Source organism: Saccharospirillum alexandrii, assembly GCF_004000275.1.
Lineage (GTDB): Bacteria > Pseudomonadota > Gammaproteobacteria > Pseudomonadales > Natronospirillaceae > Saccharospirillum > Saccharospirillum alexandrii.
Map to the genome: position 1 here is coordinate 288,357 of NZ_RCIP01000003.1, position 57,671 is coordinate 346,027.

At 51.3% G+C, this 57,671-nt stretch carries 52 protein-coding genes and 3 pseudogenes (2 of these 55 cut by a window edge); 26 read left to right on the top strand and 29 right to left on the bottom strand.

The window, feature by feature from the left end; translation table 11 throughout:
* From EP166_RS14965 to EP166_RS14985, 5 genes are all read right to left on the bottom strand, one after another.
* A protein-coding gene (locus EP166_RS14965) for a carbohydrate ABC transporter permease (RefSeq protein WP_127558498.1) crosses the window boundary here: on the bottom strand, positions 1 to 194 show its beginning. 649 nt of this gene lie to the left of the window's left edge; the window shows 194 of its 843 coding nt (coding positions 1–194); its start codon is at positions 192 to 194; its stop codon lies beyond the left edge, outside the window.
* Positions 191 to 1,150 carry a carbohydrate ABC transporter permease gene (locus EP166_RS14970; RefSeq protein ID WP_127558500.1) on the bottom strand — a complete coding sequence of 320 codons (960 nt, stop codon included), beginning with the start codon at positions 1,148 to 1,150 and terminating at the stop codon, positions 191 to 193. Before EP166_RS14970 ends, EP166_RS14965 begins: the two co-directional genes overlap by 4 nt.
* Positions 1,151 to 1,228: 78 nt before the next feature.
* Positions 1,229 to 2,494, bottom strand: coding sequence for an extracellular solute-binding protein (locus EP166_RS14975; RefSeq protein WP_127558502.1), 1,266 nt, complete (start codon positions 2,492 to 2,494; stop codon positions 1,229 to 1,231).
* 314 nt (positions 2,495 to 2,808) lie between these two features.
* Positions 2,809 to 4,464 carry a bicarbonate transporter BicA gene (gene bicA, locus EP166_RS14980; protein WP_127558504.1) on the bottom strand — a complete coding sequence of 552 codons (1,656 nt, stop codon included), beginning with the start codon at positions 4,462 to 4,464 and terminating at the stop codon, positions 2,809 to 2,811.
* 381 nt (positions 4,465 to 4,845) lie between these two features.
* Positions 4,846 to 7,269, bottom strand: coding sequence for a beta-glucosidase family protein (locus tag EP166_RS14985; RefSeq protein WP_164743960.1), 2,424 nt, complete (start codon positions 7,267 to 7,269; stop codon positions 4,846 to 4,848).
* A 317-nt stretch (positions 7,270 to 7,586) separates the two neighbouring features.
* Between EP166_RS14985 and EP166_RS14990 the strand changes: the two genes are divergently transcribed.
* Entirely contained in the window at positions 7,587 to 8,621 is a 1,035-nt protein-coding gene (locus EP166_RS14990) for a helix-turn-helix domain-containing protein (protein WP_127558508.1), read from the top strand.
* Between the two features lie 17 nt (positions 8,622 to 8,638).
* Here EP166_RS14990 and EP166_RS14995 read toward each other — a convergent pair whose 3' ends face one another.
* Positions 8,639 to 9,103: a sll1863 family stress response protein gene (locus EP166_RS14995; protein ID WP_164743961.1), complete on the bottom strand. Its 465-nt coding sequence runs from the start codon at positions 9,101 to 9,103 to the stop codon at positions 8,639 to 8,641.
* Positions 9,104 to 9,119: 16 nt separating this feature from the next.
* On the bottom strand, positions 9,120 to 9,683 hold the full coding sequence (locus tag EP166_RS15000) for a MarR family winged helix-turn-helix transcriptional regulator (protein ID WP_127558512.1): 564 nt from the start codon (positions 9,681 to 9,683) through the stop codon (positions 9,120 to 9,122).
* Between the two features lie 97 nt (positions 9,684 to 9,780).
* Between EP166_RS15000 and EP166_RS15005 the strand changes: the two genes are divergently transcribed.
* Both EP166_RS15005 and EP166_RS15010 read left to right on the top strand, forming a co-directional pair.
* Positions 9,781 to 10,518, top strand: coding sequence for a hypothetical protein (locus tag EP166_RS15005; protein WP_127558514.1), 738 nt, complete (start codon positions 9,781 to 9,783; stop codon positions 10,516 to 10,518).
* A gap of 48 nt (positions 10,519 to 10,566) precedes the next feature.
* Positions 10,567 to 11,112 (top strand): peroxiredoxin family protein, encoded by a 546-nt coding sequence (locus EP166_RS15010; protein WP_127558516.1) that lies wholly within the window; start codon positions 10,567 to 10,569, stop codon positions 11,110 to 11,112.
* A gap of 75 nt (positions 11,113 to 11,187) precedes the next feature.
* On the opposite strand, the gene EP166_RS15015 is transcribed toward EP166_RS15010, so the two are convergent.
* On the bottom strand, positions 11,188 to 11,478 hold the full coding sequence (locus EP166_RS15015; protein ID WP_127558518.1) for a DUF1330 domain-containing protein: 291 nt from the start codon (positions 11,476 to 11,478) through the stop codon (positions 11,188 to 11,190).
* Positions 11,479 to 11,568: 90 nt separating this feature from the next.
* The gene (locus tag EP166_RS15020) at positions 11,569 to 12,522 is read right to left on the bottom strand and encodes a LysR family transcriptional regulator (RefSeq protein ID WP_127558519.1); all 954 of its coding nucleotides are present in this window, start codon (positions 12,520 to 12,522) and stop codon (positions 11,569 to 11,571) included.
* Positions 12,523 to 12,599: 77 nt separating this feature from the next.
* Here EP166_RS15020 and EP166_RS15025 point away from each other — a divergent pair, with 77 nt between their 5' ends.
* The 3 genes and pseudogenes from EP166_RS15025 to EP166_RS21535 all read left to right on the top strand — a co-directional run.
* Positions 12,600 to 13,238 carry a DsbA family protein gene (locus EP166_RS15025; protein ID WP_127558521.1) on the top strand — a complete coding sequence of 213 codons (639 nt, stop codon included), beginning with the start codon at positions 12,600 to 12,602 and terminating at the stop codon, positions 13,236 to 13,238.
* 54 nt (positions 13,239 to 13,292) lie between these two features.
* Positions 13,293 to 14,189, top strand: coding sequence for an MBL fold metallo-hydrolase (locus tag EP166_RS15030; RefSeq protein ID WP_127558523.1), 897 nt, complete (start codon positions 13,293 to 13,295; stop codon positions 14,187 to 14,189).
* Positions 14,190 to 14,320: 131 nt separating this feature from the next.
* Positions 14,321 to 14,905 (top strand): annotated as a pseudogene (locus tag EP166_RS21535) (aerolysin family beta-barrel pore-forming toxin); the annotation flags it as partial.
* Between the two features lie 172 nt (positions 14,906 to 15,077).
* Here the strand turns inward: EP166_RS21535 and EP166_RS15045 are convergent.
* Positions 15,078 to 15,647, bottom strand: coding sequence for a peroxiredoxin family protein (locus EP166_RS15045; protein WP_127558529.1), 570 nt, complete (start codon positions 15,645 to 15,647; stop codon positions 15,078 to 15,080).
* Between the two features lie 856 nt (positions 15,648 to 16,503).
* Here EP166_RS15045 and EP166_RS15050 point away from each other — a divergent pair.
* From EP166_RS15050 to EP166_RS15060, 3 genes are all read left to right on the top strand, one after another.
* A complete protein-coding gene (locus EP166_RS15050; RefSeq protein WP_127558530.1) occupies positions 16,504 to 17,469 on the top strand; it encodes an ABC transporter substrate-binding protein in 966 nt (321 codons plus the stop codon).
* 158 nt (positions 17,470 to 17,627) lie between these two features.
* A complete protein-coding gene (locus EP166_RS15055) occupies positions 17,628 to 18,665 on the top strand; it encodes an ABC transporter permease (RefSeq protein ID WP_127558532.1) in 1,038 nt (345 codons plus the stop codon).
* Between the two features lie 10 nt (positions 18,666 to 18,675).
* The gene (locus EP166_RS15060) at positions 18,676 to 19,734 is read left to right on the top strand and encodes a quaternary amine ABC transporter ATP-binding protein (protein ID WP_127558534.1); all 1,059 of its coding nucleotides are present in this window, start codon (positions 18,676 to 18,678) and stop codon (positions 19,732 to 19,734) included.
* Between the two features lie 89 nt (positions 19,735 to 19,823).
* Here EP166_RS15060 and EP166_RS15065 read toward each other — a convergent pair whose 3' ends face one another.
* Complete coding sequence (locus EP166_RS15065; protein ID WP_127558536.1) at positions 19,824 to 20,312, bottom strand: YehS family protein; 489 nt, start codon at positions 20,310 to 20,312, stop codon at positions 19,824 to 19,826.
* A gap of 133 nt (positions 20,313 to 20,445) precedes the next feature.
* Positions 20,446 to 22,401 (bottom strand): hypothetical protein, encoded by a 1,956-nt coding sequence (locus EP166_RS15070; RefSeq protein ID WP_127558538.1) that lies wholly within the window; start codon positions 22,399 to 22,401, stop codon positions 20,446 to 20,448.
* Positions 22,402 to 23,718: 1,317 nt separating this feature from the next.
* Between EP166_RS15070 and EP166_RS15075 the strand changes: the two genes are divergently transcribed.
* Together EP166_RS15075 and EP166_RS15080 are read left to right on the top strand one after the other, a co-directional pair.
* Positions 23,719 to 24,147, top strand: coding sequence for a hypothetical protein (locus EP166_RS15075; protein ID WP_127558540.1), 429 nt, complete (start codon positions 23,719 to 23,721; stop codon positions 24,145 to 24,147).
* Between the two features lie 84 nt (positions 24,148 to 24,231).
* Positions 24,232 to 25,314, top strand: coding sequence for an endonuclease/exonuclease/phosphatase family protein (locus tag EP166_RS15080; RefSeq protein ID WP_181952726.1), 1,083 nt, complete (start codon positions 24,232 to 24,234; stop codon positions 25,312 to 25,314).
* 278 nt (positions 25,315 to 25,592) lie between these two features.
* Here the strand turns inward: EP166_RS15080 and EP166_RS15085 are convergent, their stop codons facing one another.
* On the bottom strand, positions 25,593 to 26,330 hold the full coding sequence (locus tag EP166_RS15085; protein ID WP_127558542.1) for an NAD(P)-dependent oxidoreductase: 738 nt from the start codon (positions 26,328 to 26,330) through the stop codon (positions 25,593 to 25,595).
* 140 nt (positions 26,331 to 26,470) lie between these two features.
* Here EP166_RS15085 and EP166_RS15090 point away from each other — a divergent pair, with 140 nt between their 5' ends.
* Positions 26,471 to 27,358 (top strand): LysR family transcriptional regulator, encoded by an 888-nt coding sequence (locus EP166_RS15090; protein ID WP_127558544.1) that lies wholly within the window; start codon positions 26,471 to 26,473, stop codon positions 27,356 to 27,358.
* A 165-nt stretch (positions 27,359 to 27,523) separates the two neighbouring features.
* On the opposite strand, the gene EP166_RS15095 is transcribed toward EP166_RS15090, so the two are convergent.
* On the bottom strand, positions 27,524 to 27,883 hold the full coding sequence (locus EP166_RS15095; protein ID WP_127558546.1) for a hypothetical protein: 360 nt from the start codon (positions 27,881 to 27,883) through the stop codon (positions 27,524 to 27,526).
* A 401-nt stretch (positions 27,884 to 28,284) separates the two neighbouring features.
* Between EP166_RS15095 and EP166_RS15100 the strand changes: the two genes are divergently transcribed.
* Together EP166_RS15100 and EP166_RS15105 are read left to right on the top strand one after the other, a co-directional pair.
* On the top strand, positions 28,285 to 29,028 hold the full coding sequence (locus tag EP166_RS15100) for a DUF4386 domain-containing protein (RefSeq protein WP_127558549.1): 744 nt from the start codon (positions 28,285 to 28,287) through the stop codon (positions 29,026 to 29,028).
* A gap of 12 nt (positions 29,029 to 29,040) precedes the next feature.
* Positions 29,041 to 29,910, top strand: a complete 870-nt coding sequence (locus EP166_RS15105) for an NAD(P)-dependent alcohol dehydrogenase (RefSeq protein ID WP_127558551.1) — start codon at positions 29,041 to 29,043, stop codon at positions 29,908 to 29,910.
* Between the two features lie 178 nt (positions 29,911 to 30,088).
* On the opposite strand, the gene EP166_RS15110 is transcribed toward EP166_RS15105, so the two are convergent.
* On the bottom strand, positions 30,089 to 31,003 hold the full coding sequence (locus EP166_RS15110; RefSeq protein ID WP_127558553.1) for a LysR substrate-binding domain-containing protein: 915 nt from the start codon (positions 31,001 to 31,003) through the stop codon (positions 30,089 to 30,091).
* A 153-nt stretch (positions 31,004 to 31,156) separates the two neighbouring features.
* Here EP166_RS15110 and EP166_RS15115 point away from each other — a divergent pair, with 153 nt between their 5' ends.
* Genes EP166_RS15115 through EP166_RS21770 form a run of 3 tightly spaced genes read left to right on the top strand, consistent with a single transcriptional unit; the run spans position 31,157 to position 32,884 of the window.
* Positions 31,157 to 32,059 carry a pirin family protein gene (locus tag EP166_RS15115; RefSeq protein WP_127558555.1) on the top strand — a complete coding sequence of 301 codons (903 nt, stop codon included), beginning with the start codon at positions 31,157 to 31,159 and terminating at the stop codon, positions 32,057 to 32,059.
* Between the two features lie 40 nt (positions 32,060 to 32,099).
* The gene (locus EP166_RS15120) at positions 32,100 to 32,630 is read left to right on the top strand and encodes an NADPH-dependent FMN reductase (protein WP_127558557.1); all 531 of its coding nucleotides are present in this window, start codon (positions 32,100 to 32,102) and stop codon (positions 32,628 to 32,630) included.
* Positions 32,631 to 32,656: 26 nt separating this feature from the next.
* Complete coding sequence (locus EP166_RS21770; protein WP_127558559.1) at positions 32,657 to 32,884, top strand: DUF2798 domain-containing protein; 228 nt, start codon at positions 32,657 to 32,659, stop codon at positions 32,882 to 32,884.
* A gap of 1,067 nt (positions 32,885 to 33,951) precedes the next feature.
* Here the strand turns inward: EP166_RS21770 and EP166_RS15130 are convergent.
* Both EP166_RS15130 and EP166_RS15135 read right to left on the bottom strand, forming a co-directional pair.
* Positions 33,952 to 34,365 carry a GFA family protein gene (locus EP166_RS15130; RefSeq protein ID WP_127558561.1) on the bottom strand — a complete coding sequence of 138 codons (414 nt, stop codon included), beginning with the start codon at positions 34,363 to 34,365 and terminating at the stop codon, positions 33,952 to 33,954.
* A gap of 226 nt (positions 34,366 to 34,591) precedes the next feature.
* Positions 34,592 to 35,896: an MFS transporter gene (locus EP166_RS15135; protein WP_127558563.1), complete on the bottom strand. Its 1,305-nt coding sequence runs from the start codon at positions 35,894 to 35,896 to the stop codon at positions 34,592 to 34,594.
* Positions 35,897 to 36,449: 553 nt separating this feature from the next.
* Between EP166_RS15135 and EP166_RS15140 the strand changes: the two genes are divergently transcribed.
* From EP166_RS15140 to EP166_RS15160, 5 genes are all read left to right on the top strand, one after another.
* Complete coding sequence (locus tag EP166_RS15140) at positions 36,450 to 37,184, top strand: HupE/UreJ family protein (protein WP_127558565.1); 735 nt, start codon at positions 36,450 to 36,452, stop codon at positions 37,182 to 37,184.
* A 15-nt stretch (positions 37,185 to 37,199) separates the two neighbouring features.
* Positions 37,200 to 37,874: a hypothetical protein gene (locus EP166_RS15145; RefSeq protein WP_127558567.1), complete on the top strand. Its 675-nt coding sequence runs from the start codon at positions 37,200 to 37,202 to the stop codon at positions 37,872 to 37,874.
* Between the two features lie 759 nt (positions 37,875 to 38,633).
* On the top strand, positions 38,634 to 39,197 hold the full coding sequence (locus EP166_RS15150; RefSeq protein ID WP_127558569.1) for a Crp/Fnr family transcriptional regulator: 564 nt from the start codon (positions 38,634 to 38,636) through the stop codon (positions 39,195 to 39,197).
* A 61-nt stretch (positions 39,198 to 39,258) separates the two neighbouring features.
* Entirely contained in the window at positions 39,259 to 39,774 is a 516-nt protein-coding gene (locus EP166_RS15155; protein ID WP_127558571.1) for an anthrone oxygenase family protein, read from the top strand.
* Positions 39,775 to 39,906: 132 nt separating this feature from the next.
* On the top strand, positions 39,907 to 40,593 hold the full coding sequence (locus tag EP166_RS15160) for an RluA family pseudouridine synthase (protein WP_127558573.1): 687 nt from the start codon (positions 39,907 to 39,909) through the stop codon (positions 40,591 to 40,593).
* A gap of 249 nt (positions 40,594 to 40,842) precedes the next feature.
* Here the strand turns inward: EP166_RS15160 and EP166_RS15165 are convergent, their stop codons facing one another.
* Positions 40,843 to 41,244, bottom strand: coding sequence for a hypothetical protein (locus EP166_RS15165; RefSeq protein WP_127558575.1), 402 nt, complete (start codon positions 41,242 to 41,244; stop codon positions 40,843 to 40,845).
* Positions 41,245 to 41,351: 107 nt separating this feature from the next.
* Between EP166_RS15165 and EP166_RS15170 the strand changes: the two genes are divergently transcribed.
* Positions 41,352 to 42,206 carry a LysR family transcriptional regulator gene (locus EP166_RS15170; RefSeq protein ID WP_127558577.1) on the top strand — a complete coding sequence of 285 codons (855 nt, stop codon included), beginning with the start codon at positions 41,352 to 41,354 and terminating at the stop codon, positions 42,204 to 42,206.
* A gap of 22 nt (positions 42,207 to 42,228) precedes the next feature.
* Here the strand turns inward: EP166_RS15170 and EP166_RS21775 are convergent.
* Positions 42,229 to 42,351 (bottom strand): annotated as a pseudogene (locus EP166_RS21775) (hypothetical protein); the annotation flags it as partial.
* 390 nt (positions 42,352 to 42,741) lie between these two features.
* Here EP166_RS21775 and EP166_RS15175 point away from each other — a divergent pair.
* Positions 42,742 to 43,380 (top strand): response regulator transcription factor, encoded by a 639-nt coding sequence (locus EP166_RS15175; RefSeq protein WP_164743962.1) that lies wholly within the window; start codon positions 42,742 to 42,744, stop codon positions 43,378 to 43,380.
* Here the strand turns inward: EP166_RS15175 and EP166_RS15180 are convergent.
* The 3 genes from EP166_RS15180 to EP166_RS15190 form a co-directional block, all read right to left on the bottom strand.
* Positions 43,372 to 45,117 (bottom strand): ATP-binding protein, encoded by a 1,746-nt coding sequence (locus tag EP166_RS15180; protein WP_127558581.1) that lies wholly within the window; start codon positions 45,115 to 45,117, stop codon positions 43,372 to 43,374. The genes EP166_RS15175 and EP166_RS15180 overlap by 9 nt on opposite strands.
* Positions 45,118 to 45,144: 27 nt before the next feature.
* The gene (locus EP166_RS15185) at positions 45,145 to 46,389 is read right to left on the bottom strand and encodes a hypothetical protein (RefSeq protein ID WP_127558583.1); all 1,245 of its coding nucleotides are present in this window, start codon (positions 46,387 to 46,389) and stop codon (positions 45,145 to 45,147) included.
* A gap of 612 nt (positions 46,390 to 47,001) precedes the next feature.
* Positions 47,002 to 49,119, bottom strand: a complete 2,118-nt coding sequence (locus EP166_RS15190) for a PKD domain-containing protein (RefSeq protein WP_127558585.1) — start codon at positions 49,117 to 49,119, stop codon at positions 47,002 to 47,004.
* A gap of 155 nt (positions 49,120 to 49,274) precedes the next feature.
* Here EP166_RS15190 and EP166_RS15195 point away from each other — a divergent pair, with 155 nt between their 5' ends.
* Positions 49,275 to 49,511, top strand: coding sequence for a hypothetical protein (locus EP166_RS15195; RefSeq protein WP_127558587.1), 237 nt, complete (start codon positions 49,275 to 49,277; stop codon positions 49,509 to 49,511).
* A gap of 161 nt (positions 49,512 to 49,672) precedes the next feature.
* On the opposite strand, the gene EP166_RS15200 is transcribed toward EP166_RS15195, so the two are convergent.
* The 4 genes and pseudogenes from EP166_RS15200 to zapE form a co-directional block, all read right to left on the bottom strand.
* Positions 49,673 to 50,923, bottom strand: coding sequence for a carboxypeptidase-like regulatory domain-containing protein (locus tag EP166_RS15200; RefSeq protein WP_127558589.1), 1,251 nt, complete (start codon positions 50,921 to 50,923; stop codon positions 49,673 to 49,675).
* Positions 50,924 to 52,486: 1,563 nt separating this feature from the next.
* Positions 52,487 to 52,945, bottom strand: coding sequence for a hypothetical protein (locus tag EP166_RS15205; RefSeq protein ID WP_127558591.1), 459 nt, complete (start codon positions 52,943 to 52,945; stop codon positions 52,487 to 52,489).
* 501 nt (positions 52,946 to 53,446) lie between these two features.
* Positions 53,447 to 53,650, bottom strand: a pseudogene (locus EP166_RS15210) (transposase); the annotation flags it as partial.
* 119 nt (positions 53,651 to 53,769) lie between these two features.
* A complete protein-coding gene (gene zapE / locus EP166_RS15215; RefSeq protein WP_127558593.1) occupies positions 53,770 to 55,263 on the bottom strand; it encodes a cell division protein ZapE in 1,494 nt (497 codons plus the stop codon).
* A gap of 177 nt (positions 55,264 to 55,440) precedes the next feature.
* Between zapE and EP166_RS15220 the strand changes: the two genes are divergently transcribed.
* Positions 55,441 to 56,430: a transposase gene (locus EP166_RS15220; protein WP_127558595.1), complete on the top strand. Its 990-nt coding sequence runs from the start codon at positions 55,441 to 55,443 to the stop codon at positions 56,428 to 56,430.
* A gap of 152 nt (positions 56,431 to 56,582) precedes the next feature.
* Here EP166_RS15220 and EP166_RS15225 read toward each other — a convergent pair whose 3' ends face one another.
* The 3 genes from EP166_RS15225 to EP166_RS15235 form a co-directional block, all read right to left on the bottom strand.
* The gene (locus EP166_RS15225; RefSeq protein ID WP_164743963.1) at positions 56,583 to 57,149 is read right to left on the bottom strand and encodes a DUF1697 domain-containing protein; all 567 of its coding nucleotides are present in this window, start codon (positions 57,147 to 57,149) and stop codon (positions 56,583 to 56,585) included.
* A gap of 111 nt (positions 57,150 to 57,260) precedes the next feature.
* The gene (locus tag EP166_RS15230; RefSeq protein WP_127558599.1) at positions 57,261 to 57,575 is read right to left on the bottom strand and encodes a PLDc N-terminal domain-containing protein; all 315 of its coding nucleotides are present in this window, start codon (positions 57,573 to 57,575) and stop codon (positions 57,261 to 57,263) included.
* Positions 57,576 to 57,632: 57 nt separating this feature from the next.
* A protein-coding gene (locus EP166_RS15235) for a hypothetical protein (RefSeq protein WP_127558601.1) crosses the window boundary here: on the bottom strand, positions 57,633 to 57,671 show its end. The gene runs 1,176 nt beyond the window's last position; 39 of the gene's 1,215 nt are visible here — the last part of the coding sequence; its start codon lies beyond the right edge, outside the window; it ends in the stop codon at positions 57,633 to 57,635.

Consider the following 57,671-nt stretch of genomic DNA (forward strand, 5'->3'; position numbering starts at 1 on the left):
AGAATGTCCAGGTAAGCGGTGGCATCCCACTGACGGGGCAAGCCCAGCGGGCTAACCCTCAACTCCCCCAGGCTCTTAAACCCGCCGAGTGTCGTCATCCAGAACGGTAATAAAACAAACAGAGCCGCTAGCAGCAATAACCCCCAGCGCGCTACGCTGGCAGACACACTGCGCCGATCAGTCATCTCCGTCATGCGGTATTCCTCGCCATCACAAACCGTTGATAGATAAAGGCAAAGATCGCACACATTACAAAGAGCAATACGGCCACGGCGCTGCCAAAACCGATGCGCGAGCGCACAATGCCGAATTCGTAAAGGTAAGTCACAATGGTATGCGCCGAGCCACTGGGGCCACCTGAGGTGACCAACGGCATCGCCATTTCGAAAAACTGCAACGCGCCAATCACACTGAAGAATATCGACAACCGAATAGCGGGCATGATCAGCGGCAGCTTGATGCGGAAGATGATTTGCAGACGGCTGGCGCCATCGAGCCGGGCGGCTTCTACCAGATCATTTGGCACACTTTGCAGGCCGGCGATGTAGATCATCATGTGGTAGCCAAAATACTTCCAGACCACCACAACCAGAATGGCATTGAAGGCCCAGTCCCGGTCTGCCAGCGGGTAAAAAGACTCCATGCCAAACAGCTGGGTAAAGGCCGCTACCAGGCCAAAATTACCGTCGTAAATAAACCGCCAGATCAGACCAGCAACAACATCGGCCAGAATAAAAGGCAGAAAGTACACCAGCCGGAACAAGGTATTGAGGCTGCCTTTGCTGGCAATGCTCAGCGCCAGCATCATGGCCAGCGGTAATTGAATCAGCAGGGAGATCAGCACAATCTTCGCCGTATTCCACACTGCCTGATGGAAAACCGGGTCCTGCAGAATAAACTGGAAATTGCGCCAGCCAACCCAGCGTCCGCTGTCAGACAGTGCGGTAAAGCCATTCCAGCGGTAGAAACTGTACACACCGGATTCAGCAATCGGCAGGATCACCAGCAGGGTGAATACCATCAGCGCCGGTGGAATAAACAATAACAAAGTGGAGAGCCGCCCGCCGGTGTTATGGCGGTACAGCCACTCTTTCACAGCCGACAACCGGCCGGTACGCTGCGCTTCGAGCGCGATATCAACAGATTTCATGACAGTCTCGAACGGCTTTGATCGAAGAAAGGCTCAATGACTTTGCAGCCAATGAGCCCAGGGAGCGCTTCGGCAGAATTATCGGAAATCCCAGGCCTGCTGTACCCGATCTACCGCATCTTCCGGTGAAATTTCACCGGCAAACAGCTCGGCCGACACATCATTGATCACACCGCCCACATCGGCGCCCAGCGCCTGATCCCAGAACACCTGATGCCAGGATGAGTTGGCAATGTTCTCGGCAATTTGCTTCATGTGCGGGTCTTCAACGGCTTCAGCCGCACCATTGGCCACCGGAATGATGATGCCCGCTGCAGCGAGTTTGCGTTGTTGTTCTGGCGCCAGGAAGAACTCCAGCCAGCGCACGGCGGCATCACTGCCATTGCCCGAGGTAAAGGCCCAGCCATCGACACCGCCCAGCGTCGCGGAAGGGTCACCCAGGCCACCGGCCACCATGGGGAAATTGAAGTAGCCCAGGTTGCCACCAGAGACACCCTCGCCGCTTTCGGATTCGGAGGTTTGCACACCGATATCCCATTCACCCATCAGGTGGATAGCGGCCTGCCCATTCCCGAACACACCGGCGGCCTCGTTATAGGCCATGCCCCGATAACCGGGCTGAAAAGGGTCGAGCTCTGCCAGGCGGCGCAGCTCTTCACCTGCGCGTACGTAATGCTCGTTATCGAAGCTGGCTTCATCGGCCAGAATCGACTGGAACAGATCCTGCCCGCCAATGCGCATGGCCAGGTAGGTCCAGTAAAAATGCAGCGGCCAGCGTTCAGCACCGCCAGCGGCGATGGGGGTGATACCGGCCTCCTTGAGCGTACTGACTGCATCCAGAAAGTCATCCCAGGTTTCAATGCTGTCGGCATTCACACCGGCCTGCTCAAACAGCGACTTGTTGTACCAGAATCCGACCTGAGCCAGCCGATAGGGTGCACCATAGAGCCGGCCGTTAACCTCAAACGCCGACATGGCGCCCGAACCAATATTGGCTCTCAGGCGGTCTGCCTTGTCGGTGATGTCTGCAAGCAGGCCCGCTTCAGCGCGCACCCGGTAATTGCCGCCGCCGAAGCTCCAGTACAGATCGGGTTTGGCGTTCGATTGCAGCAGCGTGGGCAAGCGGGCTTTCATGGCATCGTCGTCCATAAAATCCAGTTGCACGGTGATATTCGGGTTTTGGGCTTCGAAGTCGACACGAATGTCATCCCAAGTATCGCGAATGAACTGATCCTGCTGGTTATGCAGGACAGTCACTGTTTCTTCAGCCACCAGCTGTGTACTGCACACGGCCAGCAAGGTGCCGACGCAGGTGGAAACGACTAGGTGTTTGAGCTTGAGCATGGGGCCTTCCTCTGGTTGTGATGGTTTTTGTTTTCCCCTGAATGAGTCAGGGCGGCCTTTAATTTCACGTCTCAAACTAAATAAACCACAGGAGGTGGGTGCTGTCAAAATATTTTCGAGTGTCGAGTTAAATCAATCACCATTCGGGATATAGGGCCGCCCCCTCGTAACAGAGGGCAGTTGGACGTTAGAAAGACAAACAGCCTGCATTGGAGCGACTCGCCCGTTACAGGCACGAATCCAGATCCAAAATGGAGAGGGTTTTAAGGGGCTGACCGAATGGGCAGAGGGCCTGGCTTCAGCCCCGGAACAAGTTACTGCGGGTGTGACCGAATGGCCTCGCCCGCCAGGCGCAAGGCCTCTACCCGCGATGAACAGACGTGTTGGGGCGGTACCATATCAAACAGCCCCACACCCTCCAGAAACCTCGATGTCTCTTGTGCAGGGCGAACAATAAACACCTCCTTGCCAGCGTCCAGGGCATCCTTGAGCGCGTTTTCAATGGCCAGGGAGACGGTGGCGTCAACCAGTGGCACGTCGCTGATATCCACCACCATGGCGGTACAACTCATGACGGCATTGTGTTCCCGGGCAATGGCCTTGGACACCCCAAAAATCATCGGGCCACTCAGGTACAGCAAGAGCAGTTTGCCCTGCGCTTCATCGAGCAACTGCTTTTCTTCGTTGTTGAGCGCAATGGCGTCGTCAGAATCGGTAATGGTCTTGATGTTTCGGGTTTGTTCGCGGCTGAGCCGCTCAATGGTGATGATATTCGCGATGAAAACCCCCAACCCCACCGCCACGATGAGGTCGAAGAAGACGGTTAAAAACATCACGCCATACATGATAAAGGTGGCGTTTAAGGAAACGCGGTGCGCGCGTTTCACGAAACTCCAATCCAGAATATTGATGCCCACCCGCACGGCAATACCAGCCAATACCGCCAGCGGAATGCTCTCGGTCAGTTTCGCCGCCCATAGAATGACGACCATCAACACGACCGCCCGCACAATGCCCGACAACGCCGACCGCGCCCCGGTTTGAATGTTCACCACCGTGCCCATGGTGGCACCGGCACCGGGCAACCCACCGAACAGGCCCGAGACTAAGTTGCCGATGCCCTGCCCGACCAGTTCTTTATCGGATTTATGCTCCTGGCGGGTAAGGCTGTCGGCGATGACCGCGGTTAAGAGCGCATCAATACAACCCAACGTGCCCAGCACCAGGGCGTCTACGATCATCTCGCTCCATTGGCCCCAACTGAAAGTGGGCACAACCATAGAGGGAAGACCCAGATCGATCTCGCCGATGCGGCGCACCTCAAAAAAACCAAGAATCGTCAGGGAGAACAGTGTGCCTGCGACCAGGGCGATCAGTTGGGCGGGAACGTAGCGGGTCCACTGCTTGGGCGCGAAAAACAGAATGCCAATGGTGAAAGCACCCAATATGAATTCGACCGGCTTGATCGAGGTTAACAGCCCAGGCAAGGCCGCCAGAGTGCCCGTCACACCGCCCGGCGGGCTCGGGTGACCGAGGAAAGGAGCCAGCTGCAGAATGATCAGAATAATACCAATACCGGACATAAAGCCGGAGACCACACTGTAGGGCATTAACGTAATGTATTTGCCGAGCTTGAGTGCCCCCAGCGCGATCTGAAACAACCCGGCCATCATGACCACGGTAAACGCCATGGCTCTGCCGTTTTCCGGGTTATCGGCAATCAGGGTGGTGAGTACGGCCGTCATCACGACCGTCATCGGACCGGTGGGCTCGGAAATCAGAGTGGACGTGCCACCAAACAGGGCCGCAAACAACCCAACCAGCACTGCCCCGTAGAGCCCGGCCTCGGCACCGGCACCGGACGCGACGCCGAACGCCAGCGCCATGGGCAAAGACACCACCGCAGCCGTCAGGCCACCGAAGATGTCACCTTTTAGGTTATCGAACCGAATGTCGTTAAACAGCTGCATAGGTCTAATGGTCAGTGCCTGATGATCCTACCTATACAGTCTAAGGCATGACACTTCAGAACACACCGGGCAGCAGTGCATTCACCTTGTCCCATTCGTTAACAATCCAATGCCATTCTGGACAGTGGCTGCACTACCCCGTAGCGCTAGGGAGACTCTGCATTGAACAACACCTGGCACCCAGGGCAAATCCCGTAACGCTCCGGGCACTTGATACCAAAGCCGTACGCAGGCATGAGCTTGATAGCCTAATCGCAGACCCAAGAATGGTCGGCAAGCCCATGGCAGAATGGTTCAACCGGGATAGCAGAGCTACCCCGGGTTTTACAGCATCTCCTGAACTTACCGGGTTAGCGCCTTGGCAGGTGCGCCTATATCACATCAGTCATTATGAACGGTCTCGAAATCACCTACCGTATCCGGCAGTGACAAAGCACCCGGGGTGGTTTCATCCACAACGATCTCACTAGTGACCGAAAAGGTCACCGGATAGACACCGTCCGTCTCTGATGACTTGCTGATGTAGGCTCTATACAACCCAGGCTCAACCACCCATTGGTTTCTAGCAGGGTCGAAACTGGACAACCATTTTGCGGTAACATCAAAGACCAAAGTCTGGTCCTCGGCCGGGGCCAACAAGGCTGTCTTGGCGAAAGCCTTAAGCTCGGCCGCCGGCTTATCCAGGCGACCGGAAGGAGCCGCTATGTATACTTGAACGATGTCTTTACCGGCAACACCACCAATGTTGGTCACATCAACCGAGAACGAAACCTTGCCCTGAGCCCCTTCAGAATTAAGGGTATTATCTACCAAAAGGGGAGAACCGTACTCGAAGTCTGTATAGGAAAGGCCGAACCCAAACGGGTAGCTCACCGGTTGATCAAAGGTATCGTAGTAACGGTATCCAACGTAGATGCCCTCATTGTAATAATGGGTATCTACCTTTCCATCTGCATCGGTATCCACCCCTGGAAAACTGCTGGCTGAAGGGATGTCTGCGTAAGCAACCGGGATCGATTGTGTGAGCTTTCCGCTAGGGTTAACCTCACCAGACAGAACATCGGCAATCACATTCCCGGCTTCTTGCCCGGGCAAGTAGGCCAACACGATTGCATCAACGTTATCTTGCCAAGATTCCATTTCAATAATGCTTGCCACGTTTAATACAACGATGACTTTTTTACCCTGTGCATGCGCCGCAGTAGCCACATCTTCAATCAGGTTGGATTCATCAGCAGACAGCAGGAAATCCCCTTCCGCATTCGCTCGATCCCTGCCTTGCATTGAGTATCGACCGATGCTGATAACAGCTACGTCATTGCCAGTAACATAGTCTTCAATTTCCAACGGGGTAAGCGGAGGCTCGCTGCACTCTATAATGGTAGACAAGCCATTAAAATCCGTTTCTGACTTATTGGCAGAAAAGTGATCCTGGTAAAGCGCGCTAAGCTCAGAATCTACGGTAAACTGAGCGGCCAGTCCGTCCAGGATATTAACCGTATAGGCTGCGTTAACATCCCCACTGCCATACCCTCCTTTTAGCGTATTAACCTGATTAATTCCAAAAGAAGCGATGCGGGAAGAACGGTCAATTGGCAATACATCCGAATCATTCTTCAGCAGGATAATACCTTCACTGGCCGATGTTCTCGACAACGCGGCATGGGCGACCAGATCAGGGCGACTGGAAAACTCGTAGCCCTGATTAGACGGTGTTTTCAACGACTGCGTCAGCACCCGAACTGCACTGGATTTAATCGTCTCTTCATCCAGCTCACCAGACTCATAAGCATTTTCAAGTTGCTGAAGCGCGTCCACTTCGCCGTACCGATATGCCAGCGCTACCCCGCCTGACTCAATCAGATCATTACCTGAACGAATCATCTCGGGGTAGTTCCCATCTCCGGCCCACCAGTCACTCATAACGAGCCCGTCAAAACCCCACTCATCTCTCAATACTGTTGTATTAAGATCTCTCCATTGACCCGAATAATGGCCATTAACCTGATTCATCGCTGTCATCACTGCCCACGGGTTGGACTCAGCAACTGCGTACTCAAACCCACGCATATATATTTCACGCAACGCTCTTGGTGAAATAATATTGTTCACGAAGTTACGCGAGGTCTCTGCATTATTGGCAACAAAATGCTTAACGGTGGCACCTACACCAACCGACTGAGCACCATTGACGGCAGACGCGGCCATCATCCCAGAAAGCAATGGGTCTTCAGAGTAATACTCAAAGTTCCGCCCATTCAGAGGGTTACGTTGAATGTTAAGGCCGGGGGCCAACCAGAAATCCAGACCATACTCTTTAATCTCAGTACCTATTGCCCTACCGACGGCTGCTTGTATATCAAGGTTCCAGGTTGATGCAAGCAACGTACTGACTGGAAATGCTGTGCCATAGTAGGTATCGCTATCCCCGTCTCGAACAGGGTCTATTCGAACTCCTGCGGCACCATCTGCTAGCTTTACAGCGGCAATATCGAGGCCGGTGCTCTCATTATAGACACCATTGATATACCCGACTGTACCCGGTATGTCGTTTTTGACATTAGTGAGCGCTTCATAATTGGTTCCAAACGAAAAGTCTGGTTGAAGTGCGTAACCTGGCCCAACCAGCATATTCATCTGCTCGTAGGCTGACATGCGAGCGACCAGCGACTCTGCCTTTTCCCTGAATGTCTCACTACCAGCACCCGTAAGGGGGGACGTGTCACCAGACGTTGTTCCTGTTTCACAGCCAACAAGAACGATCACAGATCCGATAGCCGTAGCCATCAACGTAATTTTGTTCATTGACGATTTCCCATATTTATTATTGTAGATGCATGAACGCACCCACATTGTATTCGGGGAACTAAAGCAAACTATCCAATACAGAGCAGATAGTAACCACTTTGGAGCAAGGGTGAGTGCTGGGAGAAGATTTCCGCCAATGATCAACGCTTTTGCCTTCTGAGCAATAGCCAATAGAAGACCAGCAGAGCTTGGAACCGTAGCGGCCACAGACGGTAACAATTGTTACTCTATGATACAGAAAACCGCCTTATCAGCTAACAACTTTATGTTAGAAGTAGATATCAGCAATACCACTATTGGTAAAGGCACAGTCGATGAACAATAAAAGTGTTTCCAATATTATCTATCAAGGCACTTATGAAAAATCCAAGAGCAACAAAAAACTGAAGGCGGTATTTGACACCTGTGACATCACGCCCTATGAAATGGAAAGGCCCTATGGGCGAATAGTTGAAAAGAAGCACAATTACCTGCTAAATCAGCTAAGCCATGACCGGGAGGCTGAGCATCAGGTCATAACCTCGTTGCTTGAGAACACCATACCAACCTATCACTGTCTATTTCCAGAGCTGATCAGCTACTGCGTCAATCAAGAGAGTACAGAACAAGCCATTAGCACCTTCATCCACAACGCCTGCATCATTGGCAACTGCGATTACTTCACCATCAGCCAAAACAGTGATAGAACCAAAATAACCTATTTAACATCAAGTTCCGAGACAGCACATCCCATTAATGCCCTGGGGAATATTGCTTTACTGTCGGATATTATCCACCTCCACTCACCCAAGGCACCATTGGCTGTTAGTTTGACCGCAAAAAATCTGATCAAAAAGCGAAATTTCGATGAAAAGTTTGAGACCAGTTGCGTGCTAGATCAAAATGAAAACTCAATTATCATCAATAACAACGACCTGGAAAAATCTCAAAATTCATTTAACAGAACCCTCCATACATTACAAAAAGAGCAAATTAATAACATTAAAAGAAACCTATTCTCTGCAGGAAAGCTATCCAGCTCTGTCGCCGAAATTATCTTTAATGCCATCTATTCAAAGAGAATATCAGAGCAGAATGATATTTTGAAAATTCTGTGCAATGCGCTGCAAGTAAGTCGCTGGACATTAAACAGAAGGCTGAATTCGGAGAATACAAACTTCAGCTTGCTACTGTCTGAAGTCAAGCTTCAGGTGTCAATAAAGTTATTGACCGAAGAAAGGTTAACGATACAGGAAGTGAGCGATTGGCTGGCTTTTTCTTCGCATTCTGCCTTTTCCCGCTTTTTTAAAGCCAAGACGGGGCGCTCCCCCAGAATCTATCGCGAAGCAATCGACGTTGAACATCGGTAAGCCATTGCACCTATCGTTTACTCGTCGTCGTCTTCAAATGCACGCCTGGCATTTACCCAGGAATCACTCATTACCTGGTAGGCGTCGGTAAAGCCCTTTTTCATTTCATCCCAGGCACCGGCCGAGCTGTTTCTGAAGTTGTCGTACCAGCCAGCCAATTCGCTTCTCTGCTCGCGCAGTCTATTCAGGTTGGCCCTGGCATCCTGGCGAGCTTGCTGGCTCATCGATTCCCAGTTGTTGTCAATTCGGGTTTCGAGTTCATCGATCTTACTATCGAGTCTTTCCAGTGCCTGACCGGCTTTTTCCACGGCCTCGTCACGCTGGTTGGCGGTGTATTGACTCAGCGTGTTGATCAGCTCCCTGGTCTCTTGTTCGACATCCTGTGCGGTAACGACATCATCAGATTTCGCACAGGATGCCAGCCCCAACCCTAAAGTCACTGCGATCAATACGGCTGTAAGAAAAGAAAGTGTATTCATCATGTACCTCCTGCCAATCCTAGGGCGCCTCGAATTCCCGACAAATTAACTGCACCTCCTCTGTAGTTAGAGGCTCCTGGGTAAGGTTGCACCAAAATTCGCCTGTCTCAGTCCCTGAATTATGCTTGCAACCGACACATTGGGCAAAACTCCGATTCTGGTTGGCCTGCTGCATCAACTTTAGCAATTCGGTGAGGTGGTCATGTAAGGCACCCAGGGTTTGTGGCGTCAGTTGCTTAGCAGCAGCCTGCAGCACCGGGGCTGGACGTACCCGGGCCAGAATGTCCCGGCCACGATTGGTGAGACGCAAGTGGGTAACCCTGCGATCTTCTGCGTCAGGCACTTTTGTCAGTAACCCGCGGTTCTCCAGTACTTTCAGCGTTTGCGACACGGTTCCCTTGGTTTGCCCAAGGTATTCGCTCACGCCCATGGGCGTATCAGAATAACGGTTGGCGCGCGCAAGATAGGCCAGCGCTTCCAGTTGCACCGGCTGTAAGCCCTCGGAAGATAACTGCGCCCGCGTGTCGTGGCGAAGCACACCCGAAATTCGTTCTATGAGTTGTTCAAGCAGTTCAGTCGACATCACCAAATAGTATCGACTAAATACTATGTTGACAACTCATTTTCAGGCAGGCACATTAATATCGTATCGACTCGATACCAAACTATGGAGACTTATCATGAAAACCATCCATGCACTGTCATTGTTGCCCTTATTCATCCCCTGCTTCGCCGCCGCTCACGAGGGCCATGAGACTGGCATTCTCACCCCGACCGACCCCGAGGTTGAAGCGGACTTCGACATTGTTCATGCCCGCATCACCAGTAACGGGCAAAGTGCACACTTCCACATGGCGGTATCCGGCGTCTCGGGTGATACCAGGGCAAAGGCCACTGGAAGCCTTGCCGGCAGCGACGTGTATTCCTATGTATGGCCGACCAACCTCAGCCCCTCGGCCGTGGGGTTTGCGGCCGATACCGGTGTCTTGTCACTGGCCGTTACCGCCCACCCGGACTTCGACGACACGCCTCTGTTTGATGAAAATCGCGATGGCCATTTGAACAACGATGGAGATACCTGGCACAGCCACTGGGTCGTGCTGGCGCCGCACCCACAATGCCCAGACGGCGGGTTAGGTGTGGTGGACATTCCCGAGGGTGAAAGCCCACACCTTCCCGCTACCTGGCCGGGTCTTCCCATCTTGATTGACAGCCCAGGGTGGCAACCCATGTTTAACGAGGAGAGCCTGGACATTCATGTGGCGTTCGACAGCAATGTTTCGCTGCAAAATATGCAGTTCGATGCAGTGACCGCCGGTCTGAGAGTGAACCAAAGTGTGCATGAGCCTTTGTTGTGTGTGACCGATGTATTCGATACCGCAGGTTCCCTGGAACTTCCCGGAAGAATCAACCAGTAATCGTTCACCGGGCACCTGAACGGTGCCCTTACCCACAAGGAGAATCCCATGTCTGAAGGCCCCCTTACACGTGCGCCCCAGTTAAGCACACAGACCTGGTATAACACTAACGTTCCTGTCGATTTACTTGAGCTGCGAGGCAAAGTGGTTGTCATCTATGCCTTCCAAATGCTCTGCCCTGCCTGTGTTAGCCACAGTCTTCCCCAGGCTAAGAGTTTGCATCAATACTTCACAGCCGATGACGTTTGTGTACTTGGGTTACACAGCGTATTTGAACACCACGACGTGATGACCAACGAAGCCCTTGCTGCGTTTATCAGTGAATATCGATTGGGTTTCCCTATAGCTGTGGACGCCCCGGGAGAAAACGGCCCTATCCCCCAAACCATGCAACGGTACGAACTGCAGGGAACGCCTTCTGTGTTATTGATCGATCGACAGGGTTATTTGCGTGTGAAGGCACTCGGCCACGTTGCCGACTTGCCACTGGGTCACTGGATAGGAAGGCTATTGTCAACGACCCATGAAGCTCCATCAGAACCGCCTAAGGGCGATGCTCTACAAGCCTGTCTCGTGAATGGCCGGTGCAACTGATGGTGTAGACCCGAACGGGCAAGCTACCGCAGCCACCGTTTGAGTGGTGAACCATGTCAAACTGACGCCCCCAGATCAGTTGCCCTCTACTATGAACAACGTACATTCGGCATTATCGGTACGTTTTGGTTTCACCGGAGCGTATTCTTCAGAATCCACAAATGCCTGCGCGCTGTTCATATCCGGGAATTCGATGATGACAATCCGGGAGGGAGACCAAAGCTCAGTTTCTCTGACATCCATCACGCCGCCTCTTGCCCGATAAACACCACCAAACTTTTCGGCGATCGGCTTAGCCAGCGTCTTGTATTCCTCATAAGCTGTGTGATCTTTTATCTTGGTATCTACGATTAGAAATGCGCTCATCGTGAACACTCCAAAATTGAGTGGATGGTCAGTACCAGTTTCAATTGCAACACCCAACTGAACACTTCGACACCCAGCTCTCGGGCACTGCTATTCAACCGCGCTGATCGCCTGTCGTTGCTGCTCCCTTCCTGCCAATACATCAACAAAAGCGCGGACCTTAGCGGGCCGGTACCGGGCAGCAGGGAAGACGGCGTGAATACCACCCATTGGTAGCTTCCATTGCGGCAACACCTGGATAAGACGCCCGGCGGCCAGATCGTCTGCTACCACATAATCTGGCAGAACGGACAAACCGGCCCCCAGGCAAACGGCTTCGCGCACGGCCAGGGTAGCATCAAGAAAAATCGATGCTTGCATGCTAACGGTTTCATACTCACCCTCGCCCAGCGAAAAAGTCCAACGAAGACTGTCGCGTAAAGCCGTATTGGCGATAAACGGAAATGTGCTTAACGTTTGTGGCCGAGCATGCCTTGCTACCCGGGCTACCATACTCGGCGCGCCGACGAGCAGTTGCTGAAAATCGGCTATTTTCCGCGACTGAAAGCCACTGTCGGCAAGCCACCCCACCCGAATGGCGAGTTCAATATCGCCCGACATGATATCCAGCGTCTGGTCGCTAAAAATCGCATCCACCTTGCAGGCCGCGTAGCGCTGAGTAAAGGCCTCTATGGCCGGTACGACGACACTCACCCCATAGTCAAAGGGTACGGTGAGCCGCAACATTCCCGAGGGCTCAGCCGATGTTTCCGCTAGCTCGTCGAAGGCCTCCTCCGCTTCACGCAGAATGAGCGCGCAGCGCAAGTAGAAGGCCAGGCCAGCCTCAGTCGGTTTTACGCTGCGCGTGGTGCGAACCAGGAGTGACGTTTTGAATTCCTGTTCAAGCCGGGCCACCTGCTGGCTGACTACCGCCTTGGTGATACCCAGGCGATCAGCGGCCGCGGTGAAAGAGCCCGCTTCCACAACAGCGGCGAAATAGGTGAGGCGGCGCAAATTACTGAACGCACCCAGGCCAGGTTCGTTACGATTGTATGTTTTTAGCATACGGAATGTATATCCTGTATGTATTTAATAGTCAAATCTTTACGTCTAATCTGGGCGGCAACTACGGAGGCATGCTCATGAACAAGACACTTCACTACTTATTCGACCCACTGTGCGGGTGGTGCTACGGCATAATGCCGGCTATTTCCCCATTGGCGCAGGGGACAGACGTTACCCTCAACCTACTCCCTACTGGCTTGTTTTCAGACCAGGCGTCACGGCCCATGGATGACGATTTTGCGGCATTCGCCTGGTCTAACGACCAGCGCATTGCGCACCTTACCGGCCAACGCTTCACAGAGACTTACCGGCAATCGGTTCTTGGCGACCGCGAGCGACGGTTTGATAGCGGCCCTGCCACGCGGGCGCTGACCGCCGTGGCATTAACCAAACCACAACGGGAGCATGAAGCACTCAAACACATCCAGCTTGCTCGCTTTGCTGACGGGCAGGATGTCACCTCGCTTTCTGTACTGGCCGACGTGCTCGTGCGGCTCGGTCTCAACGATGCCGCCGCACTGATGATGCACTCTGCCGCCTACGCTCAGGAAGCCAGCCTTACACGCGTAGGCCAGGCGCAGGCACTGTTGCATCAATTCGGTGCCCGAGGTGTACCAACGCTGATTCTCGAATCCGAGTCTGGCCATTCTTTGCTCGATACCTCAGCCGTGTTTTCCAACCCGGGTGCCCTGGCCGAGCAACTGCGAGCAGCCTGAGAACTGTCTACAACAGATGTTCATTAATCATTAATCGATACGGGGAGAAACCCTATGGTTACAAGACGTAATGTCATAAAAGCTGCAGCCACCATCACTGCGGCTGCTACCCTACTTGGCAAAGGTGCCTGGGCGGCAAACAAGGGGCTAAGCTGGCAACACTTTGCAGCGGGCGAACAGGGTTTTTACCGAGCGCCCGTCTTGCTTTCTGGAACACGGGAGGCGGTTCTGATTGACGCCGGCTTTACCCTGTCCGACGGGCAAGCGGTTGCAGACGCCATTCAGCAAAGCGGCAAGCAATTAACAACCATTTACATCAGCCAGAGCGACCCAGACTACTATTTCAGCCTGGCTCCAATTCAAGCAGCTTTCCCTGAAGCGCAAATAATTGCGGCTTCTGCCACCATCGCAGCCATTCAGGGTAATGTGGCAAAAAAACTGGAAACCTGGGGCCCGCAATTAAAAGAAAACGGCCCACAGACTCTGGCCGACATTGTGATGCCAGAGGCGTTCGACGGCCAGACCATTGAGCTGGAAGAGCATGTGATAAACATCGTCGACGTCGAGGGCACTAGCAACCGTCGTTACCTTTGGGTGCCTTCTCTGAATGCCATTGTTGGTGGCGTGATGGTGTTCTCCGGTGTTCACGTGTGGACGGCAGACACTTCCAGCCCCGAAGAACGTGCAGCCTGGGTGCATAGCCTCAATGCCATGCTGGCACGCAATCCGGACGTCGTCGTTCCAGGCCATATGAAAACCAGCGATGCCACAGATGCCTCGGCTATCAGCTACACCAGAGACTACTTGCTGGCCTTTGAGGAAGAACTGGAAACGGCGGTTGACAGTACGGCCCTTATAGCAGCGATGAATGCCCGCTATCCAGAGGCTGGGTTGGGCATTGCCCTGCAAATAGGCGCCAAGGTCGCCACAGGCGAAATGACCTGGGGATAAAACTAACGACTCCTCTGCGGTTTATATTGCTACCTACGAAGGTGCATTGATAAGCCGCATGCGCAGGTAGACACGCCACTCAGGGGTGGAGCGAAACCAATGGTGAAACCACCACCGTATCTCAAAGTGCGCAATATCGGGCTGAAATGCCACCGCGCACCAAACGCGAAATCACCATTACGTTCTTCAAGCAAATGGCAGACATCCCGTACACCTCGCAGATGTACATGGATTACGACCTGACCTACGAAAACTTCCTGCGCTGGAGTGGCAACGCCCGGACAGAACACCCAACCAACCGGCCCTGGGAGGTGTATACCTTTGGTGATCGCAACGGATAAAGCGCAGCCGAGGATGTGCTCGATCAATACCTGCACCGGCAGATCAACGGTTACAGCCAATGGGACTGGAGCTGGATGATCAATGAATACGGGGCGGGCTCCATTCAATGGGCCCTGGGCAACATCACCAAGCGAGCGTACGGTGCACCGATGAACGGCAAGTTCACAGCCATTGATGCCAGCCAATACAACATCACCGCTGGGCCAGCGATACCGCTCGATTCAATCTCGACGCAGGATCAACCATCCGACCGTACGCGACGCAATTCCGCCAATGGCGAAGCTACCCTCCTGAACGTTGAGAATTATGACTGGGAAGACCGAGTGACCAACGTCAATCTGACGGTCGAAGGAGCCTTGCAGCAGTCGATGTGACGTTGGTATCCGGTGTAGATGGATTTGCCTCGGCTTACTGGTGACATGTTTGTATCCGGTGGCGGGAACCTATACCCGCCACTGGCAGACGCCTGTCAATTTGCCGCAAGACTTGCTGAACCCAGTCACGAGCCAGACATCCATCTGACATTAATCAAGATACCAGAGAGCCTCATGCCACACGTTTAATGGAAGGGTTCTCTGCCCCAGGAGCCTGGATAAAGCGTTGAACCTGTTTCATTGGCATATGATCACTGGTATCGCGGCCATACCAGCAATCCACGATATGGCCCTTTTCGTTGATCAGAAAATCTGCAGGTACCAGCTTTACATTCGGGTTCTTGGAGGGGTAGCCGCCCTTTTTCATACCCATGAAGATACGCGGCAATTTAAACAGCAGCGCCTTGAACAAGGCAAACCCGGAGTGCTCAACTCCATAACGGTTGTAAATCTCAAGATCTGGGTCTGCTACCAGCCGGAAAGGCCTTGGGTGACGGGCCACGTAGTTGCGAACCTCATCGTTCGTAGAACTGAAAACCGCGATAACCTCAACATTATCCTTTTGCCATTCTTTGTAACGATGGGTCAATTCATACACCCGAAAGTTACAGAACGGACAGGCAGCGTCCCGAAAGAAGCACAACATCACCTTTTTGCCTTTAAAGGCACTCAATTGAATGGGCTCGCCATAAATATCCTTGGTGGTGAAGTCGATTATGGCTCTGGGGGCTTGCAATCTCATAGCGTATCTCTTGTGCAACGGATTAATGGTTCAACCCCTGGGTACTCCCGAAACCTGATATTGGATGCTGAAAGGGGTTGAAAAAGCACGCTCTACTACGTTGCAAACTGTACAAAGAACGATCGTCTGCAGCGGTAGGCCAATCATTGGTAGGTCTGACTAGGTAGCTTTGGATGCGCTATCAAGCAGGACAGCCGTTCACGGTTCAACACAGCAACTGAACGTTTACTGTACCGAAGAACGTCCGGTTGAGCACCACGACACGGGTCGACTGGATCGCCGCAATGCCTGGGTCGACCGAATCATCCCGGTCCATTACCACCGATTAAAACAATGGTCGCTTAAAGTTGACATAAAAAATGGGTCCGTTTCGAATCATAATTCTAAACATCGCCCTTAGGCGCTCATGCTGCGCACCAGGCGGTTTTGCGACGGGCTTACTGAGTGCTGCCATTACATACTGAAAACCAATATGTGCGTTAAAAATTTGGAATCACGTCACAAATGCACTAGGGTACGCGGCCTCGACGCTGAAGAGGTTTACCGTTTGCGAGCTGCCACGAACTCGAAAATCAGAAGCACACTGCCGATCACTGCCACCGCAGGCGTGATTGCTGGAGCGCTCTGTACTCTGTCTTTGGCACCCTTACGCTCCCTCAGCTTCCAACTGCAATCGGCCACTGGCCACCCCTCTCTCTTTCCGCTCAGCATGCGGCACCCTACCGCCATCACCAACGCGGGTATTCGCGACGGTCGCAGCATCGCCCGATTCCTGGCGCCGCCGGTGAGCGGTTACTGAGCAACAGCGTTACTCAAACGCTGAGTCTAATTTTTCTGCAACACTGGAGTACTCTGTATGCGTAAAACAACCCTGGTAATGGCGGCGAGCGCGCTGTCAATGTCATCTGCGGCATTTGCCGATTGTGGCGAAGTGTCGATTACTGAAATGGGCTGGGCTTCCAACGAGGTCGTTACCGGTGTCGCGACATTCCTGATGGAAAATGGATACGGATGTGACGTCACTGTTGTTCCTTCCGACACAGTCCCCGCCGTAACGTCGGTCGCGGAAAACGGCGAACCCGACATTGTCACCGAGTTGTGGCTGAACTCGACCGGTGAAGTCTACAACCGCCTGGAAGAGGAAGGCCGTATCCAGCGCCTTGGGCGAGTGCTGGAACCCGGCGGCGTGGAAGGCTGGTGGATCCCCACTTATCTGGCCGAAGAACACCCTGAACTGACCACCATTGAGGGGGTCATGAACAACCCGGAACTCGTCGGTGGCATGTTCAATAACTGCCCGGACGGCTGGGGTTGCCGGGTAGTAAGTGACAACCTGGTGCGCGCACTGGACCTGGAAAGCAGTGGTATCGAGGTGTTCAACCACGGTTCTGGGCAAACTCTGGCCTCGTCCATGGCCTCAGCCGTAGAAGACGGTGAACCTTGGTTCGGCTACTACTGGGGCCCAACTGTACCGCTCGGTAAATACGACATGACCCGTGTCGATCTGGGTGAGATTGATGAGGACATTCATGCCCGAAACCAGAACCAGAATGCAGACAACCCGGGCGTATCAGACTTCCCGGCTGCGCCTATCCTGACCGCCATCACGACAGACTTTCAGGAGCGCGAACCTGAGGTGGCCGACATGCTTAGCCACCTGAGCTTCGAGACCAGTGTGATGAGCTCCATCCTCGCCTGGATGGATGAAAACAATGCTTCTGGTGAGGAAGCCACTGTTTATTATCTGCAAAACTACTCAGACGAATGGTCACAGTGGTTGAATGATGAAGCGCGGTCCAATCTGGCTAACCTGATCAACTAACCGTTCGGTTACCCGCCCTATCTGTATGGGGCGACCAGGCGTCGCCCCTTTTCTGATCAATGGCAAGCGGGGCTGACTGAAAACCTATAGCAGGCTAAATGCCTTTTCGGTTTTCAGACAGGTCTGCCTGCCAGACACTTAACGGATCGATCAACACTATGGCAGTATACGACTCTGTATTTTCCAGTTTGGGCCTGAAAGACTGGTGTGACAGCAACGGGCAAGACGGCCCCATGTCCATGGCCGATTTGATGAATCAGAACACGGGCGCAGAAGACGGCGCACCTGTCTCCGCCTGGGACTTTCCATTCCCCTCGATGGACGCACTCAACGACGCTTGTGGATCCTTTCCACAGTCCAGAGATTTGACTAAGGGACTCGAAGAAGGCTTTCTGGGCGCGAAAGATTCTATGAGCATTGTGCTCGACCCGTTGACGCAACCGCTGAGTTGGATGCTCGACGGAACGCTTTACGCGATGCTGTCCACACCCTGGTGGATCGTCATTCCATTACTCTTGTTTGTGGTGAAACTGGTCACTCAGTCCTGGAAACTGGTCGCCTTTGTTGGTGTCTGCCTGGGCGGCCTGGCGTTTATTGATCACTACGAATACGCAATGCAAACCTTGTCGATTATCTTTGTGTGCGCCTTCATTTGCGTGATACTTGGGGTGCCCATTGGCATCGCCATGTCCCGAAGTGACACCATGCAACGCTTAACCGTCCCAGTGCTCGACATGCTGCAGACACTACCGCCCTTTGTGTACCTGATACCGCTGATCTTTCTGTTCAGCGTGACCGAATCCAAGCTCTATGGGATCGCGATTATCTTGTATGCCATCGTCCCGGTCATTCGCTTGACCAACCTCGGCATACGACTGGTCGACAAAGACATCATCGAGGCGGCTAATGCGTTTGGCATGACAGACCGGCAAAAGCTCTACAAAGTGCAAGTTCCACTGGCACTGCCCAACATCATGGCCGGCGTGAACCAAACCATTATGATGAGCCTGGCCATGGTGGTGATCGCCTCACTGGTCAGCGCCCCCGGACTCGGTGTGCTTGTGTTGCGTGGTATTCGTAACCTGGAGCTGGGCGTCGGTCTCGTGGCGGGTCTTGGCATTGTTGTGCTTGCGGTCATTCTCGACCGGGTCACCAAAGCATCGCTGGCACGCATCGACTCATCGAGAAAGGACTGAGGGTAAGGGCATGAGTGATAATCCAATCAGAATTTCGATTCGGGAACTGTACAAAATATTCGGTGACGACCCACAGAAAGCGCTGGAACATGTGAAAGCGGGGATGAGTAAGTCGGAGCTTTTGGAAGAGCACGGTCATGTACTCGGATTGCAAGACATCAACGTCGATATGCGCGAAGGTGAGATAACCGTCATCATGGGACTTTCGGGGTCCGGGAAGTCGACCCTGATCAGGCACCTCAACCGGTTGATTGAGCCTACTGCTGGTCGCATCGATGTCGATGGTGAGGATGTGCTTCATTACAACGACCAGCAACTGCGTGAATTGCGTCGCCAGCACATGACCATGGTCTTCCAGAATTTTGCGCTGTTACCGCACTGGACTGTTCTTGACAACGCCGGCATGGCACTCGCCACCCGCGGCTTCGATCGCGACGATTACGAGGAAGAGGCAACGAAGTGGCTGGCTCGGGTAGGGCTGGAAGGCAATGAAAACCAGTACCCGCATGAGTTATCCGGCGGCATGCAACAGCGCGTGGGTATCGCCCGTGCTCTGACCTCTAATGCACCCATCATGCTGATGGACGAGGCCTTTTCCGCGCTTGACCCGCTGATCCGGACCGACATGCAAGATTTGCTTATTGAGCTGCAGCGCGAATTGAAGAAAACCATCGTGTTCATTACCCACGACCTGGACGAAGCGCTGAAACTTGCTGATCATCTGGTGATTCTGAAAGAAGGCTACGTTGTGCAGCAAGGTGAACCCCAGGAAATTCTGATGCAACCGAACGACCCGTACATTATGGATTTCATCAGCGACATCAACCGGGCTCGCGTGCTTCGTGTTCGTTCGGTCATGGACACCACGCAAACCACGCCCGCTGACTGCGCCGGGGAGGTAGACGCTGACGACAACCTTGAATCGGTCATCGCACGGTCGGAGGGTGACACCTCTTTCACCTATCGGGTTATGCAGGATGGCGAGCCAGTAGGCATGCTCAGCATGAAACGTCTGGTACGCGCCCTGGTTCCTACCGATGCCAGCCAGGAGCGCAGCAACGCTCAGTAACCCCTGCATGTAGGCCTTGCACCCGTGATGACACACGGCCGCTTGCGCCTACCTCTACTGACACCACAACGATGAGTGACCCCGACGGCTTACCCGGCCACCGGATCCGAGCCGGCATCCCCTGGTCTTAACTGCAGCTGCACCCCGAGCAAAAAATTACGCAGCACCTGATCTTTGCATTCCCGGTAATTTGAGCTTTCTGGATTTCGGAAGAAAGCGCTGAGTTCATGCTGACTCAGATCGAGATCGACCAGCTGTAGAATGCCCAAAATGTCATCAGCTTTCAGGTTCAATGCAATTCGGAGCTTTTGGAATATCTTATTATTGTTGATCCGGCTTTCTGGTTCTGGCTGCTGGCCATCACGTTTTCCACGTTTGAAATTGATGAAACCGTTAAGGAATACAGCCAACTCTCTGTCCGTCAGTTTTAGAAACTCATTGTCTTCTTCTTTTTTTAGCCAGCTAACCACCTGATCTTGAGTTACCTCGCAGTCGGCCAGGGCGAAAATACTGACCATCGTTCGATCGTTCAGATCGAAGGTATAACGGATACGTCGCAAAACATCATTATTAGTCACAATACAGTTCCTGGATCCTGGTCACGAAAGCATGAGGTTGCTGATGAGGCTGGCATACTACCATAACCCTGCGTCATAGCCTCTGCTCAAAGCGGTTTTCTGGCACCGGGATCATGCTTGGCGTTCCACTGAGTTATGGCCAATACGACTTTAAAAGATTGAACAGGCCATCATCCAGAACTTCGTAGGTGAAAGTCGTTACTGCCTCAGTGTCCGGAATAGTATCTGCGTTGGTGTCTTCTTTTGCGTGCCTCATTAAGAGATTACCGCTGTCACCATAAGTAAAGGTTACTTCATAAACGCCGTCTACAATGCCACTTCCGTCTGAGTCACGCTCCGTTCGTTCTTCAATCATAAGTCCGTCTTCATCATACCGGTACGAGCTGCTTTCAGTAAGGTATGGACCAGGATCACCAGCTTTACTTTCTTTGTACAGATACGTCAAACGATTGTTTCCGTCGTCATAGGTATACGTGCGTTCTATCTTGAAAACACGACCTCCGGTACCATCAAAGTCCCGTATTTGAACGTGAGATAGCTGATTGTCTCTGGAGTCATAAGTAAAAACGTTCTCGTCACTGTAGTCCACCACGCCATCGACACCAATATCAGCTTCAAAGTACTCCGATAAAAGATTACCTCTATCGTCATAACTATAAACGTAGCTTTCCCTGACGCTTGGTTGCCCGTCAGCATCGTCGTCATAATCTACTGTGTTACTTAGAACCTCGTCATGGTCACTGTACGTAATGGTGGTTGTCTCAATGTTGTCGGGTGATCCGTCGCCATCGAGGTCAATTTCTAATACATCGGATAGTTGGTTGCCGCGTGTGTCATACGTCATACTCCCCGAATAACTCCGATCTGGCCTTCCGTCGGCATCGGAATCAACCACGTTGGCATAGGTTATTACATGGCCCTCAGCATCGTAGGTATACTGATCCGACCGTATTGAATCTGGTATTCCATCAGCGTCGATGTCGGTTTCAGTTAGCTCTGACAGACGATTGCCATTGTTATCATGGCTATAGGTTCTCCTGATCAGGCTCTCCACTAACCCATCAGCATCGTCGTCTTGCTCATGAAGAGTGACTAACTTGTTACCCTGATCATCATAACGGTTTGTAGTGACGCTTATAGAATCCAGAACTCCATCCGCACCGACATCCTCTTCGGAGGTTGAAACGAGTCGTTTGCCAGCCGTGTTATAGGTAGACGTCATACGTTTTGTCAGGTCTGGTGTTCCATTGTCATCAACATCTTTTTGAATAAATGTTGATAACCGGTTTCTGCTTTCGTCGAAAGTGTTGCTGGTTATTTCCTCATCATTTCCGTCATAATCTAAATCTATGGTCTCAGATGTGATATTACCTTGTACGTCATACTCATAGGTATAGCGTTCATTGACGGGAGTATCTACACCATGACTTATAGAGCGTGTTATCTCGACATTGACTGGAACAGCGATACCAAGTGAATCATATAGACTAACAACCACCTCAACCGGCTCCAGTTTATCAAAGCCCGGGACATTGTGCTTTTTAGAAAACTCGTAAAGTGTACCGTAAAAAAACCCGAATGTGCTTTCATCGAAGCTAAGCGAAGTCGACGCTAAGGCGATGTCCCAGTCATGCAGGCTGATACCATTGGAGGGTTCATGGTCATTATCAAGCAAGTACAACAAAGCATAGATATTAGTTGCCTGGTCGAACCCGCTGACATCTTTATGGTTTATGAGCTCGCGACGAATGGCTTTTTCTGAGCTGGGTGGCTCGGCACCCACCAGGTCGAATGGGCTGATATTTTCAGCACCGGGGCCTGTTCCAAGCCGTATACCGCCAATAGAAAAAGTAACGGACTCTCCCTGCAAATAGGTAAATTCACCCCTGGCATTGGTATGCCCTGACCGAGAATCCGTTTCGTAGTACAAACCAGTGACTGCACCGCCAAGAAAGAGCCCTGTGGCAGGTTCGGAGCCACTGCCACCCGCACCGACGTCGTCACATGCGGCCAAGAGTGTACCCAGAGTAGCAATCAATACGTTTACCGGTAAAGCAGAGACCTTCTGATTAGTTCCCTTGTCACTCATCACGATATCCCTAGATATTAACGTTATTCAGCCTTTGGTAACAGGTCAACTACCCATCCTTTAGCGCCGACCGTTATCGTCCAATATAAACATTGATGAGTGTCTGCTGACAAGCCCCTTACCCTGCTGTAACTAGCCCGGCAGGGCTTATACGATGTCCAAATCAGGGTCATACGGAATCTGGTTGCCTGATGGCATAAGCGGGTGATGACGATCAGTTGGTTTGTGGACGCCAGCCGGAGAGACACATACACGAAACAGGACTGAGCTATGGATTGCATAACCGTGATAGCAGACTCGTGGCCTACCCTATTAACACCCAATTATTACAGTGACGTTTCTACGAGGCTAGCGGGACACACATCACAAAAATAAGGTTAGGCTATGAACCGAGTAATTCTGATAGCACACCGGCATGTCGACCCTTTTAGTTCCCTCCTTTTAGCCGGCTAGCCGATACTGCCGCTAAATCTCTACGAACGATGGCTCCAGGCATTCATTCTATATCGTCATGCTCCAGTAGACTGCCAGACCCTAAAGACACGCCCACTCTCGCACCGATATGGTGCGCTGTAAAATCCAGCACTCTGGCCTATGTCACTAAGCCAGAGCATCAGCCTTCCTGGTTAATGGGACGTTTACAGTTTTTAACGAAACAGGTATGTCACACCCCTCGTTAAAAACAACAGTAGTTCTGGAAGCGTAACAATCAATAGTCACGTTCAAACGATTCTACAAACGGTTGTACCCTACAGTTCCACTCGGAAAGTGAACTGAACCTAGAAAACAGGAAGAGAAAGAGAATCTTGTCTTTGCATCCGTTACATAGGTTTGGTTCGTCTCTTGCGGTGCCTAGGCTGATCACTGGTGCACATCAGCCCAACGCTGCGGGAAAGAACCATTAGGTGGCATTCGCTAGAACGGCACCGACTCGCGAAAGCGCCAAACCCTTTGATGCAACATTAGTAGAGAGACATATTCATGGATATTCTTAGCGTTATCGCCCTAATCGCCAAATGTGCAGGGCTCTTAATGGTAGTACTGTTCACGCTCAAACTGACGACCAGAAAGACTCGCATGCATTCAAGCAAGACAGCGCGTCAGCCAATGACCAAAATACCAACACTGAAGCTTACATTCAGATCGGCTCGGAACCTGGAGTTTGAGTGGACCGGTGTTGTAGGAGCCTACCAATATCAGTTATTGGAAAAAACAGACGACTACTCAGGTTTCCAGGCGATTGGTCGGCCCAAAAAGCCCGGTACGCGAGGCCTGACCTGGACGATCCCATTACATAGCCGACTCAATGCGAGGTACATGCTGCGTGCTTTTCATTACGACGGTTCCATTGATTCCAACTCGATTCATGTCGGCGACCAACTCATTACCGTACTGCGTCGACCGGCCCACACGGCGGAAGGCTTGGGCTTCATTGCCCAGCTGAGCCATGGTGGACGCACACTGACCCTGGCTGAAGACGATCACTCGCCCAGCCGCCCAGACACCTACCCGGGCGCAACGCATGTCTTTGAATTCGATAACTTCGGGCAATGGGTAAAACGAGCGTATGTTCCGTGGGTCGCTATCATGGCTCAAGCGAGCCATGCATCCATTGAACCCGAGAAAACGGCCATCGATGCCAGTGTTCCGTCCCTCGACAGAGTAGCCTCCCCTAATCGAAAACACTCCTGGCTGAGCGGTTATGGCTACTCAACACTGTCGTTGTTCAGTTACAACCAGCCATGATAACCGGTCTTCGAGACCAGACGAGACCCAATGCCGTCAACTGTGGCATCATCAGGCGTTAATCGTATTCACACCGAGACAAATATGATTGCTTCGTTTGCCACACTCAGCGCCACCCTGTTGGTTTTGACGCTTCTGCCGTTATGGAAGCAGTCGCACTGGGCTGTGCGGGTAATGGACTTCCCCCGGCTTCAACTCGCGATACTGGCTCTATTGCTGGGGCTAGCAGAACTTTACTGGTTGCCCATTACACCCTTCAGTACAGTGCTTATCGCAAGCTGCCTATTTTGCCTGTTGTGGCAAGCCCGTTGGATTGCACCCTATACGAGAATTTGGACATTTGAAGTCAGAACAGCCTGTGACATTCAGGAAGATCGCTGCTTAAGCATCATTACGTCCAATGTTCTGACTCCCAACAGACAAGCAGACCGCCTTGTACACCTGGTAAAACAACGGAAGCCCGACATTCTGGTAACTCTGGAATCTGATCAATGGTGGCAAGATCAACTCGACGTCCTTGAACCAGAGATGCCTTATACCCTTAAATGTCCCCTCGATAATTTGTACGGAATGCATGTCTATTCCAGACTGCCACTCGAGGATACCGAGATATCTTTTCTGGTAGAAGACAACATTCCATCCATGCATGCGCTGGTTCGGCTTCGTTCGGGAGACGGGATCCGCGTACATTTTTTACACCCGGCTCCCCCCAGCCCCACAGAAAATGAAGAATCTGCAGAACGCGATGCCGAACTGGTGATGGTCGCCCGTAGCGTGGCTGAACGCAGGCAGCCTGTCATTGTCACCGGTGACCTGAATGATGTGGCATGGTCCCGAACAACCCGGCTTTTCAGAAAATTGAGTCATTTGCTGGATCCACGAATCGGCCGTGGCATGTTCAACACCTTCCATGCGAAGTGGCCCATACTTCGCTGGCCACTGGATCACATCTTTCACAGTGAGCATTTCTCAATCGTTCATATTGAACGACTACCGACTATAGGGTCCGATCATTTTCCGCTATACACGCGCCTGCTCTATACACCACAACACAATGGCGATCAGGAAGGCATTGACCCGGACAAAGAAGACAATGATTTCGCGGACGATATTGAAGATGAACAGTCGGTCAGCCAAGAACACGTGCCAACGCCGAGACGCAGCTAACCCTTAGCCTGGCCGATAAGGCACCGGCACATCGCTTGCACCAGGCTCACCCTTTACAGCCATTGAACCATTATCGTGAATGCCACTGTCAACGGTATGGGTGATACCGGCGTGGTAGATGTATAACTTCCCAGGCACCTCTACTGACGGCGCTTCTTTGGGTGGCCACACCAACAGTATACCCATCAAGCAGACAGGCACGCTCATCAGCAACAATAATGAGTACGGAGCATACTTCACACGCAGTCTCCTCATCGAAAAGGTTTAACAGTCAGGGGTTATTCTGCGTTGTACACGACAGGCATTCGACCCACCCACCTCTGCCATTCCCCCGCGTCACACGCCAACCGTGTCATAAAGTGGGCCACATTGATGCGGCTAACCTGGCCGGAGTTGAACACCACCCCCCTAACCGGTGAGGGAAAGCTCTCATAATTGCTTACCTGGTCCTGGTTCACCAGGCCGTCGGGCCTTACCACGGCCCAACGGATATCCTGATGATTCTGACCAATATCCGTTCTCAAAAATTCTGCGGCCAACTCATTATCCCGATGAGGGGGCAACAGCAAGCGAACAATGCCAATCACCAGTCGGTCACCCCTACTGAGCTTCTCGTCCAGATCCCGGTTGCGGTTGCCATTGGTGTTCATCAGTATGAACTTGGTTGGTGGCTGATGCTCAGCCTGCTGACGTCGGGTGCGAATGATCGAGTGCGCCATCCGTTCAACGGATTCACGGCACAATAACCGGGGCGCGCCATACATCCCTTTGAACGTCAGGTTATGCCCCAGGCAGCAAATCACGCCGTCACAGTCTGTAATCAGGTTGTCGAGGTCACTATCCGCCATGTCTAGCACACTGCCGGCAGTTACGCTCAAGTGTGGGTAAAGGCTTACTTCGCTCTGGAGCGCTGCGGGGTTGCGCGCCACAGTGACGACATTGTGGCCCTGTTGCAGCAAGAGCGTGGCGACGTGCCGGCCGGTTGCTCCGGTAGCTCCGGCGATAAAGAATTTCATGGCATCTGCCTCTATTATTCAACTGTCGGAAACGTCACGGTCGGCCAGTAACGTTGACCGGATAACGATTTAGAGCCAGTATATCCATACACAAAGGCAGCCAAATCACCTAAAAAGTACTGCGAGGTATGCTTTAACGCATGGATTGGAGTTCGATACAGTTTGACTGGAACAGAACACGCGCATTCCTGATTGTGGCTGAGGAGGGGTCTCTTTCGGCGGCCGCCCGGTCCTTAAACATGTCTCAACCCACACTCGGCCGTCAAATTGCGGCACTGGAGCAGGAGCTGAATGTCACTCTGTTTGAGCAGGTGGGCAAGCGCCAGGTACTGACGCTAAGCGGTCAGAAATTGGTGGGTTATGTGAAGCAAATGGCGGAAGCCGCGAATCAACTGTCGCTAATGGCGCTCGGGCAACGAACCGATTTGTCGGGGTTGGTCACGGTATCGGTCAGTCAGTTGGATGCTCTTTATAGAATGCCCCCGGTTATCCGAACGATCCGCCAGATTGCACCCGACATCGAACTTCGCATCGACGTATCCAACGATGTAGCCGACCTGAAAAGACGGGAAGCCGACATCGCTGTCCGCAGTTTCAGACCTGAACAGAATGATCTGATTGCCCGGAAAATTGCCGATGAGCCCATAGGGTTATACTGCTCCCCCCAATACGCCGAGAGATTCCCCGGGGTCAGGCATCTTAAAGACCTCCGGCATGCAGACTTTATTGGTTACGATGTCAGCAACAGCGTAAAAGACAATCTTCGTAACCTAGGTGGTAAGCCCGATACCTACCGCTTTCCAGTCATCACCCAATTTCAATTGCTGCACATCGAACTGGCAAAGCTGGACCAGGGCCTTATTTTCTTGCCGACGGATATTGGCAGCCAAATGCCTGAGCTCACTTCTTTATTTCCCAAAGACGAGCCGGTGATGGAGATTCCAGTCTGGTTGGTGTGTCATCGCGAACTGCGTACTAACCCGGCCGTTAACCTGGTATTTGATGCACTGGCCGATGCCTTGTTTTAATCGGTGTCTGCAGTCAGCGACCACATATCACAGCTTTCCTGGTAACCCTTCCTAGTACTTCCGAAGACACCCATCGGAATATCCTAAAGCCATGCTAACAATCAATACTCCCTGAAAGGTTGCTAGAGCGGATGCCCTGCGAATCACCTGTTCTAGTAGCTCGTCCTAGGAAACAATACGCGCCTTACCTTCACCCTTACTCGGAAAATATCTCATTCTGTGACCGTCACTTTCGATAATTTCACAATCGGTTCCCAAATCTTCTTCGGCCAGATGAGCACGCCTGCAGAAGTAGCCGTCCTCCCATGTCCAGTTTCCAGACAGAACAAGGCCATCGACGGTGCCAGTCATCATGCCATCGCTGTGTATTGTAAACCTGAGGCTACCTTGCGAGAGTTCGCGGTCTGCAAACAGCCGGCAAAACATGTCCCGCGTCGTCACACGCTTCCAGGAACTTTCACGGGTTCCAGGCGTGTTGTCCTCCCTATCTTTCTCGTCTTCAGTGTTTTCTTTGATTCCCGTCATCTTACCAACACTCCTGATTGTCATCGATTGTTGAAACACCCACGTCATACCCATTAACACTTGCCATAAAAACCAAGCGTTTATAGCTACTCAATGTTGGTTTCCAGCCAGTGAGTCACTAACAGTCGTCCAGTCTGTAAACAGGTCAACTCAAACGGTTCGTAGGCATATCGAGGGCACGCACTGCGGGGGAAAAACCCTTTCTTTTCAACCATGTTAACTAAGTAAATAAAAATTCAGGCAATCACCGCGTCTAATAGTGCCCCGGTTGAGCCATTTATCGTTCTACTTACAGAACAATTAATTCACTTTTTGCGTCTACAGAAGCTTATCGTTCCATTGGTAATATAAAAATCGTCTCTGCGACGTAATCCAACCAAAACCAACCAGGAGATCGAACAATGACAACATTCCCTTCAAACCAACTCTCGCCAGTGACCCTGGCCCGCATCGGCGGTCTACTCTATCTGGGCATCATCGTTTTCGGACTGTTCAGTGAAGTCGGCGTTCGCACGGCGCTGGCCGTTCCCAACGACCCGGCGGCCACCGCTGAAAACATCCTCAACAATGCGTTGCTGTTCCGCATCGCCTTTGTCGCCGATTTGGGTATGCTGATGTTTGACCTGTCTTTGGCGCTGATTTTCTACAAACTGCTCAAACCCACCAGCCCGACCCTGGCAATGGCCGCTTTGCTGACACGATTGGCCATGGATGCGACCCTGGGTTTGAACATGATGAACCACTTTCTGGCGCTCATGGTGCTGGATGCACCGACCTACATGAGCGTGTTTTCCGTTGACCAGTTGCAAGCGGTGGCACTGTTCGGCCTCCAAGCGCATGCCGTGGGCTATTCCATTGGTCTGATCTTCTTTGCGTTTCACTGCCTGGTACTCGGCTATCTGCTGTACCGTTCGGATCTGTTCCCATCCGTCTTCGGGCCGTTGCTGGCGTTGGCTTTTGGCAGTTACCTGATCGACAGCGCTGCGAAGTTTCTCATCGACGGTTACAGCTCGAACGACTACCCACTCATTATGATTCCGGCACTCATCGCGGAAGTGTCGCTGTGCCTCTGGCTGCTGATCAAAGGGGTTCGACGTCCCGACTCAACCACCGCAACCCCGTTGCCATCATCCAACGCAACCTGAAGGAGGCTCGCCATGCAAGCCATCATTTTCAACAAGAAAGCTCGCTCAGAAAAAGCCACGTTGCAAAGCTGGCCAACCCCGACGACAGGGCCCAACGACGTCCTGGTCCGAGTGAAAGCCAGCACTCTGAATGCCGGCGATCGCGCCAGGATGGACATGGGACTGATCAGTAAGAAGTCGCCGATACCCGGTTCTGAGTTCTCCGGAACCGTGGAAGCCACCGGCGATCGCGTGGCCAAGTTCCGGCTGGGTGATGAGGTGTTCGGCTATGTCAACAACGGTGCTCACGCCGAGTATCTGCGCATCGATCAGAACGCCATGATCCATCACAAGCCGCTCAGCTGGCGCCATGATGACGCTGCTGCGGTGCCTTATGGGGCGATGGCGGCGCAGTTCTTTCTGGAACAGGCCAACCTCGTTAGCGGGCAATCCATACTGATCAATGGTGCCACTGGGGCCGTCGGCCAGTACGCTGTACAGCTGGCGAAGCTGGCCGGTGCCGAGGTGTGGGGCTCCGGCGGTGATTCATCGCATCTGGAAGCCCTGGCGCTGGACGGTGCGATCAACTACCAAAGCCAGTCTGTCTACACAATAAAGACCTCGTTTGATGTGATTTTTGACGTCAAAGGCAACCTGGCATTCCACCGGGTCCGACACATGCTTAACCCAAAAGGTCGGCTGGTTACAACCAACTTTGGGGTAAAGTCGTTGCTGGCGATGATCCGTTCCGCCCTGTTGCCTGGTCCGGCGTTCCGTACCGGCATAGCGAAGTACACGCCTGAACGGCTGGCTCGGTTAACACGTCTAATGGAGAGCGGAACGTTGCATCCGGTTCGTCATCAGGCGTTCCCGATTCAGGCCGTTGAGCAGGCTTACCGTTAGGAAGGCCAGGGCGGCAAACGTGCCTTAACGTTTTGCCCCCAGGTTAACGGGGCCTACTCCGTAACTGACGTAAACACGATGTGGCGACCTACGGCCAGTCTCTTCGGTGTGCCGGAGCACAGCGTGGGAACGACTGGCAACAGCCAATTATTAAGTGCCAAATAGTTGCTCGGAGAGGCTAACGCGGTGGGTCTCCGACCCGAGCATTCAAATTGTTTAACAGGTGATTGGCCAGTTCACGAACAGTGGGTGATTGTCCACGGCGCGTTGGCGTTACCAGGCTCAATTGTGCTTTCCCGGCTACCCACTCAGGCAGGACCCGCACCAGCGATCCATCATTGAGTTCATCCCTGCAGGTATAAGCTGGCAAGCTCACTATACCCAGCCCTTTCGCCGCCGCTTGTTTCAACGTAGTCATGTCATCGCTGCAAAGTTGCGGGCTAAAAGGTATGGTGGTTTTTAACCCATCCGTGTGCTCCAGACTCCAGTGTCCGGTTACCGGCTGCCAGCCAACCTTCAAACTGTGTCTCTTAAGCAAATCATAGGGCGACTTTGGCGTGCCGGTTCGAGTCAGATAATCGGGACTTGCGAACAGGTGCCAGGAGACACTCGCCAGGTGACGCTGAATAAGAGCCGAATCGGGCAGTGCGTCAAGGTGGCCACGGATGGCCATATCTATGCCCGAGGAAACGAGGTCGATCGTCTGGTTGGTTACCTGCTGAACAAGTTCTACCTTTGGGTGTTTTGCCAGGAAGTCTACCACCAGGTCCTGGATCGCAAACTGGGCAACACCTACCGAGCAACTCATGGTAACGCGCCCGCTCAATGACGCCTTCCGGCTTTGAATCGCGGCTTCGGCCGCTTCCATTTCCTCGATCACCGCCCTTGCATGCTGGTAAAAAACCTGACCAGCTTCAGTGACGTTAAACTGCCTCGAGGAGCGTTGTATCAACCGGGTATCAAGCCTTTCTTCCAGCCTGGAGACATGTCGACTCAACCGTGACTTGGGCATATCAAGGGCTCTCGCTGCGGGAGAAAAGCCCTGTTTTTCAACCACGTGAACGAAGTAAAAATAATCATTAAGGTCAATCATGGCATCTAATGGTCTCCCGGTTGAGGCGCTACCTGTTCTGATTATAGAACGAAAGATTCATTTTTTGCACCTGCACGAGCCTATCGTTCCATTGGTAATATACCAATCGTACCTACGACGTAATCCAACCAGAACCAACCAGGAGATCGAGCAATGAACGCAGCTGCCTCTTTAGCCGAAAAATCGGTTGTCAAACGCAGTCCGGCCGCATCTGTCACACGGCCCAAGCGTGGCCACTCACTCAGCATCGGCACGGGGTTTACCGGGGTCTCATTTCGGGAGCGGGATTTCGCTGGTGCAATGGATCCGCTGGTAATGGTGGATCACTACCGCATGAGAGAACCGACCTTTGGTGCCCACCCCCACGCTGGCCTCTCCGCTGTGTCCGTGCTCTTTGAAGACAGCGAGGGCAAATTCCATAACCGGGATTCACTTGGCAACGACTTTGATTTGATGGCTGGCGACCTGTACTGGCTAAAAGCCGGCTCCGGCGCTGTTCACGATGAGGCCCCCAGGGTCGGCGCAAGCATTCACGGCTTACAGGTATTTGTGAACCTTCCCGCGCGGATGAAACGAGATGCGCCCGAATCACTGCATGTTAAAGCACAGGACATACCCGTCCTGGAAAGCAAAGGCAGCCGGGTTCGCGTCATACTCGGAGACAGTAACGGCATTACCGGTCAGGTATCACCAGCGCTGCCCATGACCATTCTCGACGGAAAGATCGCTGCCGGATCAGCCTTTGCCCACGACTTGCAGGCTGGAGAAAACGGATGGGTATATGCAATAGAAGGCGAGGTCGAACTCACTCTTGCGGCTGAACAAGTAAGACTTCAAGCAGGCGAATCCATCGCTATTGAAACAACTTCCGGTTCTGCTGCCCATACGATTGAGATTACCGATGCTACCGACTCAGGCGCACACTTTGCCCTATTTTCCGCCCTACCCGTTAAGGAACCGTTCATCCAGAAGGGCCCCTTCGTGATGAACAATGAGGCTGAAATAGCACAGGTTGAAGCAGACTATGCGGCTGGTAAATTCGGCCACCTCGAATAATCCCACAGATCTTGAGTGATCACTTTAACAGGAGAAGAACATGAAAGTATTAGCATTCGCAGCAAGCAATAGCCGTAAATCGATCAACAAGGATCTAATTCGCTATACCTCTACCCTGTTGCCCGACAGCGACGTCGACATTATCGACATCAGCGACTATGAGATGCCCATCTACAACAGCGACCTCGAGGATGCCCATGGCATACCCGAAGCAGCATCCCGCTTTCTCGATAAAATCGCGGAATCAGATGCGCTGGTGATCTCCTACGCGGAGCACAACGGCAACTATACCGCGGCCTATAAAAACCTGTTTGACTGGGCTTCACGGAAAAACCGGGAAGTCTATCAGGGCAAACCAATCATCATGCTCTCGACATCGCCGGGCGCGAGTGGCGCGAGAAGTGTTTTATCCCTTGCTGTTGAATCCGCACACTTTTTTGCGGGCAAGGTGATGGCCTCTTTGTCAGTCCCTGATTTCTTCAAGAACTTTGACCGGGACGAAGGTGTACTCACCAACCCGGAGATGGTCGCGCAGCTAGAAGACGCATTGTCACCGCTGCAACAGGCCTAAAAAATAACCAACAGGAGATTGCCAAAATGATTCCGCGCAGGTTCCAGTTTCACACATTTTCTTTTTTCATGTCGCTTGCGATGTCAGGCGTGATGTCTCTAGCCATGTTGTCGATAGAGTTAGCCGACGTCATTGATGTGATAAAGCAATGGCCTGGGGCTTGGGGAATATCCATGCTGGTCGCGTTTCCGGTTAGCATGGTGATCGTACCGGTTACGCAAAAACTGGTATCGAGAATAATAATCAGTGAATAGAGGTTCCTTGGACGCCCAACTCTATTTCAATAATCCCAACTGTCATAAATGGGATTTTGAAAGCCGCTGAGTGTAGGAAAATTCGTAGGACCCTAGCTTTTCTAATTTCAAGAATTAGCGAGCTAACTGGACACCCATTACAGTTACAAGCTGTAATGATGGGTGTCTATGTATACTTGAGGTATTTTCGCTAAACATCAATGCCGAGAAAGCTAAGGCTTGGACAGATAGCCAAGTGATTGAGCATTGGCACATGCTGTATTCCGGAAACTTCGTGCCCCGGCAGTACATGGCCGGAAAAGTCCTGTACGAATGTTCTTACTGTGCCTGTCTTATTGGCTCTCTATCTTTAATAAAAACATAGAGTGCTGATATGAAAATAGCTAACAGAATCAAAAAGAACGATATAACCATCAGTGGTAGAAAAAACACAACATCATATGCAACAGGTGTAAATCCAAATGGTAATAGTGCATAAGTAAGCAATAAAATTACACCGACAGACAACGAGGATAATTCAAGAGCTTTCTTTGTTCTGAAAAAGATCGGTTTTGTAACAACGTTCTTGAAGAAATAGCTTACTACTGTGTATGTAAATGCACTGAGCAGAATAGCAAGCACAGAATCCATGTCAAAATAGATATGCAGCCAGTCGATATAAATCAATATAAATATAGAAGTAGCTACTGCATTAATTATAATGATCTTCTTACACGCGAAACTCAACCTACTTGACATACTATTCTCCCAAAATAATTGGAGTTATATTAAGTAAATTCGGAACCAGCTTCGTAGTCAAAATGAATCCCGTGTCATCTGATAATTTCGATTCTCTACATGCCCAATCACTTTTTAGCTTTCTTTAGACTAGCCACTATTCGCGGGTTTGGCCAATACCAGGCTGCACTCGCCCCTGTCTTCCCGGGACTGTCTCACCCCGATAGGGTGGGCACTCATCACATTCAATAGCGTCAAGCTATAAGGTGCATGAGTTAGATGGGTGGTTAATGTACATGTCCTAATAGCCACCCTACTTTTCCTATTGATTTTTAGTATTTTCTGCTTCATTACCGACCCGCGCGGCTTGGCTCGTGCCCATCATACTGAGGTAGTTCTGCATCCAGATCATCCCAACTTGCTCTTGAGGACATAAAATTGTGCGACATTGGCCTCTCCACAATATCCGTATCCAAAATTCCTAGCCGTAAACGCAATAACTCTGGCGATGCGTCATTACTGCTAAAGATGGGCGATGCACAGACTTTGCAAAAATGTCGTTTCTTGCCCGGCGCCATTTCATAATAGCCAATTTTCTCTTGGCCTGTTTTAATGATGAAACCCGCTCTAGCTACAAAACCATTTGTTGCGTATGCGGTGCCACTGCTTTTTCTGCATTTTGAACAATGGCAATGAATGATTGACTCAATGCCACCATTTATTTCTATTGTTACATCACCACACAGACAGCTACCCTGATACATTTAATCTCCTTATGCTAACAGCTTCATTATTGACATTTCCGAAGGTGATCCCGCCAGATAGGATCTAAAATCTACCACGGGCCAACCAGGCCTCCTACCTGAACACTTGACCAGTCAAAGTTTAGCCAGTTTTTTGTACAGCATCCAACTTAAGCAGGCCGTCAGGGTAAGACGCAATGCCACGCTCAAGGAAACCCCAGATCGCTCTGGAGGCGACGCCCTACTATTAATCTGGCCACTTCGGGTGAAGGCTATCGATAACATAAGTGTGGCTGTGCTGACGGCCGGTCGTTAAAGTATGTGGGTGATCACTGGCCAGATCATCGTGCCGATGTGCGTGCACTAGCTTATCATCCGGTGGCCAGAGCCTGATTGCTGCGATCAGCGCAAGAAAGCCTAGGCTGGCAAGGGTTAACAACGCAATCTGGATGCCGGCCACGGACCCCAGCCAGCCTGCAAGAGGGTAGGAAACTAACCAGCCAAGATGGGATAGAGAAAATTGAGCGGCAAACATGGAAGCCCGGTCTTCCCTGTTGGAAGACCGTGTTAGTAGCCTGCCCACAGGCGTTTGTGCTGCGGAGAAGCCAACACCAAGATACGCCCATACCGGCAACAGCCAGGCCAACTGGGTAACCGGTATTGTGAAGGCGAGCCCGGAGACAAGAATGCCTCCCGCCACCAGCATAACCTCCCGATCCCGCCACCGCTTTAGCACCACCGGCAGCAGCAAAGCGGCGACCATCGAGCCGGCACCAAAGGCAGCGAACGCAATGGCTGTATCCTGGTCAGTTAATCCAAATTGCCCCTTTACCAGCACTACGGTGTTAACGATAACCATGGCACCGGCCAAGCTAACAACCAGATTAAGGGCCAGCAACCCGCGCAAACGGGGGGTTGCTGCGAATATTCTGAAGCCGCGCCAGGCCCGTTCGTAGGCCCCCCTCTGTTCCTTTGGTTTTGAGCCCGGCGGCAAGGCAACCGAAACAACCAGTATGGCTGATGCGATAAACCCGATGACCGTACCCGAATATAACCCTTGCCAACTGGTTGCCAGTAACATCAGCGCCGCTAATGCCGGGCTGACCAGATTTTCCAGATCGTACGCCAGGCGCGACAGCGACAAGGCTTTGGTGTAATCGTCTTCATTTGGCAGGGTATCTGGAATAATAGACTGAAAGGTGGGCGTAAACGCTGCTGAGGCCGATTGCAGAACGGCGATCAGCACGTACACCTGCCAGACACTGGTAACGAAAGGCAGCGCCAATGCCGTTCCCGCACGAGCCAGGTCCAAGGACACCAGCATCGTCCGCCTGGGAAGGCGTTCAGCGATGGCCGCCGCCAGTGGCGCAATTAACACATAGGCGATCATTTTGATCGCCATGGCCGTTCCCAGTACCTGCCCCGCGCTGTCTCCTGCCAAATCGAACGCCATAAGGCTCAGCGCCACGGTTGCCAAACCCGTCCCCAGCAGGGCGACAACCTGTGCTAAAAAAAGGGTGCGGTAGATTCTGTGTTTCAGAATATGAAGCATGGTTACCAGAGCCGATCCTACATGTCGGTGGGAAGGCACTGCATGTTGCCTCCCTGTTCAATTAGCAGTAATATTTTTTGCTAATACTGTACGCATAGTAGTATCTATCACACCTTTACTCTACCAGCCGGGCTATCACGCTAACCACCTATGAGATTGGCTTTCGAACACAACCCGTGGATTCCAGTGCTTGTCATGCTGCTTGTGCTGGCTGGCACACCACTGTCTGCCATGGGGGAGCTTCTGTCCCATAGCTTGCCTGAACTTAACCCTCCCCCGGGACTGAGTCATTCCAGCCACAGCCACAGCCAGCACCATGACGAATCTGAATCTCACAATCACCACAACGCTTCCAATCATAGCCATGAGTCTGCAGACCACCTGAGACTTAATTTACTAACAACGACGTCAGCTACGTTCAAGCAATGTGCTTTAGGCGTTGATGACACTCCGCGCACGGCTTGTTATCGGTTTTACCGCCCGCCCAGACCGGTTCTGCCTGGTTAAAAACAACGGCTAACCCGCTTAATCATTCAGCAAAATCGGAGCATTTATGGTATTCCCTTATACCCGTACACGCTGGCGTGCGCGCAACAGTGCCAGTGCGTCTTATCTTGCCTGGCTATTTATAGCGATCTGCTTGCTTTTCCTGAGCACCGACACCTTCGCCCACGCTGTTGCTGAAGGCGACAAGGGCTATATTCAGGAAATCACCGGTATTCATCTGGTCTCGTTTATGTATCTGGGTGCCAAACACATGGTGACTGGCTACGACCACTTATTGTTTTTACTCGGTGTCATCTTCTTCCTCTACCGCATCCAGCATATTGCTGTTTATGTGAGTCTGTTCGCTCTTGGGCACTCAACAACCATGTTGCTCGGCGTGTACTTCAACATAGGCATCAACAGCTACCTTATTGATGCCATTATTGGACTCTCGGTCGTTTATAAAGCACTCGATAACCTGGGTGCTTATCAACGCTGGTTTGGCATTCAACCAAACACCAAGGCAGCGACTTTGATTTTCGGTCTTTTTCATGGTTTCGGCCTGTCCACAAAAATTCTTGAATACGACATTGCAACTGACGGCCTCGTACCGAACTTGCTTGCCTTCAATGTTGGTGTGGAAGTTGGTCAACTCATCGCTCTTACCATGATACTCATTGCCATGAGCTTCTGGCGCAAGACAGATGGTTTTTTCCGGCATGCCTATTCCGCTAACGTTGCCATGATGAGCGCTGGGTTCCTGCTCATTGGTTATCAGCTGACAGGCTATTTTGTCGTTTAACATCGGAGATTTATTATGTACAACACCACTAAACCTTCCAGAAACGACCTCCCCAGCACTGCGCAGCTGATTCGATCTACCATCCTTGCTGCGACAGTTGCCGTGATTCTGCTCATTACGGTCGTGTTGCCTGCCGAATACGCTGTAGACCCAACCGGTGCGGGTCGCGTTCTCGGACTTACCGAAATGGGGGAAATAAAAATGCAACTGGCGGCAGAAGCAGCAGCCGAGGAAGCAGTGCAGCCAATACCCGTTGAATCGGCTAGAGACACTAACTCGGACACAACAGCCGCTCTGCCAGCCGAGACTACCGCCCCCGAATCCGGCATTCAGGCAGACACGGTGGCAGGCACTACAGCATCAGAGACCGGGCCTTCATGGAAAGACGAAGTACGCGTTGTACTAACCCCGGGTGAAGGCACCGAATTCAAACTGACCATGGAGTCGGGGAGTGTGGCCCTCTACTCCTGGGTTTCATTAGGAGGGCCCATAAACTATGACACACATGGTGATGGTAATGGTCAGTCAATCTCCTATGAAAAAGGCCGTGGGGTCCCAAGCGATGAAGGAGAACTGAAAGCTGCCTTCACCGGGAATCACGGCTGGTTCTTCCGCAACCGAAACGACGATGATATTACCTTGGAGTTGCGCACGGGTGGTGACTATGGCGAGTTGAAACGCATGATGTAAATGTGATCAGACGTGCCTCGCGATCGTAATTGATCGAAAAGCCAATCACGCGCAATAATGCCAACTCACACAGCGGGGCTTACAGGCCCCGCCTTATTTGACTTGATCTTATGGCGGGCACACCTGAATAATTCCGAGCATACTTTCGCCAAAGGTCAGATCGCTACTGCACAGGAAGCCCAGAAATAACCAGAGCCCCATCAACCAAAAGCACGGTTCTCGCTTGTAGGTTACCCGTGTCAGGATATGCCCACCGGCCTTGCCTTTCGGCTACCGGATTACCTGGAACTGGCTGACGTTCTCCTGCGCCTAACAATCGCGCTGTTAAAGCGTAATATTCAGAATGGGGCAGACTTCATTCTTCGCTACCCATCGCTAAACTGTTGTTATTTTCCGCGGTCAAATTCATGTCAAACCCTACAACGATAGCTGTGGCAACTAGACGCCGCGATTCTTTGATGGCTGCCTGATCAGGGCGCCCGGTACAGAGTCAACGTGGACACCCATTACAATTCATAGCGCCACACTATGAAAGACAGGATCACAATAGTCGACTTTTGTGTCTATTCTTTCAGTCTTCAGGTATTTCAAGGTCCCTTCGTTAGTGTGCACATACAGTTAACCCTTCCTCGTTACTCGTCTATTCTGGGTGTCTCGCCAACGCTATTGGCAGCCGTCTAAGGTACATGGCCCATTCATCGTGTATGTTCAATAACATTGCTATCGCTCGCCCAGGGAGGCCAACTAAGAATGCAGCCTATGTTGGATCAGGTATTCAAAAACGCCGGCATACAAGTTGGTGATGAGGATGCCCTTGTAAGACTATTTTCCTACCGTTTGTTCAGTGCTCGAGAGCCTGTTTTACAGTCGGGCCAAGCCTGGCGGCAGTTGTACTATATACAGAGCGGCCTCATTCGTTTGTTTTACACCGACGAAGATGGTAACGATTACAATAAAGGGTTTTTCCGCGAAAGGCATTGCCTGTGGCCCGTCGCACCCCGGGACCGAGAGCAAGGCGTGCTGTTCAGCATTGCAACCATCGAGCCCACAGAAGTATTGGTTTGTGATATCGACGCGCTTTACCATCATCTGGAGGCGCAAGGTCTGTGGCAACGCTTTGCGCTGTACTACGCAGAACGGCTGCTAGAGAGCAAATTCCAACGCGAACACGACTTGCTGACCATGAAAGCCCGGGAGAGGTATATAAAACTGAAAGCCGACCTGCCCGACCTGATCGCCCGTATTCCGGACTACCATTTGGCGAGCTATTTGGGAGTGACAAACGTCTCCCTGTCACGTTTGAAGCGTGGTATTAACAAATGATAACGCCATCAACCGGTCACGAAAGTACCCTTGGCGACTGACTCAATGATCGGAGAGCGGCATGACAACAACCTTTCCAGAAAACGCCATGCTGGCCCTGTCGGCATTGTTTTTCGGCATTATGGCCGGTTTCTTCTGGACTTATTCGTTCAACATTAATCTTGCCATGCTAGAAGTTAGCGGCCCGGTCTATGCTCAGGTGCAGAGCCTGTTCAACCAAAATGTCCGGCATGCCACCTTCTTTACCTTCTTCTTTGGCAGCGGGGTGGTGTCCTTCATTGCCTTAATAGTGAACTGGCGGCACCGAACCAGCCTGGCGTTTGCGCTGCTTGGGCTGGCGTTTCTGGTTTATGGGCTAGGGATTATCTTGTTTACCAGGAACGTGAATTTGCCACTGAATTACTATACTGAATCCTGGGAGCTGAGTGCACTGCCTTCAGACTGGGCCAGCATTCGCGAGCAATGGAACCGGGCAAACAATATTCGAGTAGCGATGGCAGGTACCGCTTTTATATTAAGCCTATCGGCTTTAGTGGTTCGCTGCTCGTTTCCAGATAGGACGCAGAGGGCCACGTGAACACCCATCTCAACCAGCAGTACCAGACCATGAAGGACACAATCATGATAGCCGACTATTGTGCAGTCTGTCTTAATTGGTTTGTCATTGATAGACTGCTTTTCTCCATTCGAAGTAGGCGATGCTCACATCATGCAACCCCAGGCTGATCCGTTCATTGCCCCTAGGTGTACAGAATCGATCGAGATTCTGTATCAGGACGAGTCGATCCTGCTGATCAACAAGCCCTCCGGATTGCTCAGCTTATCTGGCAAGCACCCCCTGAATAAAGACTCGGTGCACTTTCGCTTGAGTCAGAAATTTCACGATGCCCGCCTGCTGCACAGACTGGATTTCGGCACGTCGGGAATTATGCTGGTCGCGCTTAACAAACACATTAATGGAATACTCACCCGGCAGTTTCAGGCGAGCACCATTGCAAAGACTTACACAGCCGTGTTGCAGGGACATGTGACGCCCGAACACGGCTCGATCAGCGCGCCAATAGCCAAAGGTGTGTTTCCGTTGCAAGTGATTTGTGGGGAAACGGGCAAGCCAGCGTTGACCGACTACGAAGTGATCAGGCACGTGCAAGTGCCCAATGAAACAGGGCATCCGGTAGCCTGCAGCCGGGTGTTGTTCAAACCGCGAACAGGCCGCACTCACCAATTGCGCATTCACAGCCGAGAACTGGGTCACCCGATACTGGGGTGTGACCTTTATGCCAGTGATGCTGCCTTTTCGCTGGCAAGCCGGCTAATGCTCCATGCAACCTCTCTGGCCTTTGAGCACCCTCTAACCGGCAAGCGTATAACCGCCCGATGCCAATCACCCTTTTGAGAACTGCACAGCATCGCTTGTCATTGAATGGCAAGCGACCTTACCCAGAGGTGTATTCGCTCGATCTCTGCGCCTGCAGTTATGTCCAACCATTACCACATAGCGCTGCATATCAATGCCGAGAAAGCCAATGCTTGGCCGGATACCCAAGTCATTCACCACTGGCATACGCTCTAAGCCGCCTAACGCGAGTGCCTCGATAGCCCACGCTGATAACGCGGAAATCTTCGGCTTCAAGACAACTTGCCTTCACTGGTTGTCTATTGACGCGACCGTCTCCCGAAAATAGTCCATTCGACCAGCGTTGCTGTGAGAAAGAAGCATGTTACGAGTTCGAACCATTTTCTGGCGCACCGCATAATAGAACGTCTGCCTGAATTCAGTCAGCACCCAACCTTCGCCAAGATCATGGCTCTGCATAGTTTCAATGTGTGTACCACGGGGAAAGACCTCGAGCCCAAGACGTTGCAAGACAGACATCAATTCAGTTTTGTCGCGCGCGCATTGCCAACTGACATCGGTCTCGTCCCGATAGTGATCAATGCGGAAATCGATTGTGTCATCAACGCGGGAAAGTAACGCTTCGCCATCTCCGCCTGCAAAGGCCAGCAGGAGGTTTTCGATGGTTTCAATTGAGGACTCTTGCTGCATGATGATGCTCCATTCAAGTGTAGGGAGTGCTCAATGTAAAGCAGATCAAGTATTAGTTAAAATATGTTATAACTCTTCATATGAAATAATTAGACTATGGATAATCCATGCTTGATATGCGCAATATGCGATACTTCGTCGCCACCTACGAAGAAGGCTCAATTACCGCTGCTGCAAAGCGCTGCTTTATCGCTCAACCATCGATCTCTAATGCCATCCTGCAACTTGAGGAGAGTCTGGGCACCCGCCTTTTCATTCGTCATAAAAAGGGCGTACGGGCCACGCAGGAAGGCCATGACCTGTATCCGCTGGTCAGGCGGTTGCTGGCAGAAGCGGACGCGATAGGCGAGCATTTTCGACGTTCGACGACACCGGCTATACGCCTGGGAATGCTACCTACCTTACCCGGGCGGCGCGTAGAACAGATCGTGCACGAGATACGTGGCACCGCACCGGGTGCAGCGATCTATCTGGTCAATTCGCAGGCAGAATGTGATTTGTGTTTTACCATACGGGAGTATGTACCCGTCGATTGGCAGTTCCAGTCGTTATGGCGTGAGGATTACGTATTGGCATTGCCTGAAAGCTCACATCTGGCACTGCATGATGAGCTGACGGCTGATGATCTGTCAGGCATGCCTCTAATTGGCCGGGTGCACTGCGAACTCAAAGACAGAGTGCAGCAACGTCTGGAGCAAGAATACCGGTTGGATGCTGATTTGCGCGCGAGCACTGACAACGATGACTGGGCGCTAACTCTGGTGGCCTGCGGCATGGGGGTTGCCATCGTACCGGAAAGTGTTGCTGCCAGCAGGCAGGATGTCCTGGTACGACGCCCGCCCATACTCGCCGATCTAAATCGAGAAGTTGGTGTTGCCTTCCATCCTACAGCACTCCATCAGCTTGAATTCGTAAAACCACTGGTATCGAAGCTGCTTACTTTGCGTTGGAAGCCAGCTTAGGGGGTTGGTTGATACCCCTATCTCAATTAAAGCTAAATGTCAGCAGTTCGGTATGTGTCGATCGGGACCGACTTGTGCCCAGCCACCCCTCCAATTGCTTAACCGCGTCTGAAACGCTGGCTTTAGGCATCCCCAAGCTGGCTGCCGCTGCGTGAAACTAGCCAGATCTGCCACTCTAATAACAGTCTGCACGCGGGACACCCTATCGATCGACCTTCGACGTGTGTCCCCTCAAACTAACCAAGGGCTACCACGGTTATCACGGGCAGCCACCGGAATGCCATAGACTACAGCTCTACACAGATACCCTTTGTTAGATACGTAACGTGGGTATCCAGCGAAGCCCGTTTGCTCAAGTGACTGTTCTTTTAGTGGGTTTGTCCTTTCAATGGGTTTCTTTGTAGCTGGGACTGCACGCCGGCGCAAAAAAGACGTTCATGTCCACATCAGGGGTTGGGTTACGCCCGAAATACCGTCTATAATTCGAACAGCAATCGATTTTCAATGCTCTGAGTTTCGCGGTATCAGGCCCTACATGAATTCATCGCTCACTTCTTCTGAACACTGGCTGCTGGTCGACGACCATGCCATGTTTGCCGATGCATTGTCTTTGACATTGCAACATCATATGCCAACACTGCAGGTTGATGTTGCCAATACGGCACACAACGCTTTGGCGACACTGAGAGCCGGCCGGCACTACCAGTGCATTTTCATTGATTTGGATCTCCCGGACAGTCCTGGTTTGACATTGCTCGATCAAATACTGAAACGATGGCCCCAATCGATTGTGCTGATCTGCTCAGCCAATCGGCAACCGGCAGTGGTTACCAATGCCCAACAGATGGGTGCCCGAGGCTACATCAGCAAAGACCAATCGCCACTGGATATCCTCTCCTTTGTTCAGCGGATTCGCCAGGGTCAACGCTGGGTCACCAGTGATTCGATAACCCGGGAGTTGGCTGAACAGCCTGAATCACCCTTCCATCTGACCGCACGCCAGCTGGGCATTCTGCAACAGATGCACCGGGGACTGAACACCAGCGAGATCGCCGCCGAGCTTAATCTCAGCCCGAACACCATCAAAACCCACACCCGATTGATGTATGGAAAGCTGAACGCGTCAAACCGGACGGAATGTCTGAACCGCGCGTTAAGCCTGGGATTACTTTGAAGCGGATACCCGTTTGCTGGCCAGCAGGCGACTGAGAGTGCCCTGCAGAACTGAACTGTCGATCGGCTTGTGCAGAACCGGCCAGTGTGCATGACTGAGCCGCTGAATCCCCCCGAGAGACGTATTCCCGGTCAGTACGACACAGCACGTGCCGGGAAAGAACGCCTGTACCGTCTGGATACAGTCCTCCGAACGATGACCATCAGCCAGCATATCATCCGTTAACAGCACATCCGGTGCCGACGTCATTTGCTCAAGCAGCATCGTCAGCTCAGCGTGATCGCTCGCTGCCCAGACGTCGCCGTTCCATTCCACGAGCATCGCCGACAGTGCATCGCGAACCTGTTCATGATCATCGACCACCAAGGCGGTAAAGTGCTCGGGTAACGGGGCGACCGGCTCACCCGGTAAGGTCGATATAGCCGCATCCAAACAGATAGGCAGCGAAAGACTGAACCGTGTGCCCTCGCCCGGTACAGAGATCATATTCAACTCCAGTCTTAACTGCTCACACAGCCGACGAACAATCGACAACCCCAAACCGATTCCCGGTTCACTTTTTCGCGTGTGTGCAGTCCGATAAAACTCTTTAAAAACATCCCTCTGTTCGCTTTCGGCGATCCCGGAGCCGGTGTCTTCGATGCGCAAGGATGCCTGCTCGCCACGAAGTTCGAGGCTGACACTTACCGAGCCCGATTCGGTATATTTGATCGCATTGTCGAGCAGATTCCTCAGTATCTGCAACAACAGTACTGGATCCGTAGAAACTTGAATGGGTGCTGGCGTTATATCCAATGCTAACCCTTTTTCAAGCGCTAGAGGCGTAAATTCGGTCTCAAGAGTGTGCAGAATGTTCCCTAAATAGCAATTCTGAATGGTCACGGTGACGACGTCCGCGTCGATCAGTGACATGTCCAGCAACTTGGTCAGCAGGTCATTAGCCGAGGACACGCTTTCCTTTGCCTTGTCCAGGAGTTCATCGGGTTCAAGCAGTCGACCCTGAAATGCCTGAAGATACAGGTTGGCTGCTTGTAATGGCTGGCGGAGGTCATGACTGGCGGCGGCCAGAAAGCGACTTTTCGCCTGATCGGCCTCGCTGGCCTGCTGTCGAGCCAGCTGATGCTCCAGGCGAAGCCGGATCGAATTCATCTGTCTCTTGTGCGTCATCAGGCTGAACACAGCCAAGGACACCCCGGACATGGCCACCACCGCCAGCAATAGCGGAGTTGAACTTGGCCATAACAGAATAAACAGGCTGCTGAACACAGGGATGATAAACAGCAGAAAGATATCAGGGTAGGTCCCCATGGTGACAGATGGCATGGACGACATGACCATCACAAACAGCAACAACGCGAAGACCTGCGACTGATTGGCACCATCCAGAAACAACCACGGACCCACACTCCACAAGACACCCCAGGTAAGTGCGATCAGCAGGTTTACCCGATGCCAGTAGACGAGCCGGTAAACGTGGTTGTTATCAAAGGCGCGCCCTAATATACGACGCTGTTTGGTCAAAACCAGATAAGAGCCGAGACTAACAATGAAGCAGATAGCTAGCCAGACCATCAGCTCAACCATACCGAGGTTTTGACTCATCAGCACTCCCAGCATAGAAGCGCCGAGCCCACTGACAACCATACGCGGTTGCACTTCGTCTACGAATAACGACTGTCGCTCCCATTGAATGTTGCGGGCATAGGGCGACTCGCGGTTGAATTCATTCAGCGTCATTGCCGGGCCTTTGGTTCCGTTAAACCGTTAATAGGTGAACTGCAGCAGTGTACCTTCGTCCAGGCTGTTGTGGCACCACAGCCGGGCGTTTGGCTGGCCATCGGAGGTAATCACATCCACGCAGTTCTGCGCATTGGTATCGGTGCTCTTTACGAACGATGGGCTGGCATTTTCATAATCGACCGTGACGACGCCGACATAATCATGACTAACCAAACTCACGCGGGGAATATTACCGAAAGCAATGTGGGCTTCCATATCACTGACGGTCATGTCATCTGTCAATCCAGTGAAGGCATTGGTACCGCTTCTGACGATATCATTTGGTGCAGTTGGATCGGTCATGTCATGTTCTATCAATCGGTTATTCACCCCAGAACGGTGAAAGGCAACCACATGAGTGTCAGTAATCGCCGACAAGGCGCGAATCTCATCACTTGCGGATGAATACAGCGTTGAACCGCCGATACCACCCACCATAGGAACGATTGCTGGGTCGTTGTCTTCAATCTCACCATCTATGTCAAAGTCCATGACCAATCGGGTCACCGCCGAGCGCCGGATGATAAAAGGGAACCCGGCTCCGGAATTATTCACATACGCCTGCTTACCGCCGATAAACACAACCACTTCGTCTGCCGACGATGCACCATCATAGACATCCATCGAGTCACATGTCACCACGTGCTTATAGGCCGTTGGTTCGGCGCTTAACGTTAAGCTAACCTCATGGATTTCGCTGGGGTTGCTCTTCAGTGAAAAGGTCAGGGTCGCCGGAATCAGCATCGCGCTTGTTCCCGGTCCGGTCGCGTCCATCATCACACCCGGCGTACAGGTTACGACCAAGATGTCGTTTTCGTAGTTATTGGCAGCCGAATGCTGAAACTTGAACCCGGCGGTACGTACATGCGGTGAAGACAGTTGATCAACCGGCAGGTTCCGATGGGTCACCAGCCCTTTGGACAGTTCCGAACCGGTCAGTGTCGAGTAGTCATCCGCGCCCAGTTTTGCCGTGCGTTTTACGGCAAACATATCAATACCGCCTTTGAAGAACGTCAGGTCTTCGAAAGTATCGTAGTTGGTATCCCAGTTCTCATCCGTATACACGGTCAAAGGTTCAGGGGTGCCTGTGTCACCCACGGGGTTGGTTTCGCCACCACCAGTTTCATCGGTAGTATTCGCCGGCTCGGCTTCATCACTTGAGGATGAATTGCATCCGGTCAGGGCAATGACTGCCACTAAAGGTAACGCCAATAGGATTCGCTTATTCATTGAGACACTCCATTGTGGTGATACAGCAAGCGCGCTGTTTTTAGAGTGTTCAGTATGCGTAGGTCGCGAAACGCAATCTTCACCCGATCGGGTGAAATTCCCGGGTTACCAAGTATCGAGCCACTCACCGAGGGAGAAATGTACTTTTTTCAACCATGTGAACGAAGAAAAAATACTGTTCAGGTCAGTCATTGCATCCAGTGGTGTCCCGGTTGAGGCACTTGTCGGTCTATTGTCAGCACAAAAGGTTCACTTTTTGCGTCTACTGCAGCTTATCGCTCCATTGGTAATATAAAAATCGTACCTGCGACGTAATCCAAGCAAGACCAACCAGGAGATCGAACAATACTATCGAAGACATCCACCGGAATAGCGTATTACCGGGACACCCAACCCAATCCATTAATAAAGGCTATCATAATCTGATTCCTGATAGTCACCTAGTGTGGGAGCCTCAACAATGTGAAAAACAGCCAAACAGCCGATGAATACATCCCTGGACAGCGCCCCCGTACCCTACATGTGTCTGGTACGGGTAAAAAAGCCGAAGTCATACCCCGTCGGGTTAGGCAATGGCATTCGGCTCCCTTAATGTACATGCCCTATCAGCCATTACCACTGCACTCTCACGTCCAAGGCCTCACCAACGGAAGCACTGCACGGTGAAATATTCACGTAATCGCCAACGATACGCAGATATTTTGCGCTTCCATCGTTCGCTATACCAGTCAAATCGAGCGAGGTAGTCATGGCGTACGGTTGGCCCTGCTCAACGTTAAGATCAGCCAGCAGTTCTTGATCGCTGTCACCGTATACGCCGTTGTCGTTTAGGTCTATCCACACTCGCCAGGTAGTCGACCGCTCGGTTGCAACGTTATCACCTTGCACAGTGATCACCGTATTGGCCGGTTCGCTCAGAAAAATCGGCGTTTGGGTGTAATCCCATTCTGTTGACTGATACTCCAGGTCTTCTCCGCCAATACTCACGCTATTCATGACGTTAGCAGCAGTAACCACTTCTCTAATCGCACAGTATTGATCACTTACTGTAATCTGCCGAGCAAAGCTGTCTTGATCGCCGTGAGTATCTGTAACACGGAGGCTAACTTGGTAGTCTCCTCCACCCACATAGACGTGCTCCGGGTTGGCAGCGGTTGATGTTTGACCATCACCGAAATCCCAAAGCCACCCAGTTACGTCACCTGTGCTACGGCTGTCATCACTGAATTCGACACGCAGCTTAAAGGTTTCAGCGTAAAAATGACTTAAAACACCTTCATCAAACAGTTGTATTTTTACGGTTTTAAAAGCGTCAACAACGGGCTTTTCATCTAACCCTGCATCGATAGCCTGTTGCAAAATACATTCAGCGGCATCGGTGAGTGTTGTTGCTGGCGACCAACAGTTTCTCGCAGCATTCACATACAAATTGTAAGCGGTTTCGAGACCCAATTCGTTGGCCAACAAATAGAATGGATACGTCAGCATGCCAATACGCAGATAGAAGTTGTTGCCTGCCTCGTCGTAATCCAACACGCTAGGTATTGCGCCCGCCTCAGTCTGAATCTGGTCGAGCTGACGCGTTAAACCCCCGGCTTCTTCACCGTGTACCCAGTTGTTGGTGTGGCCGGTGAACTCGTACTTGGCCATAACACCCGAAATATCGCCAAAAGCTTCGTGAACCGTACGTGCATCGGTGCTGAGTTCGTTTTCATAGGGATTCAAACTCGAGATACGAGAAAGCACCCCGTGCCCGACTTCGTGAGCAATAGCATCAAGTGGTGACATCGAATACTGGAATAGGTATCCATCGCTGAAATTAGCGTAAGCCCCATCCCAGTAAACGCTGGTATCCGTAAGATTGCCGTAGTGCACACGTAAGCGCAGCTTTTCTTCAAGTGCGGGCTCACCGAGATATTTGAGAAACGTGTCGTAAACAAGCGTACCGTAAAACAGGCTGTCGTTAAGTGTTGAGTACGTCCACACGCCGTACTCATCTTCCACAGCGCGATAGGTGTTTACCGGGTTGGTATCACATAAAAACTGATACGGCGGGTAGGCGCTATCGCTAACGGTGTTTGCCAGGCCGCTGCCAGCATTTGCTTCCCACGCATCATCGCGGGTGTTGTTCATGTCGATGACACTCACAAGGCCATTATCGAATAGACACAACCCGCCGTAATCATCAGTACGCTGCACATACATATTTGGCCGGTCATCGCCGTAATACCAACTCTGAACCTCATTGCCGCCCGGGCCGGCCAATAGGGCATTACCCGTGAAATCGTGAAAGCGCACAAGTGTGCCTTCTTCAGCTAAGCCAACGCTGTTACCCGGGTAAAGCTTTAGCGCGGAGGTGTTAGCCGGCACGCGAGTTCCTGCAGGAATCTCCAGGTCATACACGGCACTAGCCTCGCTTACTAACCAAGGGTCCCCCACCGCCTTACCCTGCTCATCAGCCCAATATACCTCCACAAACTCGGCCCTTGCCGTATCGCTCGGCTTGGCCTCGGCAGCCTCAATTTGAACACGGCCAAACAACTGCCCTGCGGCCCCGTCGGTATCCCGTAAATAAGCCAGAGTTATTGGGTTTGATGGCCTTTGGGTAACGGCATTTGAGCCTGTCGCTGGGCTAGAGACAGTGCCGCCGCTGCATGCTGTGATTAGCAAAGTAAAAAGAGCAGCAGACCAGTTTTTAAACTCAGCAAGCTTGAACCGTATAGAAGGCATAGAGAAATCGACCAATATAGGTGAGATACTTACATTATCTCATTTTATAAATGGAGAAGGCCAACCAGGCCACCCGCCTGAACACTTGATCAGCCAAAATTCACCCAATACTTTATACAGCATTCGACTTCCACCGGCCGTCAGGGTAAGACGCTATGCCACGTTCAAGGAAATCCCAGATCGCCCTGGAGGCGACTCCCTACTATCAATGCACTTCCCGGTGCGTGCGCCGCGCCTTCCTGTGTGGTCGTGATGAGCACTCAGGCAACGGCTACGAACGCCGCCGCTACTGGATTGAGCAACGCATGGTGGAGCTGGCCACCGTGTATGCGCTCGATATCTGCGCCTGTGCTGTCCCCTGCTCCAGCGCATCCATGCACCCGCAGCATTAAACCTTTATAATAGCTTTGTCGATAGTCGACTATTGTGCGTGACCTAGCAGCTCACTAATGTTCCTGTTCCAATAACCAATTCTATTATCAAAAAAAAGGCAGCCTATGAAAGGCTGCCTTCCTGATCATCCAACAGAGTAATCTCGATCTAGCTTGCGAGATTACTCAATGGTATTAACAATAGTTAACGTACCGTCAAATGTTAAGACGTTCCACTGATAACCCACACCTTCCGGGGGAGTCATTTGCGCTATAAGTCCAGTATCATCGTAAAGCGAGACTTCTACATCAGAGTTACTGAAGCGGAAGTTACTGCCTCCAGAATACGAGTAAATGTAATAAGTGTAGGTACCGGTTTTTACATTGGTGATTGTGATCGTTTCAGGCCCGTAAGCTGACGCGTCATCGCGATCTAGCGAGGCTCCATCTACAGATTTTTTCCCGTAGAAAAGATGTTCGGTACTTGCGCCGTTAGGTACCAGCAAATGCGAATCCAAATCCCGAGGTGTTGCCCCCCAGGTCAGTACCAGTCGCATCTGACCTTCCGGCAACGACGGTGCGATAGCAAGGTACTGAGACAGTGTACTCATACCTTCAATGGTAATGTTCTTGTATGCGGTAGAGTACCCAGCCAGCACGACCTCGACGGTATAGTCACCGGCTTCGACGTTTGAAAATTCGTACTCACCCTGGGCATTTGTGCTGCCAGTCTCTGAGATATCACCGGCTTTTACATCGTGGCCAGAGCGCAAATTGATGGCGGTATTTGCCAGGCGATCACCTGTGATGGCATCTGACACATGACCCGTCATGTCGCCGTAGCACTCCAACGTCTGAGTGTTCGTAACTTCCACTGGTTCTGCGGGAGTCTTAACGGTTAACGTATAGTCACCGGAGCCATAATCCGCCGTTAAGAAGATAGTGAGTTCGGTCATGCCTGATGGAACAGTATAATTAATCTTCTTGACATTATCGCCGCTGGTATTATCCACCACGGAGTCATCACCGTTTTTCAAATAGATGTGATTGGTGGTTCCCTGATTAAACTCAAATTGGATATCGATAACCTGACCTTCTACTACGCTCAGTAGGTAATAATCATCAAAGTCAGTCCCGGGTACCCCAACTGCGTTCCCGGATAGGTAGCCAGATACAGTAGAATTAACTGAGATAACCTGAGCTTGGGCACCAGTATCGTTCTGTTCGGTATCATCAACGTCCGTCAACACCACCTCAGGAACGATGGTGGTCGTAACCGTTTCTGTTCTGCAGAAATTTTCTTCAGTGTTAGTATCAGTATTTCCACCCGTTGAAGCACTATCCTCATCATCGGTGGACTCAGGTATACAAGCAGTAAGCAATAATACAGACAGAGATGCAGCCGTTAGCATCTTAAACTTGTCAATTTGCATAGATATTCTCTTCGGTAAAGGCTGGGTAATACTAGGGGACCCTAGCACTGGTCAGGACGTGAGATTCTAAACAATCTGCAAATTAAGGGTATCTATTTTCACGTTTTAGTGTGTGAAGTTTGTAAGGCAAACCTTCCTAATTGACGGATAATTGACACTTTCTATCCAGCTGGTCGCAGGTGACTAATATGGGTGCTCGGGAGCTGATGCCCTGAGCCAGTCCAACAAGGCGATTGCCGCCCAGCTCACCATCTCCCCCTCCAAGGTGCGGGAATACGCCTGCGACCTGCTGCTGCGGTTTGCGTGGGGCAACCGCACCCAGCCCGTGCTCAAGACACGGCGGCTGGGATACATCCTCGACTGACGGGTCGGAAATCGAACCCGGACACTAGCACCTGGTCGTCGCTGTACACGTCAACTGCGACCGGGTTGCCAGCTCCTTCGTCGGTGACATACAAAACTTTGGCCAACCTAGACAGTCATCTTAAGTAATATAGAGAAGCTATTAAGATGGCTCTGTCGATAGTCGGCTGTTGTGCGCGCACTATTAGCCTTGACTCTAAATTGGGTGCCCATTTAGCTCTACGGTGTAGCATTCACTTAAGCTGTTTGGTGAAATATTCGGGCTAGTATTGAAAGTCGAATAAGGACAAGGTCTTTTGCGTTAAGCCTAATAGAATGGTAATGGTGAAAAGTACAATTTGCATAACACGACTATCAATAGGAATGAGCCCAAACAACGAGAACCATTGAAAAAATTCTACACTGCCTCCCGTAGACAAGGTGTAAACTAATAGACAGAGATTGAAGAATGAAAAAAACACCCCAAATCGGCCATTAATATAGCCTAAAGTGATGAAGCAACAGAAAGTTATACCAAAAAATAGTACTACAAGTGCTATTACCTGAGTTGTTATCAGTATTTCGTTTCTATATAGAATAAAGTACGCCAATGCACCGCCCAACCCGATCTTCCAGAAAGTACTTATCAAAAATTGTAGTGAATAAGAGAGTGACGGCTTCCTTAGTCGAAGGAATCTGATCGAGTAATGGGCCCCCATTAGCCAAATGGGTGAAAGGACCGCTATCAATAGAAATGAAACTCTAGGTGGACTAACTTCGCCACCTTGATACAAGTTAGCGAACATTAGGGTTAAGCCGACTATGACAAATGCCAAAACATTAAGCTGAACGGACAGATACGCTGCTCTAGAAATAAAGTGCGGGGGTTCGAAGCTGTGCGGCCCTTTCAATTTCAAGTAGTTATTCATCAAGATTCCAGGCTTTTTGTTCTTAAGTCGTATAGTTCAGTTTTGGTCTTCGACCGATGCACTTAGCCTATTTCATTTGTCGAAGCCTACCGGAATGTCTGTGCAGGCCATCTTCGTCACCCAAGACACCCACTGGCGTGTTGCTGAGACACCCAACCCAATTTAATAGATTCAACCTATGGTACTCTATCATCTGATAGCCGACCAATGTGTGTGCCCCATTCATGCAGTGTAGCGAGTCCAGCCAGATGCGCCTTTTGCATTTTGGCGATTGTGCTGGCCTTTGTTAGGCTTAGTTTGCTGACTGCGCTTGCTTAATTCTTTCCTTTGCAGCTTCAAGCGCACCTTCAGGCCATACATCAACCTGACTATCGTCTTTCATATACTCATCAGTAAATATTTGACTGAACCACACGGGATCATACTCACCTGACTCAGATTTAAAGTGTTCTCTGTTTCGATACCACAAATCAAGTATGGCAGTATCGACACTACTTGATAGGTGAAGTTTTTCTTCAATTACTGCGTGCCATTCCGATGCCTGAGTCCCAAATACTTTTTGGATATTCATGTTCTGAATGGAATCGGATTTCTCTTTGGGCAGAAAGCCTATAACATCTTGGACGTATGCCTCAAAAAACAGATAAATCGGGTTTTCACCATATCTAGGATGATCTTGGATGCTCACCGTTTCTCCTTTTGCACTAACTGCGGCAAAAAGCATGACCGCTAAAAGTATTGTTCGATTCATGTGAAGCCTAACGCAGAGCTTTGCGGCAATTTTGTAGCCGCAAAGCGGTGGAGAAATTGTCCGGTAAGAGCGCCTGGTTATGTGGTTGCGGACTAGGCTGCATTTAGAAACGCCCCTCCGCTCATGCCGGCTATGAGACACGAAGCAAGGAATACGGTCACGCTCATCGCGCCAAAAAGTGCCATTTGCCACTGCCTCATACACAACCAACAGAGCACACCTAACACTGAGACGAAACAGCTGAGGAGGCCGATTAATACAACCGGAACTTCAAGTGCCACCATCGTCCGTACCTCGACAGCTCCAGCTTCGAATAGGTAGAGGTTAAAGAACACCACGCAAAGCAAAACCAGACTTGAGACAACCGTTGCGAGAATAACTATGCGGTTTTTATTCATAGATAATTGGGGTCAGATGAAGATTAATGGGAAAACCTTCATCTGACCCCAGTTACGTTTCATAGAGCGCATCCTCCATGGCCTCATCGCTAAGGGCATATCACTGTTGCATGCAGTGTATACGAAGCATCGTTTCTAATGGATAAGGGTGTCGTCCATTGCCTGCCTTAGGATAGAATAGTTCAACAACTTCAAGGAGTTGAGGCCAAGGCAACAGAGCGTCCATCCGTGATAAAAAGATCTCTTTACGCGTTTTACGACGCTTGTTGGAAAACTCACTATCTGCAAAAGTAATTTGATGGCTCATGATGCGTTCTTTTTGAGTTATCATATGTGGCAGATTATTTCATATTAGGGACTTATTCGCATGTTCCCTAGGTAAAAATCTGCCATAGGTTCAATGGTTTGCAAGGTAAAGAGCTTTCGTCATTGCCGTCCCCATTCCTTTCCACCCATTTCTACCAACCGAGACGCGGCTCGTCGAAAGGAAAAGGCGAGATCATTAGTGGCCGATAATTGTGCCAGTGCCACGCCACTTCGACCCGTCGCCGACCACTCAAATTCTTCACCCTCTTTGGTGCGAATCATGGTCGTCGCAAATGAACTCGAGTTTCCCCCCTTCTCACTGACAAACAACTCTTCATTTCCATCACTGCTTTCAACTTGCGCTTCAAACTCGACCAATAATTCATCGAGCGGGACTTTTGCCGCTAGCACCAAGCGGGTGCGAGATTCATAACACACGTCAATGAGGGTCACGAATCGTCGCGCTTCGTCGAGGTGATTGGCGTCTAATTGCGGCACCCGGTCCATGATGAGGACCTGAAATCGGTCGCAGAGGGAAATATAATCGGCCGCGCCGAGTGGTTGGTAACATAACTCGGAAAAGTCAAACCAGGCGCACCGGTCATTCAATCGGGCGACCTGGACGGTGCGACCGAAGGGTACGTGAATGGCCTCGGCCTCAGTTCCGGATGCAGTGCCACCAAATATTTCTTTCAATTGCACCAGCATGTTGTTATCACTATTATTATCGCCGTGAACATCCTTGTTTGACCAAAAATAGGATTGACCATCAGCTCGAGTTTCGAGTCGATAATCCTTGGCGGAATCCTCCATGGAGATAATGTCGAACGTGTGTTTTAACATGTCTATGAATGGCAAAAAGAGGGATCGGTTAATGCCTCCCTCATACAAGGCATCGGGGGAGCGATTCGAGGTGGCCACCACCACGACATTCCAATCCAATAATAATAAAAAAAGTCGTTTCAAAATCATGGCATCGGCAACGTCTGTTACTTGAAATTCATCGAAACAGAGGAGTTGGGCTTCCTGTGCCAATTGCTGCGCAATGATGGGTATCGCATCATCTCGTGGGTGCTTCTTTTTGTAGACAAAGATTCGATGATGGACGTCTAGCATGAATTCATGAAAGTGGACGCGGCGTTTGTTAATTTTTACGTGTTTGAAGCTGTGGCTGTCATTATTACAGCAAGAATCATCAGGAACATTAACTGACGCGTAAAAGAGATCCATTAGAAAGCTCTTGCCGACCCCGACCGGTCCATGAATGTACATGCCTCGCGGTGGTGGACCAAAAGACCACAAATGGAATTTCTTTCGAAGAAAGGACTGAGCGGATGCCAAGGATCGCGTCAGTAACAGTAACAGCGGACTGCTGCTTGTAGAGCTGCTCTCTGTCGGTCTGTCGGTGCGCACGGGTACTGGTGTGAGCGAGGTAAGAGACTCGTGCAGGGCATCGAGTTTTGCCGCCAGAGCGACTTGCGCGTCATCTCGTCGCACCTCCTCAGCATCCACCTTGCGTTCATACGCCGTTGTCACGGGGCCTGTCGGGAGGGACCGCCGAGCAACGCGATGTTGTGCTGCCATATTCTTCATAACCGTCTTCATCATCAACATGATGAGTTTATCAACATGGTAAGGAAAGTATGATCAAGTCCGCTTCTTCCCGCTTTTTTCGATTGTCTCAGGTCTAGGGACTCAGGCAATCTGGACATCCACATTAACACTTGACCCCAAAATATCCATCCAGTAGTTTATACAGCACAATAAAACGGGCCGTCAGGGTTAGACACTATGCCACGTTCAAGGAAAAGCCAGATCGCCCTGGAGGCGACCCCCTACTACCACTGCACCTCCCGGTGCGTGCGCCGCGCCTTCCTGTGCGGTCGTGATGAGCACTCAGGCAACGACTACGAACACCGCCGCGACTGGATTGAGCAGCGTATGATGGAGCTAGCCAACGTGTATGCGCTCGATATCTGCGCCTATGCTGTGATGTCCAATCACTACCATGTGGTACTGCACATCAACGCCGAGAAGGCCAAGGCCTGGACGGATAGCCAAGTGATTGAGCGCTGGCACACGCTGTATTCCGGAAACTTCCTGACTCAGCAGTATATGGCTGGTAAAGACCTGTACGAAGAACAACTCAAGGCCATAGCGGAACTGGCCGCTGAATGGCGTGAACGACTAATGTCGATCAGCTGGTTCATGCGAGCCCTTAACGAAGACATCGCCCGCCAGGCTAACGCAGAAGACGGCTGCACCGGACATTTCTGGCAATCACGCTTCAAATCCCAAGCCTTGCTCGATGAAGAAGCACTGGCAACCTGCCTGGCCTATGTGGACTTGAACCCCATTCGAGCACAGATGGCAGCCACACCTGAAACATCCGAATTTACCTCAGCCAAAGAACGGATAGCTACTGCCCAGAAAGCCCCGGAGTCACCAGAACCACATCAACCAAAAACACTGTTTCCGTTTGTAGGCTACCCGCGCCAGGACATGCCCGCTGGCCTACCCTTTCGACTGCAAGACTATCTTGAACTGGTAGACTGGACCGGGCGCCAATTACGGGATGACAAGCGTGGCAGTATCGACGACAGCATCCCACCCATTCTAGAACGCCTGAACATTGATGCTGAACATTGGATCTACAATACCCAGCACTTTGAAAGCCAATTCAAAGGTTTGGTAGGCACTGCCATTTCCATCAAAGCTAAATTTCAACAGTTCGGCTATCAGCGAACCCCAGGGCTTGGGCTGGCAGAGTGGCTAACCTAACTATTCAATCTAAAGAAAATACGCCGCACAGGGCAACCTGAGGCACTGCTGTGCGCGGAAACCGGCATCTTGGCCGGTTTTCGTGCTGATGAATTACTTCAACTGATTTCTTTGCCAAGCTCCACAGATAATTTTCTGCGGACGAGGAATTTTTATGCACTCTTTTTACTATGCCTGTCCAATTTGTCCTGATGAATTACTTCAACTGATTTCTTTGCCAAGCTCCACAGATAATTTTCTGCGGACGAGGAATTTTTATGCACTCTTTTTACTATGCCTGTCCAATTTGTCCCAACACCATCAGGCGCATACAAATATAATACGTTGCCCATTAGCTTAAACTCTTCTGACTCTAACTTAAGTACTTCCAATTTCTTTAAATTAGGTTGCTTAGGCTGTGACTTAAGGAAGAAAAAATGCAAGGCCTTACCAACTTCTGTCGGAAATGGATTATCCTGAACTGCAGTCTGAAGCTGTTTGTAACTTAAAAGCATAACCATTGGCTCAAATCCCATTTTACTGGAAATTGATTTTCCAATTTCATCAGCGTCATCGTCGTCTTGTTTTCTAGCGCTTTGGAATACTACATTCCCACTCTGAATATATGTTTTTACATTCTCGTAGCCCAAGGTTTCAAGAATAGAGACAAGTTCCTTCATCGGCAAAATATTCTTTCCACCGACATTAATGCCACGAAAAAGAGCAATGTATGTATTCAACTTGATTCCTTCCTAGGCATAACGCTGAGCTTAGCGGCGACCTTGTAATGGAGGCGAAGCCGCAATGAAAAGGGTGTCCGGCGGCCATCGGCCGCGTACTACAGCGACTGGTTATATGGCATTTAGCAACGGTCGCCGCGCGTGCTTGAAGAAATAGTACGGGAGACCCACCCAAGTGAAAATCACGATACCAATAAACCAAGCGGGCTTGCCCGATATGTCTCGCCGCTTGAGGTCACGAAGAAGCAGTACGACACAGGCGAACGTCATGACAACCGTAAACCAACCCAAATAGGCTATCGCAGCCTCACCGACATAGGGCTCATTTCCAATGAACTGGGGGATAAAGAAAAACTGATAAACCACCAGATAGCCCAACATGATGGCCATACCCAGCCAGATAATTTTTTGTTCGACGGTACTCATGACATATAACGCAATAGCGCACCGGCAAACTTTAGTTTGTCCGAGTGACGCGATTTGTTATGGAGAACTGGAGGCCGACGAAAATATAATCTTTTC

Coding starts and splice junctions, on each gene's coding strand:
- EP166_RS14970 (WP_127558500.1), bottom strand. CDS start 1,150: ATGAAATCTGTTGATATCGCGCTCGAAGCGCAGCGTACCGGCCGGTTG.
- EP166_RS14975 (WP_127558502.1), bottom strand. CDS start 2,494: ATGCTCAAGCTCAAACACCTAGTCGTTTCCACCTGCGTCGGCACCTTG.
- bicA (WP_127558504.1), bottom strand. CDS start 4,464: ATGCAGCTGTTTAACGACATTCGGTTCGATAACCTAAAAGGTGACATC.
- EP166_RS14985 (WP_164743960.1), bottom strand. CDS start 7,269: ATGAACAAAATTACGTTGATGGCTACGGCTATCGGATCTGTGATCGTT.
- EP166_RS14990 (WP_127558508.1), top strand. CDS start 7,587: ATGAACAATAAAAGTGTTTCCAATATTATCTATCAAGGCACTTATGAA.
- EP166_RS14995 (WP_164743961.1), bottom strand. CDS start 9,103: ATGATGAATACACTTTCTTTTCTTACAGCCGTATTGATCGCAGTGACT.
- EP166_RS15000 (WP_127558512.1), bottom strand. CDS start 9,683: ATGTCGACTGAACTGCTTGAACAACTCATAGAACGAATTTCGGGTGTG.
- EP166_RS15005 (WP_127558514.1), top strand. CDS start 9,781: ATGAAAACCATCCATGCACTGTCATTGTTGCCCTTATTCATCCCCTGC.
- EP166_RS15010 (WP_127558516.1), top strand. CDS start 10,567: ATGTCTGAAGGCCCCCTTACACGTGCGCCCCAGTTAAGCACACAGACC.
- EP166_RS15015 (WP_127558518.1), bottom strand. CDS start 11,478: ATGAGCGCATTTCTAATCGTAGATACCAAGATAAAAGATCACACAGCT.
- EP166_RS15020 (WP_127558519.1), bottom strand. CDS start 12,522: ATGCTAAAAACATACAATCGTAACGAACCTGGCCTGGGTGCGTTCAGT.
- EP166_RS15025 (WP_127558521.1), top strand. CDS start 12,600: ATGAACAAGACACTTCACTACTTATTCGACCCACTGTGCGGGTGGTGC.
- EP166_RS15030 (WP_127558523.1), top strand. CDS start 13,293: ATGGTTACAAGACGTAATGTCATAAAAGCTGCAGCCACCATCACTGCG.
- EP166_RS15045 (WP_127558529.1), bottom strand. CDS start 15,647: ATGAGATTGCAAGCCCCCAGAGCCATAATCGACTTCACCACCAAGGAT.
- EP166_RS15050 (WP_127558530.1), top strand. CDS start 16,504: ATGCGTAAAACAACCCTGGTAATGGCGGCGAGCGCGCTGTCAATGTCA.
- EP166_RS15055 (WP_127558532.1), top strand. CDS start 17,628: ATGGCAGTATACGACTCTGTATTTTCCAGTTTGGGCCTGAAAGACTGG.
- EP166_RS15060 (WP_127558534.1), top strand. CDS start 18,676: ATGAGTGATAATCCAATCAGAATTTCGATTCGGGAACTGTACAAAATA.
- EP166_RS15070 (WP_127558538.1), bottom strand. CDS start 22,401: ATGAGTGACAAGGGAACTAATCAGAAGGTCTCTGCTTTACCGGTAAAC.
- EP166_RS15075 (WP_127558540.1), top strand. CDS start 23,719: ATGCTGCGTGCTTTTCATTACGACGGTTCCATTGATTCCAACTCGATT.
- EP166_RS15080 (WP_181952726.1), top strand. CDS start 24,232: ATGATTGCTTCGTTTGCCACACTCAGCGCCACCCTGTTGGTTTTGACG.
- EP166_RS15085 (WP_127558542.1), bottom strand. CDS start 26,330: ATGAAATTCTTTATCGCCGGAGCTACCGGAGCAACCGGCCGGCACGTC.
- EP166_RS15090 (WP_127558544.1), top strand. CDS start 26,471: ATGGATTGGAGTTCGATACAGTTTGACTGGAACAGAACACGCGCATTC.
- EP166_RS15095 (WP_127558546.1), bottom strand. CDS start 27,883: ATGACGGGAATCAAAGAAAACACTGAAGACGAGAAAGATAGGGAGGAC.
- EP166_RS15100 (WP_127558549.1), top strand. CDS start 28,285: ATGACAACATTCCCTTCAAACCAACTCTCGCCAGTGACCCTGGCCCGC.
- EP166_RS15105 (WP_127558551.1), top strand. CDS start 29,041: ATGCAAGCCATCATTTTCAACAAGAAAGCTCGCTCAGAAAAAGCCACG.
- EP166_RS15110 (WP_127558553.1), bottom strand. CDS start 31,003: ATGATTGACCTTAATGATTATTTTTACTTCGTTCACGTGGTTGAAAAA.
- EP166_RS15115 (WP_127558555.1), top strand. CDS start 31,157: ATGAACGCAGCTGCCTCTTTAGCCGAAAAATCGGTTGTCAAACGCAGT.
- EP166_RS15120 (WP_127558557.1), top strand. CDS start 32,100: ATGAAAGTATTAGCATTCGCAGCAAGCAATAGCCGTAAATCGATCAAC.
- EP166_RS21770 (WP_127558559.1), top strand. CDS start 32,657: ATGATTCCGCGCAGGTTCCAGTTTCACACATTTTCTTTTTTCATGTCG.
- EP166_RS15130 (WP_127558561.1), bottom strand. CDS start 34,365: ATGTATCAGGGTAGCTGTCTGTGTGGTGATGTAACAATAGAAATAAAT.
- EP166_RS15135 (WP_127558563.1), bottom strand. CDS start 35,896: ATGCTTCATATTCTGAAACACAGAATCTACCGCACCCTTTTTTTAGCA.
- EP166_RS15140 (WP_127558565.1), top strand. CDS start 36,450: ATGGTATTCCCTTATACCCGTACACGCTGGCGTGCGCGCAACAGTGCC.
- EP166_RS15145 (WP_127558567.1), top strand. CDS start 37,200: ATGTACAACACCACTAAACCTTCCAGAAACGACCTCCCCAGCACTGCG.
- EP166_RS15150 (WP_127558569.1), top strand. CDS start 38,634: ATGTTGGATCAGGTATTCAAAAACGCCGGCATACAAGTTGGTGATGAG.
- EP166_RS15155 (WP_127558571.1), top strand. CDS start 39,259: ATGACAACAACCTTTCCAGAAAACGCCATGCTGGCCCTGTCGGCATTG.
- EP166_RS15160 (WP_127558573.1), top strand. CDS start 39,907: ATGCAACCCCAGGCTGATCCGTTCATTGCCCCTAGGTGTACAGAATCG.
- EP166_RS15165 (WP_127558575.1), bottom strand. CDS start 41,244: ATGCAGCAAGAGTCCTCAATTGAAACCATCGAAAACCTCCTGCTGGCC.
- EP166_RS15170 (WP_127558577.1), top strand. CDS start 41,352: ATGCTTGATATGCGCAATATGCGATACTTCGTCGCCACCTACGAAGAA.
- EP166_RS15175 (WP_164743962.1), top strand. CDS start 42,742: ATGAATTCATCGCTCACTTCTTCTGAACACTGGCTGCTGGTCGACGAC.
- EP166_RS15180 (WP_127558581.1), bottom strand. CDS start 45,117: ATGACGCTGAATGAATTCAACCGCGAGTCGCCCTATGCCCGCAACATT.
- EP166_RS15185 (WP_127558583.1), bottom strand. CDS start 46,389: ATGAATAAGCGAATCCTATTGGCGTTACCTTTAGTGGCAGTCATTGCC.
- EP166_RS15190 (WP_127558585.1), bottom strand. CDS start 49,119: ATGCCTTCTATACGGTTCAAGCTTGCTGAGTTTAAAAACTGGTCTGCT.
- EP166_RS15195 (WP_127558587.1), top strand. CDS start 49,275: ATGCCACGTTCAAGGAAATCCCAGATCGCCCTGGAGGCGACTCCCTAC.
- EP166_RS15200 (WP_127558589.1), bottom strand. CDS start 50,923: ATGCAAATTGACAAGTTTAAGATGCTAACGGCTGCATCTCTGTCTGTA.
- EP166_RS15205 (WP_127558591.1), bottom strand. CDS start 52,945: ATGAATCGAACAATACTTTTAGCGGTCATGCTTTTTGCCGCAGTTAGT.
- zapE (WP_127558593.1), bottom strand. CDS start 55,263: ATGTTGATGATGAAGACGGTTATGAAGAATATGGCAGCACAACATCGC.
- EP166_RS15220 (WP_127558595.1), top strand. CDS start 55,441: ATGCCACGTTCAAGGAAAAGCCAGATCGCCCTGGAGGCGACCCCCTAC.
- EP166_RS15230 (WP_127558599.1), bottom strand. CDS start 57,575: ATGAGTACCGTCGAACAAAAAATTATCTGGCTGGGTATGGCCATCATG.